The organism is Alkaliphilus transvaalensis ATCC 700919 (assembly GCF_000621485.1).
In the GTDB taxonomy this organism is placed as follows: Bacteria; Bacillota; Clostridia; order Peptostreptococcales; family Natronincolaceae; genus Alkaliphilus; species Alkaliphilus transvaalensis.
In genome coordinates this window covers 1-45,001 of record NZ_JHYF01000020.1, presented here as the reverse complement: position 1 = coordinate 45,001, position 45,001 = coordinate 1, and the positions used below count along the sequence as shown (strand labels likewise).

Sequence of the window (45,001 nt, the reverse complement as noted above, 5' to 3'; positions counted from 1 at the left end):
TTAAAGTGGTACGCGAGCTGGGTTCAGAACGTCGTGAGACAGTTCGGTCCCTATCCGTCGCGGGCGCAGGAAATTTGAGAGGAGCTGTCCTTAGTACGAGAGGACCGGGATGGACATACCTCTGGTGTACCAGTTGTTCTGCCAAGGGCATCGCTGGGTAGCTATGTATGGAAGGGATAAGTGCTGAAGGCATCTAAGCACGAAGCCCCCCTCAAGATAAGATTTCCCATCCGAAAGGAGTAAGACCCCAGATAGACCATCTGGTTGATAGGTCGGAGGTGTAAGTGCAGTAATGTACTGAGCTGACCGATACTAATAGGTCGAGGGCTTGACCAAATTTAAAAAACAGCTGATACTAAAATATATTGTGTGGTTTTGAGGGAACTATTCCTTCAGTAAGTGAATATGGAAGTTAGACAATTTCATGATTCCTTTGGATGATATCAGATGATATTAAAGGATAGGAATCAATTAATTTCTAACTAAGTTACTGACACAAAAGTAGAAATGAAGTTAGTAGATAAACTACTAACTAAGTGACCAACATAGAATTAAAAATTTTTGTTGTCTACTTATGGTCATCAACTTAAAATGCCGTGACAATAGCGAAGAGGTCACACCTGTTCCCATCCCGAACACAGAAGTTAAGCTCTTCAGCGCTGATGGTACTTGGAGGGCAGCCTCCTGGGAGAGTAGGACGTCGCGGTATTTATTTTTTAAAAACTGACTCAAAAGAGAGTCAGTTTTTTTTGCGAAAAATAGTATATGGCTACAACAAAATGAGGATAAGGTTGTTGAAAATGTTTATAGAATGATGGAAAATTAATTAGTTATAAACAGTTTCATAATCATTTTTATGGATTTAAAGGAATGAGCACCGCTGATAAGAAGATGAAAAACATAGTTAAATCGAATAAACAAATAAAGTAGACATATAATAAAAGGTGGAAGAATATAAGGAAGGAAAAATATTGTATTTTATCATTGCTATTTAAATTATGATTTGAAAAGTGATATAATAGTTTTAATAAACATAGGGGGGATAATAATGAACTTTGGTGAGCTAATAGGGTTAAGTTGTACTTTTGCCGAATTTATTGATCAAGATCAAGACATAAATCGAGAGAAGACTCTGGAAATATATAAAGGAATAGAAGTTGACGAAGACTTATTAAATAAAATTAAATCAATAAATAGACCTGTTCATATATTAGCCTTTGCAGAAATATGGTGTCCTGATTGCATAATAAATGTCCCTGCAGTTCAAAAGATCAGTGACATAAATCCCCAAATTAATGTATACATTCTACCCCGAGAAGGGTATGAGGAGCACCTCTCTAATTATAAACTAGCAGGAAAAGTAAAGATACCTACATTTATTGTTCTTGATGAAAATTTTGAAGAATTAGGAGCCTTTATAGAAACACCAACCTTGTTACGTAATCTTGTTGCTAAAGGTAATCAAGTAGAGATTATAGTGGCAAAGAGGAAATATCGTAAAGGTGAATATATAAAAGATACCATAAAAGAAATAACGAATATCATACTAAGAAAGTAGTATAGACTACTTTCTTTTTTTTCTTTTTCTTTTGACTTTAAAAAAGAGAAGTGATACAATATATAGTACGTTATAAAATACTACATACCATATATTGAAAAAAGTTAGTCATTAAGGAGGTTACTTATGATCAAGGTAATTAAACGAGAAGGAAACCATGTAGAGTACAATGAAACAAAAATAATAAATGCGATTGAAAAAGCAATGGCTGAAACTAAAGTAGGGGTTGATACAGTTTTAAGTCATAAGATTGTGAGTCAAATTACAAAACAAATAGAACAATATAAATCTCCAATCCATGTAGAAGAAATACAAGATATTGTAGAAAATTTACTTATGGAAAGTGAACGTAAAGATGCAGCTAAGAGATACATAATTTATCGAAGTCAGAGGGAAAGATCTAGGTATAAAGGGAACAAAAAAGAAGAAGGACTACTAACTGATGAGTTTATCAGTAGATATAAGCATAGGCCATCCCCTATGAAACAATTAGGTGATTTTGTTTATTATAGAACCTACAGTAGATGGTTGCCAGAAGAAGGCAGACGGGAGTACTGGTGGGAAACAGTAAAAAGAGCAGTAGAATATAATTGTAGTCTTGTAACTACTACTAGAGCCGAAGCAGAAAAGTTGTATGATAACATTTATAACTTAAAGCAATTCTTATCAGGTAGAACTTTTTGGGTAGGTAACACACCTGTGGCAAAAAACTATCCAATGGCTAATTATAATTGCTCCTTTATAGTGATCGATAGTTTTGATGCCTTTAAAGACCTATTTTACTTACTAATGATTGGTTCTGGAGTAGGGGCTAGAATTCTAAAGGGAGATGTTGTACAATTACCAAAGGTAAGAAGCAACTACCAAATAATCCACAAAGATTATACTCCAATAGCCCCAGAAGAACGAGAAGATTCTACTAGTTTAGAATTTCTTCATAATAATACAGTGAAAATAACAGTAGGTGACAGTAAAGAAGGGTGGACTCAATCTCTAGATTTTCTGTTCAAAATTATCTATAGTAACGAATATCGCAATATAAAAACAATCATTGTAAGTTATGATCATGTCCGACCACAAGGCGAAAAGCTAAAAACCTTTGGTGGTACTGCCAGTGGCCACTCTAGTCTAAAGAATATGTTTATTAAAATTAATAAAGTAATAGAAAAAAGAGGTTTCATTGAAGGGACTAAACGGTTTAAGCTAAGACCAGTAGATTGTCTTGATATAGCCAATATAATAGGCGAAAATGTTGTTGTTGGAGGAGTAAGAAGAACTGCAGAGATGATCTTAATAGACCCAGCGGATCAAGAATCAATCGATGCAAAAACAAATTTATATAAACAAATCGATGGCCAATGGATTGTAGACAAAGATATTATCCACCGACAAATGAGTAACAACTCTATTTATTATGAGAAAAAACCTACTAGAGAAGTTCTTCATTGGCAAATGGAAAAAATGCGATATTCTGGGGAACCAGCTTGGATCAATGCTGAAGCTGCTATGAAGCGTAGACCAAATATGAATGGGGTAAATCCTTGTGGTGAAATATTATTAGATTCAAGAGGGTTATGTAATCTAACCACTATAAATGTATATTCCTTTGTTACATCTCAAGGGAAAATAGATTTAGAAGGTTTATTAGAAGCTCAAAAGTTATCAGTAAGGGCAGGATATCGAATGACCTGCGTTGAGTTAGAACTACCTCTATGGAATGCAGTTCAGGAAAGAGATAAGTTAGTGGGTTGTTCTTTAACAGGGTGGCAAGATATGGTAAACGCAATTGAATTATCAACAGAAGAAGAGGCGGAATTACTAAGGAAACTAAGGTCTGCTGCCCATGAAGAAGTAGAAGCCTATGCTAAAGAAATCGGTGAAAACAAACCTTTATTAGTAACAACGGTAAAGCCAGAAGGAACCCTTTCTCAGCTGCCGACTGTTTCAAGTGGTGTTCACTATTCCCATGCCCCCTACTATATTAGAAGGATACGTATCAGTGCAAATGATCCCCTTCTTAAGGTTTGTGAAGAGTTGAATTATCCTGTTCATCCAGAAGTGGGGCAAGATTGGGACAATTGTTCAACCAAAGTTGTAGAGTTTCCTGTAAAAGCTCCTAAGGGTAGAACAAAGTATGATGTTTCTGCTATAGAACAATTAGAAAACTATAAGCTGTTTATGGAAAACTATGTAGACCATAATTGCTCCATCACAGTTCATGTTAGAAATCACGAGTGGGAAGAAGTTGAAGAATGGGTTTGGAACAACTGGGATGATGTTGTAGCCATTTCATTTTTATCTCTAGATGAAAGTTTTTATGATCTATTACCATATGAATCTATAGATGAGATTGAATACAATAGAAGAGTTAAAGAAATGAAACCTTTTATACCTTCCTTAATTACAAAGTATGAAAAGCAGGAAGTAGAAGTAATATTAGATAATGATGGTTGTGAGACAGGAGTATGTCCTATTAGATAGCCAGAGATTCCTATATAGATACAATGAACTACATGAGGCTTCAATATCTCCTTACGAAACAGTTAAGTTTCGTAAGGAGATATTTTGAAGCCTCTTTTAATTAAAAATAAATTAAAAAACTGACATAAATTATGGTGGAAATTTATTAAGCTAATTTTACTAGACTAGTTAGAAATATTTAGAAAGCAGAATCAAGCTCTAAACAATAAGACCACAGGCTAACCTTTTTCCTGCATCTCCAGCAGGTTGACTACGGTAATCATCAGGATTTCGGTGAATAATAACTGCCTTTCCAACTGCCTCCCAAACTCTAAAACGATCGGTAAAGAAGCTCATTCTAGCCATTCCATCATTGGAAAAGAGGACAGGGAAATCTCCAGCGTGGTTACCGTGGGGTTGATTACGGGGATTCCAATGACCACCGGCAGCTTGGAAGGGATCTTGTGGATCACCAATTTCACAAGTACCAAATTCATGTATATGGAAGCCATGGGGGCCAATTGGGTCTTGATCGTTTGTAGCAGGTTGATAGGGGGGAAGACCTTGAATATAAGCATAAACCTCAGTTCCACCTGCCACATTAATAAAATAGACAACCCCTGATATTTCAGGCCTCAAAGGACCTCCTTTAATTCTAGCAACAGCCGTTTGTCTTTCTACTGTTGAGTTATGATAGCCGTGCATTGAGTTAGCGTAAGTAATTAAGTTAGGATTATACATATAAATAAACACCCTCCTTATTTGATTTTATTTTTCCATTCTTCCATCAGCTGTTTATCGAGGCGAAGAGATTCATTATATAGTATGAGGGTGATCTTTAAAAGGTTCGACATTAGTAAATTAAAGCACATCTAAGCTAATGGGTTTTAAGAACAAAGTCTTCCTACGAGTGATTTAGTGGTAGGCTTATGTTGAAATACATTAGGCAAAATTTTGCCCCAAAAATATGACAGATGTCATGTGTTAATATTCCTGTAAGCACTATTGAAGCCTAATAGATTAATGTAAAATAAAAATGAAGAAAAAAAGAAATAAAAGACAAATAAAAGAGAAATAAAAAAAGGTGTTATAGGGATAGGAGGCGGCCGAAAATGATTGTTGAGATCAATAATTTAGTTAAACGTTATGAAAATAATATCGCTGTAGATCATATTAATCTTTCGATTAAAGAAGGAGATATCTATGGACTTTTAGGACCAAATGGGGCAGGGAAAACTACTTTAATTAATACAATGCTCTGCCTAAGCCGAATAAATGAAGGTCAGATCAAAATATTCGGTAAAGACTTGTATAGCCAAGAAGAAGAGATTAAAAAGGAAATTGGCATTGTACCGCAGGATGTGGCAATTTATGATGATTTGACCACCTATGAAAATCTTGTGTTTTTTGGAAAGTTATATGGATTAAAAGGTAATTTATTGAAAAATAGAATTGACGAAACGTTAGAATTTATTGGGTTACAAGACAAAAAGAAAGCCTATCCTAAAAAATTTTCAGGTGGGATGAAGAGGCGGCTAAATATTGGCTGTGCTATTTTGCACCAGCCTAAGTTGATTATAATGGATGAACCAACAGTAGGGATTGATCCTCAATCTAGAAACCAGATATTAGAATCTGTTAAGATATTAAATGAAAAAGGCTCTACAATTATATATACCTCCCATTACATGGAGGAAATAGAGGAAATTTGTAAAACAATCACCATAATAGATCACGGCAGGGTAATTGCCAGTGGTACAAAAGAAGAGTTGAAGAATTTGATCTCCTTTGAAGATAGAATCACCATTAGGTTAGCGAAGGCCAATAACAACCTATGCAATGAAATTAAATCTATCGATCAAGTAAAAGAGTGTATCGTTGAAGATAATCGTTTAACGATTGTCTCTAGCAAAAACTCAAAGAACCTAGGTAGGATAATCGATGTAATTACTCAGCAAAATTCACTTATACAAGAAATTAACTTAGAAAAGCCTACCTTAGAAGGTGTGTTTCTTACTCTAACAGGAAGAACATTAAGAGATTAGGCGGTGGGAATATGGCGATATTAAATATTATCTATTTTACAATTTTAAGAAATTTAAGGGACAAAAAGGATCTTCTTTTGATGTTAGTAATGCCTATTGTGGTGATTTATATTTTAGGCAATGCATTAAGCTCACAATTTGTTTTTGCAGAAATTAAGAGAAGTCCCGTTGGTTTTTTAAATGAAGATATAGGAGGTGCTTCTGCAAGGTTCGAAGATTTTTTATCTTCTAATGAGGTAGAAGAAATACTAGAAGTCATTAAAGTAGATTCTTATGAAGAAGGGGTTAGTTTAGTACAAAATAGAGAGGTAGTGGCATTAATTTATATTAATGCTGAATATACTCAGGGGATTCAAAGTAATGCAGGGGCAAATATTGAAATGATTACCGACCTTCATTCGGGTGGAGGCTTCTATAGGATGATCGTAAAAAATGTAGTAGATAGTTTTGTGGAGTCCAATAATGCCATAATGGCAATGACTATGATCGGTGGCAACGGTGGTGAGTATAGGAGAACTAGTGCCATAAAAGATAACACAATTGATTTAGCTGATAAAATTCCTGGTTCAATGGATTACTATGGTGTAACAATGCTGGTGATGATCTTGATGTATGGGGCTAATTATGGTTTACATGGTATAGCAAAAGAGTATTTTGTAGGAATTGGGGATCGAATTAAAGCTTCACCAATTAAAAACTATCAAATCTATTTAGGGAGGACCTTAGGAGCTGTGTTTACTTTGTTTCTTCAAGCAATGATACTAGTTTTCTTTACAAAGCATGTTTATGGAGTTAATTGGGGAGACAATTTGTTAGTTATTATGATGATTTGTTTATCACTGGCTGTTTTTTCTGTAGGGATAGGTATTATGGTTTGTATGTTGGCTCCTAATAGAAAGGTTGCAAATAGCATTATGACAATTTTAGTTCCTGTTTTCACCTTTTTAGCAGGAGGATATGCACCGATAGAGTATATGGGAGAATTATTCAACAAGTTTAAATACCTATCACCAAATTATATTGGACACCGGGCCTTTTTCTCATACATTTATGGAGGTAGGATAGTAGAGACACAGTTATTAGTGATATTGATATGGGGGCTTGCATTCCTTACTATGGGCCTTGCCATCATGTTAGGAAGGAGGGAAACAGCTTGATATTGTTTTCTCATAATATAAAAAGGATAATGAAGGAAAAAAGTAATTACATTTCCATGATCGTGGTTCCTGTAGTTTTTATGATTTTAATATTGTTACAATATTCTGGTGGTAATGGATATGTTTTAAAGGTAGGAATTGTAGATTATGATCAAACAGAACTTACAAGAATGCTGCAATATAATTTATCAGAGAAAAGTAATTTAATTCTACTGACAGAAGAGAATTTATATCAAGACATGATCGATCGGAAGATAGATTATGGAGTAGTTATACCAGAAGGATTTACCCAAGATTTAATTAGAATGAACAGCCCACAATTAGAAGGATATAGAATAACAGAGAGCAATATTACCCTACCAACCATTTATTACATTGAAAACTTTATGAATAGTGTTAACAATATTGCATTAGCAGCCCAGGGAAATGAAGGATTATTTTATGAAGGATTAGAAGTTTATCAAAGGGGTTTACTAAGTGTTGAGAATACAACAATATATAGTGAAAATGCCAAGTCAGAAGGGATTACCGTTGCCGGCCTTGGGTTTATCGTAATGGGTATGATGTATTTTTCCACCTTCTCGGCGAATATGATCCTATTAGATCGAGAAAATAAAACTTTTTATCGAATTCTCTCCTCGCCAGTCAAGATAAAAAGATATATGGCTGAAAACCTATTAAGCTTTCTTTTTCTTTCACAAGTACAGATTCTTCTATTGTTCTCTATTATGCACTTTATCTTTAAAATGAACTTAGGGCCATCAATTTTTAATTTGTATATTGTTCTATTAAGTTATTCTTTAGTCTGTGTGGCTTTTGGTATTGCTTTAACTGCCCTTGCAAAAGATTCACGCCAAGCCTCCAGTATAGCCTCTTTTTTAGTTACCCCTATGGTAATGTTAGGTGGTGGGTTTTGGTCTAGAGAAATAATGCCTCAAAGTCTTCAAAACATAGGTAACTTTGTACCTATCACATGGGTGTTAAAGGCAGCAGAAAAAGTTTTATATGGGGATCAGTTGTTAGCCGTTGGTCGAGAACTGTTTATATTATTCTTATTTGCAATGACCTTCTTTCTTTTGGGGACTTGGAAAAAAACTGATATATCCCATTAGCATTTATAAGAAGGAATACAGAAACTAATGTGTAATCTATTTAAATATAGTTTATACATTAGTTTTTTTGGAGGTAATTTATGAGAGCCCTCATTAAGTTAAGTTTTATTATTTATCTTATAGCAGAACTTATGCTAGTTAATGTAGTTATAAGCAGTAGAGATGTGATATTTATTCTATTAATTACGGTATCCTATATCATTAGGGAAAAGTACCTCAACACCCTCCCCCTCATGATATTAGAATTTTTAATAGTACTGCTGGCAGGGATGATAACCCCACAATTTATTATGTTATTAGTCATGTTGGCCTACGATTTAGTATATAAAAGACTTTATCTTGGTATCGTTCCTATTTTAATTGTCGTTGGTTGGAGAGTAGACCCCCATCAATACATTAACTTCTTTTTACTTCTATTTTTGTGTAGTTTATTTGCTTATATTAGTCAGGGGCTAGAGAATAAAGAAAAGGAATTGCAAGTAGCCTTTGATCAAGAGCGAAGAATCCGTTACCAACTGGAAGAAATTAAGGGGAAATTAATGGAATCTTATAATGAAGTAGAGTATGTTGCAGAAATTAAAGAGAGAAATAGGATTGCTCGGGATATACATGATAACATTGGTCATAACATTGCAGGTTTATTAATGCAACTTCAAGCTGTTGAAAAGCTCCAACAAAAGGAACCCCAGAAATCAAAGGAATTATTAAAAAAATCTATCGAAGGGTTATCAAATACTTTAGTGATGTTAAGGGAAACTGTTCATAATATAAAACCAAAGGAAAATCTAGGGATAGATTATATTCATAGGATATTGAAGGAATATACTTTTCCTCCTGTTAAGCTACAAACGATGGGTGATTTGAATAGTATTTCATCTCAACATTTAGTTATTCTAACTTCTAACATTAAAGAAGCCCTAACCAATGTCGCAAAGCATTCAGAAGCAACAGAAGTAGACATTAAAATAGAGACAAATAGTAAGTTTACACGTTTATTGATAAAGGATAACGGTAAAGGTTGTGAAGTGATAAATTATAGTTTAGGTTTAAATAGCATGAAGGATCGCATAAAAAATATAGGGGGTAGCATATCAATCAATGGAAATGGTGGATTTATGATTGTGTGTATTATACCAAAAGAATCAGAAGGCGTAGGTGAGATATTTGCGAATATTAATAGCTGATGATGATGCATTAATTAGAGATAGTTTAAAAATTTTAATTGATTTGGAAGGAGACTTAGAGGTTGTTGCCACAGCCTCAAACGGCCAAGAAGCTCTTAAACATTGTAAAGATAAAAGGGTGGACCTAGTTTTAATGGATATACGAATGCCTATTATGGATGGTGTTTTGGCTACAAAATTAATTAAGGAACAATTTCGTCATATTAAAATTATGATATTGACTACCTTTAAAGATGATGAATATATAAAAGAGGCCCTTAAATATGGTGCAGAGGGATATATTTTGAAGAGTCAGCCAGCTGAAGATATTATAGAAAGTGTCAGAATGGTGTATAGGGGAAATTCGGTTTTTGAAAAGGATGTTGCATTGGCTTTAAAAAGTATGATTAATGAAAAAAAGCCTAAAGAAGCAATCTCCTTTGACTTAACCGAGAGAGAAAAGGAGGTTATAAGACTTGTAGGAGAAGGCTTGTCTAATAAGGAAATATCAGAATGCCTTTATTTAAGTCAAGGAACAGTCAGAAATTACGTGACAGGTTTGTTAGAGAAGTTGAATTTAAGAGATCGTACCCAGTTAGCCATTTATTATATCAAGAATATTGAATAAGGAGTTTGGTTATTTAATCACTTGTTATTAGGGAAAAATTACTTATGTATATAATATAAGGGACCAACACAATTTAATTTCTTAGTTGTGTTAGTCCCTTAGTTTTACTATTAAAGTCTAAAATGAATGCATTTAGATGAAAAGACGCTACTTTAGAGAGTTAATCCCTTCTAACAATTGAGGGACCACCTGTTTCTTTCTTGAAACAATGCCCTGTACAAATACCCCCTGATAGGGCTCTATGTGGAAGGCAGCTGATATTATATGTTGATTTCTACATCTAAACAATAGATAAGAACCTTCTTTTAAAATATCAGTAATAATAAGTAAGGTTAAATCATGGTTAGAATTGTTAGAGACTTTATCTATAAATAGAATAAATTCATCTTTACGATTAAAAACATCCTCAATATCTAACGTAAATACTTGGCTAAGACCAACTCGATTACCCTCAAGGCTAAATTCTTTAAAGTCTTTATAGAAAATCTCTTCTATACTTTGTCCCTCTAATGAAGTACCAGCTTTAAAGACATCCATAGCGTAGGTGTCTAAGTTTAACTTAACAATTTTATTAAGATCAGCAACAGCATCTTGGTCTACCTTTGTAGTGGTAGGAGATTTAAAGTAAAGGGTATCGGAAATGATACCAGATAATAATAAGCCAGCTATAGAATAGGGGATTTGCAAGGCATTTTCTCTATACATTTGGTAAATGATTGTGCAGGTACTGCCTACAGGGCTATTTCTAAAAGAGATTGGAATTGATGTAGCAATGTCTCCTAATTTATGGTGGTCTATTATCTCCATAATTTCTGCTTCCTTAAGCCCTTCAACACTTTGGGCATACTCATTATGGTCAACTAAAATGACTTTTTTCTTCCCAGGGTTCATGATATGCTTTCGATTAATGAAACCTATAAAAGTATTGTAATCATCAACGACAGGATAGTTTCTAAAATGGGTATTACCCATAGCCTCTTTCACGTCATCAAGATAGTCATGATGGTTAAATTTAATAATATTTTTTGTTCTCATAATCGTTGAGATGTAATTACATTGGTTAATGATCTTAGAGGTATAGTAGGTGTCAAAAGGAGTCGATAGAATGGTTACATTATTATCAGTAGCCATTTGAATATATTTTTTAGGAATCTTCATGCCACCAGTAAGGATAATGAGCTTCACTTTAGAATCCACTGCACATTCAATAATATCATAACGATCGCCTACGATAATAATATCATTTTCACTTAAGGCCCCTTCTACAGATTTGTAGTAGTAGGCTATTACTGAGAGCTTCCCCTCGACCTCACTACCACCACCTGTTAAGATTATCCCCTTTAAGTCGCTGACGATATTTTCAAAGGAAGTTTTAAGTTCTTCGAAATTGCCTTTAATTAACCCCATAGCAATATCCTTCATACTTACAATGCCCAAAAACTTGTTTTCATCATCAACTATAGCTAATGTTTCAAGACGTTGGGCTTCCATTAGTTTATATGCATGGAGAATAGAGGTAGTTGGGGGGATCCCTAATACTGTATCGTGGTGCAAATCCATTACTTGAGTTTTAACATCCATAAGTAACTTAGGAGGTTCCACTTGAAAAAAGTCTAATATGAAACTAGTTTCTTTGTTGAGGTTCCCTAAAACGCAGGCAGTAGTATCATGGTTAAGTTGCTGTTTTAAGTGGGATAGAGCTATTGCTGATGCTACCGAGTCTGTATCAGGGTTTTTATGTCCAAAAATAAATATTCCCATATAGACCTCCTTATCTATAAAATTTGTAGAATATCTAGAACTTAGATACCCTATACTTGTGTATTATATCAAATAAGTAGAAAAGGTAAATGAATTTAAGAAAAAAATAATTTGTTAATTTATATGCCCAAATCCAATTGTTACTATACTTCCAATATGTGTAATGAATATACAAAAAAAGGTTGCTAAAATTTACTTAGCAACCTTTAAATCATATTAATTAAAAATTATTGTAGTACTTCTTTTAAAAGCTTAATGAAAAGTTCATTTTGCTCCATTGTTCCAATTGATACACGAGAATAAGTTCCATACATAGGTCTAATAATCATACCTCTTTTTTGTAACTCAGTAAATAACTCTTGGCAGTCTTTTTTAGCATCAAAGAAGATATGATTAGTTTCAGATGGAGCGTACCATAATCCCATCTCTTCAAAGGACTTGTAAAGATATTCTTTACCTTCAGCATTTACTCTATAGCTTTCTTTAATAAATTCATCATCTGCTAATGCAGCTATAGCAGCAGATTGAGCTATTGTGTTAACATTGAAAGGTCCTCTAACTTTGTTTAAGTTATTAATTATTTCATCAGAAGCCATTGTATAACCAACTCTTAGGGCAGCTAAACCATAGGCCTTTGAAAAGGTTCTCATAATGATCACATTAGAATATTTGTCTAATAGATAAGTACTATCTTTAGGGTAATCATCTCTAGTTACATACTCTCTGTAGGCTTCATCATAAATGACCACAACATGACTAGGTACAGAATCTAAGAAACTATTTAATGCGTCTTCAGAGAACATTGTTCCAGTTGGGTTATTGGGGTTACATAACCAAATTAACTTAGTTTTCTCTGAAATTTTAGCCTTCATGCCATCTAAGTCATGGGCAAAATCTTTAAGAGGCACAACAACAGGAGTTCCACCCATCATTGTACATGTTTGTATATATCTTGGGAAAGTAACATCTGCAAGAATTACCTCATCACCAGGATTAATAAAAGTTTTAGAAATAATATCTACCATTTCGTCAGATCCACTACTTGGAAGAACTTGAGATGCCTTTACACCAAATCTTTTAGCAATAGCATCTTTTAAGTCAGTAATGTTACCATCTGGATATAAGTGTAATTCTTCTAAGCATCTTTCAATTGCTTCTTTAGCCTTAGGAGAATAACCTAAAGGATTCTCGTTAGATGCAAGTTTTGTTACTTCTGTTAAACCATATTCTCTTTTTACATCTTCAATTGGTTTACCAGGTTTGTAAGGTACTAAATCTTTAATTTCTGGACGAAATTTAATGTTCATTAAAATGAACCTCCTTTGGTTGCGAAAAAATTTTAATATTTACAATTATATTATAACATATTTATTTCGAGTACAAGAAGTATTAGAGACATTTTTATAAAAATTAATTGTTTTTTTTAACCAACAAAAAATTCTACTCGGATACTATTTCTTAAAGGGTTACCAAACATGTCTCTATAAAGAATAATATAAAAAAATGAACAAAGCTTTCTTACGAAAGATGGAGTGCTAGGCTTGTGCTGAAATACATTACGGTAATTATGAAAATTGTAAGCTATATAAGACCATTATTTTCTATGTATGATAAAAAAATTGGTATAATTATGCATAAGAATTGGGAAACTAGAGTTAAATTTTACTATATAAAATATAGTAATTAAAGTTGGACAAATTACATATAAATTTCATTAGGTAGTTTGAAAATATTTACCAAAAAGAAGGATAATTACAGAAAATATAGAATATTAAAATTAAATTCAATTTAATGTTCTAAATCTTACATTATGAGGGGGTAATATAATGAAAAGATACGAAGCTGACCGGATAAGAAACATTGCGCTACTAGGACATGGTGGTTGTGGAAAAACTACAGCTACAGAAGCTGCCCTTTACACAGCAAAACTAATTAATAGAATGGGTAGAGTGGAGGATGGAAATACTGTTTCAGATTTTGATAAGGAAGAAGTTGCAAGAAATATTTCAGTGTGTACCTCAGTAATTCCAATAGAATGGAAGGAACATAAAATTAACCTAATTGATACCCCAGGATACTTTGATTTTATTGGAGAAGTTCAAAGTGCAATAAAAGTAGCAGGTGGAATGATTATTTTTGTTGATGCAACCAGTGGTATAGAAGTTGGAACAGAAAAGGTCTGGAATTATGCTACAGAAAAGAAAGCCCCTACCTTTATTTTTGTTAATAAGATGGATCGAGAAAATGCAAATTTTGAAAAGGTACTTAATGATTTAAGGGAAAAGTTTGGTAAGAAGATCGCTCCTTTCCAAATTCCTTTAGGAGACAAAGAAAATTTCGTTGGTAATGTTAATATTGCTAAGATGGTAGCAAGAGAGTACAACGGTAAGGATTGTGTAGATAAACCTATTCCCACCCAATTAATGGACCAAGCCAATGAAATAAGGGAAATGTTATTAGAGTCGGTGGCAGAGAGTGATGAAGTTTTGATGGAGAAATATTTCTCAGGTGAACCCTTTACAGAAAAAGAGATTCAAGTAGGTTTAAGACGGGGAATTATTAGCGGAGACATTGTTCCTGTAATTTGTGGATCTGCAGCGAAAAATATTGGAATCCACACCTTGTTAGATATGATTAACGATTTTTCACCATCTCCTAAAGATATGCCGCCTAAACAAGGAAAAAACCCTTACAATGACAATGTTGTAGAAAGATCATTAGGGAAGAATGAGCCATTTTCAGCTCAAGTCTTTAAAACAATTGTTGACCCTTATGTAGGAAAGATCTCATTACTTAAGGTGATTTCAGGAACCTTAACGGGAGATATGGAGGTCTTAAATGCAAATAAAGATGAAAAAGAAAAAGTAGGTAATGTTTTCTTGTTACGAGGTAAAAATCAAATCGAAGTTAAAGAAGTGGCTGCTGGAGATATTGCAGCTATTGCTAAACTACAATTTACCGCTACAGGAGACACCCTATGCAGTGTTAATGATCCGGTAATCTATAGTGGAATCGATTTTGTTGAACCCCAACTATATCTTGCAATTGAGCCTAAAGCAAAGGGTGATGAAGAAAAAATAACAGCTGGCTTAAATCGATTAGTTGATGAAGATCCTTCTTTTGCCTTTGAGAGAAATAAAGAGACGAAACAAACAATTATTAAAGGCCAAGGAGAACTTCATATAAAAGTAATTGTAAGTAAACTTAAAAATAAATTTGGTACAGAGGTAGAATTAAGTGATGTAAGAGTACCCTACCGAGAGACGATTAAAGGTAAAGCAGATGTACAAGGTAAACATAAAAAGCAATCGGGTGGTCATGGTCAGTACGGTGATGTGAAAATGAGATTCGAACCAGCATCAGCTCCCTTTGAATTTGCAGAAGAAATATTTGGAGGTTCAGTTCCTAAAGCCTATATTCCTGCTGTAGAGAAGGGAATAAGAGAATGTTTGGAGACTGGTGTTTTAGCAGGCTTCCCAGTTGTAAACGTAAAGGCAGTTCTATATGATGGATCTTATCACGATGTAGACTCATCGGAGATGGCCTTTAAGATTGCAGCGTCCTTAGCCTTTAAAAAAGGAATAGAACAAGCAAAACCAGTTCTATTAGAACCTATTGTAGAAGTAAAGGTTAATATACCAGAAGATTACATGGGAGATGTAATGGGAGACCTTAATAAACGCAGAGGTAGAATTATTGGAATGGAACCTCAAAGTGATGGAAGCCAGTTGATCATTGCAGAAGTGCCTCAGTCGGAAATGTTTAAGTACGCAAATGATCTTAGATCTATGACCCAAGCAAGAGGAAGTTTTACAATGTCCTTTGTTAGATACGAAGAAGTACCTCAAATGATTAGTGAGAAGGTTGTTGAAGCTGCTAGAGCAGCAAGAGAGTAATATACAGATTTATATACCAATCTACCTAAAAAGATATGAAATAAAAAAAGAAAAAGTTAGAAGTCGAGATTTATTTGGCTTCTAGCTTTTTTTATCACAATAATTTTTATCATATTTCTAAATATATAAGGTCTTTCATATTTGAGAACCAAAGGTGAGGCTATAGCTAAGAAAAGTTATGTAATTTTACAAAGGGTTTTTGTAGAAAATTTAAGGTTAAGTGGCAAAATATACATTGAGATAATTTCGTTTTTTAATTAAAACTAATAAAGAAAGGAAGTGATATAATGGCTCAACATTTTGTAAATTTTTCTGGAGAAATTAGTTTAAGTGACCAGCAAAAACTAATTCAAACAATTAAACATGTAGAGCTAGATGATGAAATTGTTATTGTAATGGATAGTAACGATGCCCATCAAGCAGATCAAATTTTTAGCATTTTAGAAAAGAATGATTATCAAGTATTACCCAAGGGAACTGAGGGTGGAGAGAAATATCAGATATATGCAAGAAAAAAATAAATAAAAAGAATAAATAAAAAGAATAAATAAAAAGAATAAATAAAAAGATTAAATTAATTTATGAAAAGACTACCTACTGGATCTATTTCTAGTAAGTAGTCTTATTATATATGTTAGGCGAATAACATATCATAATTTTATAGGAGAAACTTAAAAAAAACTCAAGAAAAAATGCGTAATCATTAGAAAATAAAATATTTTTTTGATTAATAGTTTATTTTTCTTATTTTGGTGAAATTATTATAATATACGGGGTTTGATGATGAGTTAGTCTTTAATTATAATATATTTATAGAAGGTCAAAGAAAGTCAAAGTAGAGGTGGTTGGATGACGACAATGAGTAGCATCATAGAAGCCTTTATTAAGGACCTAATCAAAAAAAGCGATGATAATTTAATCGAAATTCAAAGAAATGAGTTGGCAAAGCACTTTAATTGTGCGCCTTCACAAATTAATTATGTACTAATGACTAGGTTTTCCTTAAGTCAAGGCTATATTATTGAAAGTCAAAGAGGTGGGGGAGGCTATATTAAAATAAAGCAAATGATAATGAATCGTAACCGTGCCCTATACCATATGATTTTTGATGAAATTGGTAATAGCATTACTGCCCAACAAGGACAAAGAATAATAACCTATCTTGTTGATGGCAATAAAATAACTGAAAGGGAAGCTAAAATAATAAAGGTAGCGATAGATGCTTCAGCAATAAATGCTTCTGCTGAGTATAGAAATCAATTAAGAGCAAAAATACTTAAAAATATGTTAAGTATTGTACTAGGGGAGGGTTGATTATGCTTTGTGATGAATGTAAAAAAAGAAATGCAGTTGTCCATATGACAAAGAGTATTAATGGTGTTAAGGAAGAAATTAATTTATGTGAAGTATGTGCAAAGGGAAGAGAAGGAGGCGGTATAGAACATCACTTTTCTATCCCCAACTTTCTAGCAGGTTTGTTGGAGAGTAATATACATCCTCAAATAAACATCAATTACCAAAGTGGAGGCAGTTGTCAACGTTGCGGAACTAGCTTTAATCAGTTTAAGCAAAGGGGCCGATTAGGGTGTGATGAATGTTATGAGGTCTTTCGAGAAAAAATAACCCCTTTAATTAGAAGGGTACATGGCAGTACTGGTCATATTGGAAAGGTGCCTCAAAGGACTGGTGGTACAATAAAGTTAAAAAGACAAGTTAAACAGTTAAAAGTAAAGCTTAAGGAAGCAATTGAAAGGGAAGCCTTTGAAGAAGCTGCTAAAATTCGAGATGAAATTAAAGGAATAGAGAAAGAAATTAATGAGGTTTAGGAGGGGATTTTATGGCTAAATGGTTGCGGGAAACTGGACCGGAATCGGATATTGTTATTAGTAGTCGTATTAGAATTGCTAGAAATCTAGCAGAGACTCCTTTTCCTTATCTTCTAGATGAGCAACAGGGGGAAGAGATTACTAATAGAGTTTATCAGGCAATTATTGAAGGGAATGAAGGTCTAAAAAATGAATTTCAGTTATTATTAATGAAAAAACTGGATAAAATAGAAAGGTTAAACTATATAGAAAATCATTTAATTAGTCCAGACTTAGCAAAGAATACAACAAAGGGAAGTATGTTAATTAATCAAGAAGAGACCATTAGTCTTCTGGTTAATGAGGAGGATCATCTTCGGATACAGTGTCTTCTGCCAGGTTTACAATTAGATGAAACCTATGGGATAGCAGATAAAATAGATGACTTAATTGAAGAAAAGTTAAGCTATGCTTTTGATGAAGAATTAGGTTACTTAACTTCTTGTCCTACAAATTTAGGTACAGGGATTAGAGCTTCTGTTATGATGCATCTGCCGGTGTTAAATATGACGGGATACATTAATGGCATATTTCAGGCTTCCAGTCAAATAGGGATCACCATTAGAGGACTCTACGGAGAAGGTACGGAATTTCTAGGAAACATATTTCAGATTTCAAATCAAGTAACCCTAGGGATAACAGAGGAAGAGATTATCAAAAACTTAAAGGATGTAGCTACTCAAATTATTCAAAAGGAAAGACTATTAAGGGAAAATTTATTTAAGGATAAGCGGATTGAGTTAGAAGATCGAATTTTTAGGTCCTACGGGCTTTTAAGAAATGCTCGAATTATGACTACTAACGAAGCGATGAAATTAATTTCCGATGTTAAATTAGGAATCACCCTTGGGTTATTAAATGAGGTAACATTAGAGAAAATGAATCAGCTAATCCCTTTTATTCAAATAGGTCATTTACAAAAGAAATATAATAGTGAATTGACAGAAGCTGAGAGGGACTTTAGAAGAGCAGAAGTAATTAGAAACATGTTATAAAACTAGGAGGTGTCTAAATGTCAATATTCAACCGATTTACAGAAAGGGCTCAAAGGGTTATTGTTTTATCCCAGCAATTTGCCCAACAGATGAGACATAATTATGTTGGTACAGAACACTTGCTATTAGGATTAATTCAAGAAGGGGAAGGAATTGCTGCCATAACATTAAAAAACATGGGCATGAATTTGGAAAAAGCAAAAAATAAAATATATCATATGGTAGGTCATGGAACAGAACAGGGTACATTACTGGGATTTACCCCCAGAACTAAGAGAATATTCGAACTAGCTTATGCTGAAGCAAGGAATTTAGGCCATAATTATGTAGGAACAGAACATCTTTTATTGGGTTTATTATTAGAAGGAGAAGGAATCGGTACTAAAATTTTGTTAGAAGAAGGTGTCGATCTAGAAAAGGTAAGGCAGGAAGTCATTAAGTTATTAAATGGAGGAGCCGGAAAATCTCCTAAGCACCCAACAGCAGAATCAAGTAAAGGTAATGTAAATACCCCCACCTTAGATCAGTATGGTAGAGATCTAAATCAAATGGCTTCAGAAGGCAAATTAGATCCTGTTATAGGTAGAAGTACAGAGATCGAAAGAGTGATTCAAGTACTAAGCAGAAGAACAAAAAATAATCCTTGCTTAGTTGGAGAGCCAGGTGTAGGTAAAACTGCTATAGCAGAAGGGTTGGCTCAAGCCATTGTTGAAGGGAATGTACCAGAACTGTTAAAGGACAAAAGAGTGGTAACGGTAGATTTAGCATCAATGGTGGCCGGTTCTAAATATCGAGGAGAATTTGAAGAAAGACTTAAAAAGGTGATGGAGGAACTTCGACAAGCTGGCAATGTAATTCTGTTTATTGATGAAATGCATACGATTATTGGAGCAGGGGGAGCCGAGGGGGCAATCGATGCTTCTAATATTTTGAAACCAGCTTTAGCCCGTGGAGAGCTACAAGTGATTGGAGCTACCACAATGGATGAATATCGAAAACATGTTGAAAAGGATGCAGCCCTCGAAAGACGCTTTCAGCCTATTACAGTAAACGAACCAACTGTTGAGGATACAATAAAAATTCTAGAGGGTTTAAGGGATAAATATGAAGCCCATCATAGGGTTAAAATTACCGATGATGCCCTTAAGGCGGCGGCGGAACTTTCCCATCGATATATAACCGATAGATTTTTACCTGATAAAGCCATTGACTTAATAGATGAAGCAGCATCTAAAATAAGATTAAAGACAGCTACTGCTCCTACAGATTTAAAGGATTTAGAAGAAAAACTAGAGTTACTAACCCATGAGAAGGAAGAAGCTATAAGTATTCAAGATTTTGAAAGGGCGGCTCAAATTCGAGATCAAGAAAAGGAGATACAACAGGAATTAGAAGCTAGAAAAAATAATTGGAAAAATGAACATCAATCAAATCATTCGATTGTTGGGCCAGAAGATATTGCTTCAGTTGTGTCTAACTGGACTGGAGTTCCTGTTAATAAGCTTCAGCAAGAGGAATCAGATAAATTATTGAAGTTAGAAGAAATTCTACATGATCGTGTAATTGGTCAAGAAGAAGCAGTAAAATCTGTGTCAAAGGCAATTAGAAGGGCAAGGGTTGGATTAAAGGACCCCAAAAAGCCAATCGGTTCTTTTATCTTTTTAGGACCAACAGGTGTAGGGAAAACAGAACTTTCTAGAGCTTTGGCAGAGGCAATGTTTGGTGATGAAAATGCCATGATTCGAATAGATATGTCAGAGTATATGGAAAAACATACAGTATCTAGGCTTATTGGCTCACCTCCCGGTTATGTTGGTTTCGACGAAGGAGGGCAATTAACAGAAAAAGTAAGAAGAAAGCCCTACTCAGTCATATTATTTGATGAAATAGAAAAGGCCCATCCTGACGTCTTTAATATTTTGTTGCAGATATTAGATGATGGACGACTGACCGATGCTAAAGGAAAAACTGTTGATTTTAAAAATGCCGTTGTCATAATGACTTCGAATGTAGGGGCCCATACAATTAAAAAGCAAAAGACATTAGGGTTTATTGCCACAGCAACTGACCATGCTAAAAATGAGCATGAAAAAATGAAGGAAAACGTAATGGAGGAGCTGAGAAGAACCTTTAGACCAGAATTCCTTAATAGAATTGATGATATTATTGTTTTCCATGGACTTGAAAGAGATCATATTGGCGAGATTATCGAGCTGATGTTGGAGGATTTAAATAGTAGACTTAAGGCATTAAAGATTCAGCTAGAGGTATCGGAGGATGCTAAGGTTTACATTGCTGACAAAGGATTTGATCCTCAGTTTGGAGCTAGACCCCTTAAACGAGCTATTCAAAAACTAGTTGAAGATAAATTGTCGGAGGAATTGTTAAAGGGAACAATTCCAGAGGGTAGCAGGGTGAAGTTGGATTATGTTGGTGAAGAATTGATTGTGAAGAGGGTAGAGTAAACTAAGCTTAGCTTAGCTTCAATAGATTAATAAAGCTTATTAATAGTAATAAATAAAGGAAGTCACTATGGAAGTGGACTTCCTTTATTTGCGTTGGCAATTTTTAAAGGTTTGTAGATAAGCATAAATTATATCTACTTATGGAATGACAAGATTTTTATATAAATGGTTAGATCAAAGGGCTACGGTATAGGTGATAGAAAGCCTATCTCTTCAAATTAGAAAAAATTGCCAAACTATTATTTTTGTGTTATCATAGGAATGTATAAGTAAACAAAAATATAATCAGAACGTTATTAAAAGAAAAAGACATGGATGCTAAGGGCAATTGCGATAAATAGATTAGAAGAAAAATGGACTCTTAATGTTACGAAGTTTGTCTAAAAAAGAATGATAGAAAGGAAGGATATTATGAGAAAAACGATTTATATCATTTTCAGTATTATCCTAATTATTTGTAGTAATTTATTTTTAGTAGGTTGTAATAGAGAAGAGAATAAGGAAATGAGTTATGAAATCATTTCTTTTGAAAATGCTCCTAAAGAAGTTCAGGATGAAATAAGCCAAGTAGATGAAATAATTAGAGAATCAGTTATCAATAATAGTTATTCTAATAATGAAACAATAGTTTCTAGTGGCAGTATTGATTTGGGTAAAGAAAGATATGAGTTTTTTATAACAAACAATCAAGTACCTATAATTATTGAAGTTGGAGAAGATAAAGCTTATGGTAGGGGAGTAAGGATTATATATACGACTGAATATGGGGAAAATAAGGAATTTCCCACTACTGTAACAGTGGTTAAATTTATTAATTATTATGGTAAAATTTCACAAACCTATATAAGTCATCCATAATATCTTTTGTATATTCTAAGTCGTGTTATCTTTTTTAGATTCAAATCTATGCAATATTATGATACCGTCTCTAAAATTTTGGGTAGTGCCTGTGGGGTCAAATAGGATTAGTAGAGGTCTTGGTACACTATCATTATTGAAAGATAAGTATCTAAAAATATATACCCGTTGATATGGGTCTATATAGTAGACAGATCAGTAAAGATGTCTACCATACAGGGCGTACGTAGGGTTTATGGGAGAAACTGCGGTAGTAAGCAGATTAAAACTAGACCTTATTAATGATAAATTAGTGAATGGGTCAATGAACATAAAAAATATTAACTAAAACAGAGACGTAAATGTCTCTATTTTATTGAAAAAAATAGGAGGAAAGGTTGTTTTAAAAACTAAATGTAATATGTTACAATGAAAGGATGGAAAGATTAACTAGGGGGTGGTCCTATGGCGAAAACAAAAACGAAATTTTTATGTCAAGAATGTGGCTATGAAAGCCCAAAATGGCTAGGTAGATGTCCAGGATGTAATCAATGGGGTACCCTAGAAGAAGAAATTGTACAGAAAAAAGAAGTGAATCGATCTTCGGCAATTGTGGGGAAATCAAAACCACAACCAATTCCAAATATTAAATCTAGCGTACATGAAAGGTATGACACCCAAAACCAAGAGCTTAATAGAGTATTAGGTGGAGGGATGGTAAGGGGGAGCTTGACATTAATTTCTGGGGAGCCAGGAATAGGTAAGTCTACCTTAATACTACAGGCAGGCAGTAAAATTGCCGAAAAGTATGGTAAGGTGTTATATGTTTCAGGGGAGGAATCGGAAGAGCAAATAAAAATGAGGGCAGAAAGACTCAATTCCTTAACAGAGAATTTATATGTTGTATCAGAGACTAATGTGGATTTGATTGAAAAGTACATAGAAGAAATTTCTCCTGTGTTTATTATTATAGATTCTGTTCAAACCCTATACAAAGAAGAATTAACCTCTGCACCAGGTAGCGTATCTCAAGTAAAAGAATGTGTCAATAATTTGATGCGTATTGGAAAAAGCAAGCAAATTCCAATGTTTATAGTAGCCCATGTTACAAAACAAGGTGAATTGGCGGGACCAAGGGTATTAGAGCATATGGTAGATACTGTCCTTCATTTTGAAGGAGAAAGAACCCAAGAATTTAGAATTTTAAGGGCTCTTAAGAATCGTTTTGGAACCACCAGTGAGATCGGGGTATATGAGATGAAGCAAGAGGGACTAGTGGAAGTCGCAAATCCTTCTGCATTATTTCTAGAATCTTTAACTGAAGAATCAGAAGGCGCCGTAGTGGTGGCAACAGTAGAAGGAACAAGACCACTTTTAGTAGAAATACAGGCTTTGGTAACTTCATCAAATACTGGTTTTCCTCGAAGAACTGCAGTAGGTATCGATTTAAACCGACTTAATTTAATTATTGCAGTACTAGAAAAAAGATTAGGGTTACCCCTTATGAATTATGACGTATATATTAATGTTGTAGGAGGGTTAAAATTAGAAGGAACCTTTGCAGATTTAGGGGTTGCCGTGGCCATTTACTCAAGTCTTAAAGGAATTACAGTAGCCACTAGAAAATTATTAGTAATAGGAGAAATCAGTTTAACTGCCGACATAAGGCCTGTTCAACAGCTGGAAAAGATGGTGAGGGAAGCTGAAAAAATGGGGTTTGCCGCTTGTATTGTCCCAGAAAAAAATAATAGCAATTTTGTAGATTTAAAGACAATTGCTATTACAGGAGTTAATAATATTAAAGAGGCTATAAATTGTATAGGCACAATCTAAGAAATAATTTATAAATCTTGTTAATATCACAGAATTTAGGTAAAAATACTAATAAAAACCGTATTTAATAGAAGGAGGGTAGCTGCAATTGAAGGAAGAAGAGAAAAAGCAAAAACAATTATTAGATACAATTAAGATGCTATCCCCTGGAACCCCTTTAAGGGAAGGCTTAGAGAATATACTTAAGGGAAAAATGGGGGCATTAATCGTAATAGGTGATAGTCCAGCTGTGATGGATATAGTAGATGGTGGATTTGCAATAAATGTAGACTTTACCCCTGCCTATGTTTATGAATTGGCTAAAATGGATGGTGCAATTATTCTGAATCATGAAGTTAAAAAAATTCTTTATGCTAATGCCCAGCTAATTCCAAACCCGTCAATTCATTCTTCTGAAACAGGAATTCGTCATCGTATTGCAGAGCGGGTAGCTAAAGAAACCGGAGAAGTAGTTATATCTATATCCCAAAGAAGGAATATTATTTCTTTATATTATGGCTATAATAAATATATTGTACAGGATACAGGTAGAATTTTAACCAAGGCTAATCAGGCTATACAAACCCTAGAGAAATATAAGGTTGTTCTAAATCAGGGGATGAATCATCTTAGTGCATTGGAATATGAAGATTTAGTAACAATTTATGATGTAGCAATTGTCTTGCAAAGAACTGAAATGGTAATGCGGATTGTTACTGAAATTGAGAAATTTATTTGTGAGTTAGGTAATGAAGGTCGGCTAATTAGTATGCAGTTGGAGGAACTAGTAGCCAATGTGGTAGAGGATGGAATACATGTCATTGAAGATTACAACTTAAATAAAGACTTAGATTCTAGAGAAATTTTAAAAGAAATTAAAAGTTTGACATCAGAAGAATTATTAGATCTTTCTAATTTTGCTAAAATACTAGGTTATGAAACCAATGGTGCTGCATTAGATAATTATGCTGCATCGAAGGGATATAGGATATTAAATAAAATACCTCGTCTACCTTTAGTGGTTATTGATAATCTTGTTAATCAATTTGGAGAGTTTCAACATATCCTAAAGGCTTCTATTGAGAAATTAGATGAAGTGGAAGGAATAGGGGAAATTAGAGCAAGGGCAATTAAAGAAGGATTAACGAGATTACAAGAGCAAGTTATGATGGGTAGACAAATATAAGTTTAGCAAAAAAGGATCGAAGGGTTATCTCGATCCTTTTAATTTTTTAAAAATTACTTACTAAGGTTTTTTTAACTTCTATAACATGATGTAAGGAAATTTTGCTACTAATTGTAATGCAATTAAACATAGGATTAGAATAATCCATACTTAGGATTAAAGTAACCCATACTTACCTAAAGCTTTCAACTGTTCGTTATAATTGCTCAACATATCTTCAATATTAATGTTGAAAACATTACAAAGGGCAGTTAAATAAAAGAAATTTGAGGCTAATTCATGTTCAACCTTTTCTTTACAAATATCACATAATTCACCCTGTACGTGGTTGCTCATATATTTCTTTAGTTGGGAATAGGAAGCATCCATAGGAACTTCTTGTTTTTCTCCATGAATTTTAATGCATCCGCAGTATGTAGCAGATTTAGCAACGGCACGATTAATCTTACCTGTACTTTCTTGTAGTTTTGTTAAAATATCTAATATACTACGATGACGAACTAAAACATCATCAACTACTTCTTGAAAATCATCTATTGGAAATTTTTTCATATAAAAGGTCACTCCTTGGGTTTATTATTCAGCCTTTTAACTAATTTTTTTTGACTTAATATTATTATAAGTGGCTAATCTTTCATTTGTCAATTGGAAGGAAGTCTCAATATGAAAAAACATAATTTAACAATAATAAAAAATAATTGACAAGTATATATGGATGTGATAAAATGTAATTTTTATTTGACATCTGAGGGTTTCTGTTGTATACTATATTTAGTCAAAATGTAGTTAAATTTGCCTTTCGAGGAGGTTTGCTTATGTATAATATAGGTGATAGGATTGTATATCCTATGCATGGGGCAGGTATAATTGAGGCGATAGAAGAGAAGGAGATTTTAGGCACAACTAGAAAGTATTATATTCTGCGTATACCCTTAGATGATATGAAGGTAATGATTCCTATTGATAGCATAGATGGAGTTGGTATTCGCCCTGTAATCACAAAGGAAGAAGTTGAAAATGTCATTGGTGTGTTAGAGGCCAATGAAACCAAAATGCCTCAAAACTGGAATCGAAGGTATAGAGCCAACATGGATCGTATCAAAAGTGGAGATATCTTTGAAGTGGCAGAAGTAGTCCGTAATTTAGTATTAAGGGATCGAGAAAAAGCTCTTTCTACTGGCGAAAGAAAAATATTAAATAATGCAAGGCAAATTTTAATGAGTGAAATCATTTTGGCTGGAGATTTATCGGCAGAGGAAGTAGCAGTATTGATTGAAGAGTCTATTACAGAGTAGAGTAGTATTATTTGTTTTTCAAAAAAAAATAGAATAAAATTAAATATCTTATAAAAAAAGATGATGAAGTGATTTTAAAAGAGAAAATGTGGTAATAATGATGGATAGGAGGTGGTTCAATGATCTATAGAATAATAAGAATTAGTTTAGCAGTTTTAGGGTCTTTACTTGGAGTAGCCTTGTTTCTCTCAATCATAAATGGATTAGGGTTAGAATGGGGATTACAAAATAATTTAGTCACTTATATTACTGGAATTATAATTTCTGCTTTGTTAAGTGGAGGGATACTTTTTATTATTGCACCATGGATTATTAAACAAGGAAAAGAGTTAGCCAATTGGATTGAGAAAGAGTTAGCGAATGTCCCCATCATTAATATTGTGTTAGGTTCTATAGGTTTAATTGTTGGTTTAGTTATTGCCTATATAATAAGTCAAGCATTTAATGATTTACCTATTCCTGTAGTTGGAATAATCATTCAGTTGGGATTACATCTTTTTATGGCATATCTTGGTGTCAAGATTGCAACTAGAAAGACAGATGAAATTGTAGGATTACAATCTATCTTTAAGAAAAATTGGTCTAAAGATAAAAGTGGGAAAAAGGAAACAAAAGTATCTCCCAAAATATTAGATACAAGTGTTATAATTGACGGTAGAATTGCAGATATTTGCAAGACAGGTTTTGTTGAAGGGCCCCTCATTATTCCAGAGTTTGTTTTAGAAGAATTGAGACATATTGCCGACTCTTCTGATGCTCTAAAAAGAAATCGTGGAAGAAGAGGGTTGGACATCCTTAATAAAATCCAAAAGGAGTTAGACATAGAAGTAAAGATCCATAGTAAAGACTTTGATGATCTTTCTGAAGTAGATACGAAACTTTTAAAGCTAGCTCAACTTTTAGAAGGAAAAGTTCTTACTAATGATTATAACTTAAATAAAGTTGCAGAATTCCAAGGAGTTCCTGTCCTTAATATTAATGAACTGGCCAATGCTGTAAAACCAATTGTTCTTCCAGGAGAAGAGATGCTGGTACAGGTAGTTAAAGATGGAAAGGAATCTGGTCAAGGCTTGGCTTATTTAGATGATGGCACAATGATTGTTGTTGATTCAGGTAAAAAGTTTATTGGAAAGAATATAGACGTCTTAGTAACCAGTGTTCTACAGACTGCTGCCGGTAGAATGATTTTTGCAAAACCTAAATCGATGGTAGATAAATCAGCTTAGATAAGAAGAACCCTCTTAGAGTCACATTAAGAGGGTTCTTTTCCATATTGGGGAAGTTAGTCTTTTAGAAATTTAACTTGATTCCAAATAATATAATAGCGTCAATCTTAATGGAATTTATGTAATTTATTGGTTAAATTACACTTTAATTACTTATATTGAAGATAATATTAAAAACGATTATACTGATTAAGAAGATATTTTTAAGCGTTGGCCCAAAATTACATAATGCAAATAATAGGGGGTATTTATGATGAAAAAGTTATTAGTAAATACATCATTAGTTTTATTACTCTTGGTATCAACCAACAGTACGAATGCATTTGCCTCAACTCCTCTGGTATTAATAGATCAACAACTGGTGGAGTCAGCTAGACCACAAATTATTAATAATCGGACAGTAGTCGAATTTCGACCAGTCTTCGAGGGCTTAGACTTAAATGTAACATGGGACCCACAACATAGAAAAGTTGTGGGAGAAAAAAATGATGTAAGGATAGAATTAACAATAGGAAGTAATAAAGCTATAGTTTCTTCTATTGCATCAAACTTTTCCTATGATACGGAAGTAACTTTAGATGTTCCAGCACAAATTGTTAATGGCAGAACAATGGTACCCCTAAGATTTATTGCAGAAGCGACAGATGCTAAGGTTCATTGGGACAATCAAAATAAGGTGGCACATATTACATCGCCTCCTTCCAAATGCAAACCTTTTGAATCTGACGCCCCCAAAATAGCTTTAGAGGAAGTATTACAACAAAAGGGTTATACAGTAAAGATAGAAAATGAAATAGAATATTTTTATAAGGATGGTAGAACATTTTATGATATGTATTACAGTCTAAGGGGAGAAAAGGAACATTACATCTTTATAGGAGGTGATCCAGACCTAGACCAGTTGGAAGTTGCGGCAGCTATAGCTGTTACAAAGGGATTTCCCTCTACCCATCAAGGCTTATTTGATAAATTTACTGAGAGGAAGCGCAGTTACGATATTGAATGTAATGGCGTAGTTTATACCCTATATCAAAATAATGTCGGCGATATAATTTTCTTTTGGAAAGAAAAATAGAATAGTAATTAAGGTCTTATAATAAGGGGTAAGTATTTGATAAAATACCTACCCCTTATTCAATTCTATAGTAAGATTAATATCTTTAATGAAGGCTTTGCTTAATAATTGGATTTTTTATAGATAAAATAAGCACTTGTAAAAAATGGTATTAGCTAATATAATTGAAAAGATAGAATATACAAGTTAAGCTAAGTGTCCAAATAAGAGGTGAATGTATGAATAAAATAGGTAAAAACAAGGCAATTATAGTTGCTGCGGGTAAAGGGAAAAGGATGGGGGCCGAAGGCAACAAACAGTACATTTTATTAAGAGATAAGCCAGTATTAGCCTATACCCTGGAGGTGTTTCAAGACTGTCCTGACATAGATGAGATTATCGTGGTAGTGGCACAAGGAGAAGTTGAATATTGTAAAGAGAACATACAACAGAAATATGAACTTAATAAGATCGTTTCAGTAATTGAGGGGGGCAAAGAACGTTTTGATTCCGTCTACAAGGGGATCGTGGAGGCTCAGGATGACTGCAATGTTGTGGTGATTCATGATGGGGCAAGGCCCTTCATCTCTCAAGAGATCATTATAAATACAATTAAAGAAGCAAAGGTGGAGGGAGCAGTAATTGTTGGAGTACCTGTGAAGGATACCATTAAGTTGATTAATCAACAATCGCAGGTTATGGAGACTCCCCAAAGGGAAAACCTATGGGCCATCCAAACACCCCAGACCTTTAAGTATAGCCTTGTTAGAAGGGCTTATGAAGAGATAAATTGCGATGAAAGCATTACTGATGATGCCTCCCTATTAGAAAAAGCTGGTCATCCAGTAAAGGTAATTATGGGAAGTTATGAAAATATTAAACTAACAACACCAGATGATTTGTTAATGGCAGAGGCGATTCTAAAGAAACGGGAGGAAAAGGAATGTTTAGAGTAGGGATGGGTTATGATGTTCACCGTTTAGTGGAGGGAAGAAAACTAATATTAGGAGGTGTGGAAATCCCCTACGATAAGGGGTTACTGGGACACTCAGATGCCGATGTATTGCTCCATGCCATAAAGGATGCATTATTGGGGGCAGCTGCCTTAGGGGATATTGGAAAACATTTTCCAGATACAGATGAAAAATATAAAGATGTGGATAGCTTAAAACTATTAGAGGTAGTAGTAGCGATGTTGGAAGATAAGGGTTATAGAATTAATAATTTAGATGCCACCATTATAGCAGAGAAGCCTAAAATGGCCCCCTATATAGAACAGATGAGGGAAAATATTGCCGAGGCAATGAAGGTAGCAGTTGAAGATGTAAATGTAAAGGCTACAACTACAGAAGGATTGGGCTTTACAGGTAAAGGGAAAGGAATTGCTGCTGAAGCAATTGTTAGTATCATAAAATAAATATAAGTAAATTGCATAAAAATTCTAGATTCAGACTTTCGATTTATATTAAATACAAAAATGAAAAATCCCTTTTTAGTGCTTAATGAGGGATTTAATAAAGAAACTTTCCTGTGATTTATGCAACAAAATCAATATCAATCCATTGTGAAGGTATTATGCAATTTTCTTACATTATAAACTAGGAGGGAGAGATGAAGGTATGATTGAGGTTAAAGGATTGAAAAAATCATTTAAAGATATTGAGGCTCTAAAGGGTATTGACCTACATGTGGCAAAGGGGGAGGTCTTAGGACTATTAGGTGAAAATGGCGCAGGGAAAACAACCACCCTTAGGATTTTAGCAACTATGCTAAAGCCAGATGGAGGTACAGTAATTTTAGACGGTAAAAATGTCAATGAGTCCCCCCAAGAAATTCGTAAAAATATAGGGATTTTATTTGGTGGTGAAAGTGGTATTTATGATCGATTAACAGCAAGAGAGAATATTGCCTATTATGGGGAATTAAATGATATGAGCCCCAGTGAGATAAAAGACAGAATTGACTACTTAGTGAAGGTACTTAATATGGAGGAGTATATTGATCGTAGAGCAGGGAAGTTTTCAAAGGGGATGAAGCAAAAAGTTGCCATTGCAAGATCAATAATTCATAACCCTGATATTATGCTTTTTGATGAACCTACTTCGGGTCTAGACGTGGGGGGAGCAAGGATTATACAACAGTTTATTGAAACTTGTAAAGAAGAAGGCAAGACGGTAATATTCTCTAGCCACACCATGTCGGAGGTAGAGAAGTTATGTGATCGAGTTGCTATTATCAATAAAGGAAAAATAGTGGAGACAGGCTACTTACAAGAGCTTAAAGAAAAGTATGATAAAGGTATGGAAGATTTATTCTTAGAATTGGTAGGTGAGCAAAATGAACTATAAGCATATATCTATTGTATTCAAAAAAGAGTTAAGGGACATTTTGAGGGATAAGCGGACTTGGCTTGCGGGAGTTTTGATCCCTGTTTTAATTTTTCCATTAATGTTCTATCTAATGGGAATGGGTAGAGCAAAGATGGAAAACAATTTGCAAATGGATATACCCATTGCTATTGTAAGTAATGGTCAAGATGCAGATATAATTGATTATATCAATACTACCGAAGGGATTATTGTCCTAAACCCGTCTGACCCCTACATGTCTTTAGAACAGGGTGAAGTTAAGGCTATATTAGTTTTAGATCAAGACTTTGAAGAAAAAATTAATAATCAAATCCCAGCAGAAGTTACCTTGATGTATGATGAAATTAGTACAGAATCTGCTATGGCTTCGTCAATGGTGGAAATGGCAGTAAGGGCCTATAGTGAAGAAATTATGGTAGCTAGATTAGCAGAATTGGGTATTAGGCCAGAAATTTTACAACCTACTTGGGTGACGAGACAGGCCTATGTGCCAGAAGGTCAAGAATCTAAAGGTGGTGGAGACACACTGATGATTATAACCTTTTTATTGCCCTTCCTATTAATGCTCTATCCAGTTGTAGGTGGGATGCCAGCAGCGATTGACCTTGGTGCAGGTGAGAAGGAAAGGTTGTCTTTAGAGCCCCTTTTGTCAACGGGAGCCGATAGAATGTCAATTTTAATAGGTAAGTACCTTACAATTTTATTAGCTTCTGTTGTGGGGGTAATTACTTCTATAGCTGGGCTAGTTGCAGCTTCAAAAATTACACCTGATATGGTGCCAATGGGTTTGAGAATTTCCCCCCTCTCTATTCTAATATTGGTGGGAATATCTCTTCTAATGGCAATGATGTTAAGTGGGGTAATGTTGACGATCAGTATGTTTGCTAAATCATACAAAGAAGCTGGAACCTATTTAAGTCCAATTACTATTGTTTTAATGGTACCTGCCTACTTAACGATGTTTATGGATTTAAGAAGTTTATCTACTAGGTTGTTTTTTATACCGCTACTTAACGCAGTACTTTTAATGAAGGAGGTACTAGTTGATATTATTAATCCCCTACATATACTAATTACTTTCTCCATGTCCCTATTGTTGGTGGTGTTATCTTTAGCCTTCACAAAATATATGTTCAGCAAAGAATCGGTTATTTTTAGATCTTAAGGATATACTATACTTTAAGTAGCCAAGTTTAGAACCATTGAATAAATCTCATTTAGGAAATTGCATAATTAATATTAAATTTATATGAATGCAAAATGAAAACTTCGCTGTTTAGTGTTCAATGAGTAATAGATTATTTTATCAAGGAAATTACTCATTTCACAATGCACGACTCAGCTTTCACCTTTGCATAAAACGAATATAAATTCAGATTTATGTATTATGCAATTTCCTCATTTAAATTTTAGCTACTTTTAAGTAAAGTAATTAAAGTAAAACAGATAAAAGTAAAATAGATAAAAGTAAAATAGATATAAGTAAAACAAATAAAAATACAATAAATCAGATATTAAGAAAATTGTATAATAGTAAAACATGAATTTATATAGGATTTTTGCATAACATAGATCTAAGATTAAATATGTAGTTCTCTAAATATCGTTATAGTTATTTTAATTATTATCGATTAATAAAAGTTGACATTTTCAAGACTTTTAGATATGCTATTAAAAAAGAATATTAAAAGGCGAAGATAGGAAATAGTAAAAAAGTGATGCTTTTTAGAGAGAAAATCCTTGGCTGGAAGATTTTTAAGCTAGTTTTTTGAACCCGTCCTTGAGCTACTGATCGAAGGAAGATCATTGTCGGTGGACACCGTTATGTCCTTAAGTGAATCTATTGTATGGATTAAGTAGAGTGGTACCGCGGGAACTAATATCTCGTCTCTAAGTTTTTAGAGGCGGGATTTTTTATTTTTTATTTCTAAAAACATAGGCTAAGTAGTTTCATAAGTTAAAAGAACATAATAGACACCTATGATTTTTATAGATTAGGAAATTGAATGAATGCTAATTGAATTTACTAGTAATAACGTCAATAAGAACTTCTCAGTTAAGTAAATAACAGTTTGACCGCAAAGTTATTTAATTTCCTCAAATGATAAAGTAAAAGGCATAGATTGAAAGGAGAATGTAGTATGGGAAAAAAAGATAAACAATTTGTAAGTGAAATTACTCAAATGGAAGTAGATTTTGCCCAATGGTATACTGACGTAATTCTTAAAACAGATATGGTGGATTATTCACCTGTAAAGGGGTTTATGGTAATAAAACCCTATGGATATGCCGTCTGGGAAAATATTCAGCAGCATTTAGACAGAAGATTTAAAGAAACAGGGCACAAAAACTGCTATTTCCCTTTATTAATTCCAGAGAGTTTATTAAAAAAGGAAGCAGAACACGTTGAAGGATTTGCGCCAGAAGTAGCTTGGGTAACCCACGGAGGTCAAGATGAATTAGCAGAAAGACTATGTGTTAGACCCACTTCAGAAACAATTATTTGTGAAATGTACTCAAAATGGTTAAAGTCTTATCGAGACCTACCATTCCTATATAATCAATGGTGTAGTGTAGTTCGTTGGGAAAAGAGTACTAGACCTTTCTTAAGAACATCAGAGTTTTTATGGCAAGAAGGACATACTTTACATGAAACTTATGAGGAATCTCAAGAAGAAACGCTACAAATGTTAGAAATCTACAGAGAAATGGCAGAAGAAGCATTGGCTATTCCAGTAGTAATTGGACAAAAATCAGAAAAGGAAAAGTTTGCGGGAGCCCATGCAACCTACACCATGGAGGCGCTAATGCATGATGGTAAAGCCCTTCAAGCAGGAACATCCCATAACTTAGCTCAACATTTTACAACTGCCTTTGATATTACTTACTTAGATAGAGACGGAGAGCTAAAGCATCCATATCATACTTCTTGGGGAGTATCGACGAGACTAATAGGTGGTATTATCATGGTTCATGGTGATAATCGTGGTCTAGTTTTACCTCCAAAGGTTGCGCCAACACAGGTTGTAATTGTACCAATTGCCAGTCATAAGGGTGGCGTAATAGAAAAAACTACAGAACTTTATTCAGAGCTTAGAAAGAACTTAAGGGTAGAGTTAGATGACCGTGAAAACTATTCGCCAGGTTGGAAGTTTAACGAATGGGAAATGAAGGGTGTACCATTGAGAATTGAAATGGGTCCAAAGGATATTGAAAACAACCAAGTTATGTTATTTAGAAGAGATACCCTAGAGAAGGAAGCGGTTTCAATGGAAAACTTAAGTGAAACCGTTGAGAAATGGCTACAAGATATTCAAAATAACCTGCTACTAAAGGCAAAACAAATGAGGGATGAGAAGACCTACTATGTTAAGAGTCTAGATGAGCTGAAGGAAGTTATGGATAACAGACCTGGTTTTGTTAAAGCAATGTGGTGTGAAGAAAGAGAATGCGAAGACCAAATTAAAGCTGAAACAGGCGTAACTGTTAGATGTATTCCTTTTGAACAAGAAAAATTAGGAGACACTTGCCCCTTCTGTGGTAAGCCAGCATCTAAGATGGCCTACTTTGCAAAGGCGTATTAATCAATATTGTTGTAAATAGCACAGTAGAATATTAATCGTAGGAAGCCTTTATACTAAAGAATAGGAAAGTTCCTGTCTTATTATTTTAATATAAAAGAACTTTATGTAATGAGGTTGAAAATAAGCAGATAAGCAATTTAAATAGTTACATCGTGTAAGTTGCTTAGTTTCTTCTTTTAAACTCAACCTTTTGAATCTACAGAAGGAAGACTTTGTTGTTCAAATTAGTAGTTAAGGGTATCTAGATCCCTAGATTTCTCAAAAAGATTAGTGGATTCTGGCATTAAGATTATAACTAAGATACGATAATTAAAGATAAATTAAGAATGGAAATATGCTAACTAAAGTATATTTCCATTCTTTTTTAGTTGTGTTTTTTATTTTTTCAAACATTAAAAAGCTAGAAGTATAACATCATTTTCTTGTGGCAAAATAGAAAAAATAGGATGGAGGTAGTATAAATGAAGACTAGACAGCTAAATAAATATAAATTACTATTCATCATAATTGTATATCTTATATCCATTAATTCTTTAGCCTATGGACAGGAAAATATAGTTGTTACATTGGGAAACGATCTAAACCAACAGCAAAGAGAAGAAATGCTCAATCTATTTGGGGTAACAGAAGGAAATATAAAAGTATTGGTAGTAACCAATGAAGAAGAACGGAACTACTTAAAGGGGATTGCGACAGAGGCACAAATTGGCACAAGATCAATTTCTTCAGCCTATGTAGAAAACCTTAGTAGAGGAGAAGGGATTAATGTGGAGACCTATAATATTACTTGGGTAACGGCAGAAATGTTTCAAAATGCACTGGCCACAGCAGGGGTAACCGATGCTCGAATTATTGCTGCTGCTCCCTTTAATGTTTCCGGTACAGCAGCCCTAACAGGGATATTAAAAGCCTTTGAAGAGATGCGGGGAGAGACTATTAATGAAGATCGTAAAAGAATAGCAAATGAAGAGATCGTTAAAACAGGAGAATTAGGTGAAGAAATTGGACAAGAACGGGCAGTTCAACTGATTAAAGAGGTTAAGGAAGAAATTATAGAAAAGGGAGTAAAAAACCCAGAAGAAATTAAGAGAATTGTAATAGAAATTGCAGGGCGGTTAGACATTAATCTCAATACCCAACAGATAGAAGATATTTCTAAGTTAATGGAGCAAATTAGTCGGTTAAACTTAAATACTGATGTGATTAGACAACAACTTCAGGGTATTGGTCAGCAGTTGGGGGAAATAGCCAAACAAAATGAAGAAGTAAAGTCCCTTCTAGACCGTATTATAGAAATGTTCAGGCGGTTGCTAGAATCTATATTTAATATGATCGGTAGATAGCCATTGTATATTTCGAAAAACCCCTGCTTGAAGGTTGAAGGTTAATGGGTTATAATAGATAATACAATATTATGGGAATGTATAGGAGGTTCATTATGTCAGTTAGGGTTAGATTCGCCCCAAGTCCAACGGGTTTTGTACATATAGGAAGTTTAAGGACAGCTTTATATAATTATTTATTTGCTAAAAAGAAGGACGGGAAGTATATCTTAAGAATAGAAGATACCGACCAAAGTCGTTTTGTAGAGGGTGCCATCGAAGGGATGCTTAAGGCAATGGAATGGGCCGGCGTAAACCACGATGAAGGTGTTACTATCAAAGATGGCGAACCGGTAGAATTAGGTGAGTATGGGCCTTATGTTCAGTCACAAAGATTAGAAATTTATCAAGAAAAAATTAAAACGCTTTTAGAAAGTGGTCATGCCTACCATTGTTTCTGTTCTAAAGAGAGAATAGATGCCCTTAGGGAAGGACAAAAAGCAGCAGGAGAAATGCCCCGTTATGACGGTTTATGTAAAAGTCTATCAGCTGAAGAAATTGCAGCTAAAAAAGCAGCAGGAGAATCTTTTGTTATTAGATTAAACCTACCTCAAAATAGGGATATTGCCTTTAGTGACATAGTTAGAGGTAATGTAGTCGTTAATACTGCCGATATGGATGATCAAGTTTTAATTAAGTCCGATGGTTTTCCTACCTACCATTTTGCTGTTGTGGTTGATGATCATTTAATGGGAATCACCCATGTCATCAGAGGGGAAGAATGGTTAATTTCAACACCAAAACATGTTTACTTATATGAAGCCTTTGGTTGGCCTGCACCTCAATATGTTCACTTACCGAACATACTTAATGCTGATAAAAAGAAATTAAGTAAGCGACAAGGGGATGTGGCAGTAGAAGACTTTATGAAGAAGGGGTATCTACCAGAAGCCCTGGTAAACTATATCGCTCTAGTAGGTTGGAGCCCAGAAGACAATCAAGAAATATTCTCTATGGCAGAACTAGAAGAGAAATTTTCATTAGAAAGAGTATCAAAAAGTGGTGGGGTATTTGATGTAAATAAATTAAATTGGGTAAATGCCCACTATATAAAAGAAAGTGCCGATGAAAGAATCTTAGATTTAGCAATCCCCCACTTGGTAGCTGCAGGGTTTATTACCGAGGTGGAAGCTCAAGAGAGATATGACTGGTTGAAGTCAATGATTGCTGTTATTAAAGAAAAGTTATCTTATATTGCCGAAGTGACAGACCATGTAGGGATCTTCTTTAAAACGGAAATAAAACCAGAGGATGAAGAAGCAGCAGAAATTCTTAAAGGTGAGCAAATGAACACTTTGCTAGATGCCTTCATAGGAAAAATTCAAGAAGCAGAAGTAATTGATGCAGCCTTTGGAAAGAAAGCTTTAAAGGAAATCCAAAAAGAAACTGGACTAAAGGGACCACAACTGTTTAAACCTATAAGAGTAGCTATTACAGGTCAATCCCACGGACCAGATATTAATCAAATAATAGAAGTTTTAGGGAAACAGAATTTGCTATCCCGCATAGAATATGTAAAGAGTCACTTATTATAAAAATAATTATAAAAGCTAAGAACAGGAGAAGTAAATCTATACTTATTTCCAGAGAGGGACCATCAGCGGCTGAGAGTGGTTCTAAAGAAAAGATAGATTGAAATGCACCTGGGAGCTAATGCTCGAAATACAGTAGGGTAATTCGGATGGTCCCGTTATCGACCTTTAAGGGGAATGTTATTCATTCAATTAGAGTGGAACCACGGATCTAAACTCCGTCTCTAGATTAGTCTAGAGGCGGAGTTTTTGTGATTTTAATTATGATTTAACAATATAACTATCATTATCATTAGCATGAGTGTTCATAAAAGTAAACTTTATTGTTTTTAGGATTGATAGAATTAGTAAGGGGGTTAGTAAAATGAGCTTCTTCAAAATGATAAAAGAAGATATTCAAGCCATATTTGAAAGGGACCCAGCTGCAAGAACTACCCTAGAGGTATTGCTTTGTTATCCAGGATTACACGCCATCATTTTTCATCGAATATCCCATGGGCTGTATAGACGAGGATGGGTGGTGATCCCTAGGGTAATTTCTAATATAGCCCGATGGTTTACAGGAATTGAAATACATCCTGGTGCAAGAATTGGTCGGAAGCTATTTATAGACCATGGAATGGGAGTCGTCATTGGAGAAACCACAGAAATTGGAGACTCAGTAACCATTTATCAGGGTGCTACCCTAGGTGGTACAGGAAAGGAAAAGGGAAAGCGCCATCCAACAATAGGGAACAATGTCGTAATTTCTTCTGGCGCTAAAGTATTGGGACCCTTTAAGGTTGGTGATAATTCTAAGATCGGGGCAGGTTCAGTCGTTCTTAAAGAAGTCCCAGAAAATTGTACAGTAGTTGGAGTTCCGGGAAGAATTGTGATTAAAGATAATAAGAAGGTAGAAACAACAGCCATCGATTTAGATCATTCAAAACTACCAGATCCAGTTTTTGATGAACTTAACGAATTAAGAAAGAAAATTTTAGAATTAGAAAAAACGACTAGAAAACTAGAAGGGAGCAATTAAGATGAAGCTATATAACACCTTGACAAGAAAAAAAGAAGAATTTATTCCTATTGAAGCAGGTAAAATTAAAATGTATGCTTGCGGACCAACGGTTTATAATTACTTCCACATAGGGAATGCAAGAACCTTTATGACCTTTGATGCCATGAGAAGATATTTTCAATACAGAGGTTATGAAGTAACTTTTGTTCAAAACTTTACTGATGTAGATGATAAAATTATTCAAAAGGCAAAGGAAGAACATATAGAAGCCCATGAAGTAAGCGAGAAATATATTCAAGAATACTTTAAAGATGCTGAAAGCTTGGGAATTCTTAAGGCGGATATCCACCCTAAGGTAACTGAGAATATACAGGAGATTATTGATATTATTAAAGAGTTAGAGAATAAAGGCTTTGCCTATGCCGTTAATGGTGATGTCTACTTTAATGTATCAAAATTTAAAGAGTATGGTAAGTTATCAAAACAAAGCTTAGAAGACCTACAATCTGGAGCAAGGATAGAAGTAAATGAAGCAAAACAAAATCCACTAGATTTTGCCCTATGGAAGAATGCAAAAGAAGGAGAACCCAGTTGGGAAAGTCCATGGGGAAAAGGAAGACCAGGGTGGCATATTGAATGTTCTGCAATGGTAAAAAAATACTTAGGTGAAACAATAGATATTCATGGAGGTGGCGGGGATTTGGTGTTCCCCCATCACGAAAATGAAATTGCCCAGAGTGAAGCTGCTTGCGGAAAAACTTTTGCAAATTATTGGGTACATGTAGGTTACTTAAATGTTGAAAATAAAAAGATGTCTAAATCTCTAAATAATTTCTTTACCCCTAGGGAAATAGCCCAAGAATATGACTTAGAGGTAATTCGTTTCTTCATGTTCTCAGCCCACTATAGAAACCCCGTTAACTTCAGTAAAGATTTAGTAGAGGCTGCTAAAAATGGTTTAGATCGACTATATAATGCGAAAAATAACCTTACCCATTTAATGACAACCGCCGAAGAAGGTGTTAAAAATGGCGAAGAATGGGTTGAAGAATTATCTGCTTACCGAAAGAATTTTATCGAAGCAATGGATGATGATTTTAATACAGCAGATGGTATTTCAGTCATTTTTGAAATGGTAAGACATATTAACTCAAATATCTCAGCAGACTCTAGTAAAGAAGCCTTACAAAAGGCCTATAACATGCTGATAGAACTGAGTGGAGTATTAGGCTTACTTAATAAAGCAGAAGAAACATCTCTAGAAGCAGAAATAGAAGAATTAATTGAAAAAAGGCAACAGGCAAGAAAAGATCGAAACTTTAAGCTAGCAGATGAAATAAGGGATGAGCTAAAGGCGAGGGGGATTGTGTTGGAGGATACACCGCAGGGGGTGAAGTGGAAAAAGGCCTAGCAGCCTGTTGAAAAGTCCTCACCTTCTAAGTCACAGCAGAACATCAGCATCCTTACGTATTGCTGCATACGCTGCGGCCGCCAATGTTCTTTTTTTCTTGAATCTAAAAATTTTTCAACAGGCGATCCTGTTTGGAAAAGCTGAAACAATTAAAAAGGCAGGCCCGAATGGGTCTGCTTGATTAATTGCTAAAGAGGACAGAATGGCATATAATAATCTTAAACTAGAAAAAGGTAGGTAAGCTATGGAATCATTTTTAAATAACGTTAATCAAGCAACTGCAATAAAAACAGAAAAAGAAGCAAGGCTGATGGCACCTTTAGTGCTGGCCTATGTAGGAGATGCAGTTTTTGAGGTTTTTATCCGTAACCACTTAGTTTTAGAAAGTAATGTTTCGGTAAACGAACTCCATAAAAAGGCCACCCGCTATGTTAAGGCAAAGGCACAAGCTACAATTGTCCATGCCCTGCAAAAAGAGCTGACAGAGGATGAATGGACTATGGTAAAACGAGGGAGAAACCAAAAATCTGCAACAGTACCTAAGAATGCAGATTTGTCAGACTACCGCTATGCTACTGGGTTCGAAACCCTAATTGGCTACTTGTTTTATACTGGCCAAACAGAAAGACTAATAGTAATTATGAAGCGGGCAGTAGAGGTGATGAATACTGAAATTAACGGTCGAAGTGTACCTAAAGCTAAGGAGGTAACCCGCCATGAATAATCGAGCCAAGATTATGGTTGTGTCGGCTATATTTTTATTAGCACTATTAATAGCTAAATCTCTATGGTTTGACCCGGTTAAGAACTTGGAGGGTGATGCATTAAAGTATCAAAAGTATGCTTTAGAGGTTGCACCTCATCAGGATACGTTTTTCAATATCAACCTACCCATTGTAGAATACAAAGTAGTATCTGTAAAAAAGATCAAGGATGAAGGGGAAACAAAGATTACTTATAGAGACGAAAATGGTAGATTGAGGGAAGCAGAAATAGAAGGCGATTATACTGCAAAGGTTAGAGCCTATTTCTTTTCAATCTTACCCTTTACAGATTTACAGATTAAAGGAGGACAAATGTAGTGGAGACAAATTGTAAAGTAACACTAATTACACATACACCAGAGCCAGAAAAAATCATAGCTTCGGCGGCAAGGCTATGTTATTCCAGTAGTGATATTGAAGGATTAATGGAGGAACTACAAGCCGATAAAATTGCTAAATTTATTGATATGTTGGCTCAATTAGGCCATGAATCACCCTTTGAACACATTAACTTTACCTTTGGAATAGAGGGAGTTTCCCGTAGCTTAACCCATCAGCTGGTGCGTCATAGAATTGGAGCTAGCTATTCCCAAAAAAGTCAGCGTTATGTGAGGGAAGGGCAGTTTGAGTATGTTATACCGCCTGAGGTTAAGAAGATCCCAGCGGCCCAGGAACTTTATATTCATACAATGAAGGAGCAACAAAAGGCCTACGACCAATTGGTGGAATTGTTAATGGCGGAACATATTAAAGCTTATCTTGAAGAGGGAAAAAGTGAAAAACAAGCCCATTCATTAGCAGAAAAAAAGGCGATTGAAGATGCTAGATTTGTACTACCTAATGCCAGTGAGACTAAAATTGTCGTAACAATGAATGCCAGAGCACTATTTAACTTCTTCCATCATAGGTGTTGTAATAGAGCCCAGTGGGAAATAAGAAATTTGGCAGTAGAAATGTTAAAGTCGGTTCAGAAGGTGGCTCCAACAGTTTTTAAATATAGTGGGCCTAACTGTGTTAAAGGACACTGTTCTGAGGGGAAAATGGCCTGTGGTCAAATTCAAGAAGTTAGGGAATTTTATAAAAATCTATCTAAATAGTTAAGTTGAAGGTAGCATGTATTTAAAAAAGTAAAATTAAAATCTTGAAAAACTAGTTAAAAGACTAAACTAACAAATATTAAAGCTAAGGGTGCATTAATATTAATACTAATGTAAAATGAATGATATAATTCTTTATAAAAAGTGATAATTCCATTTATGTGTGGAAAGATAAATGATATTGAATAATGTTTTTTGATATAGGGATATAATAGAACAAGTTAAGAGCTTATGATAACGAAGTAATAGGAAGATAAAGGATGTGGTGTAATGGCAAATGATAAATTAGAAGGAAGAAATCCTGTTTTAGAAGGATTGAAGTCTGGAAGAGAAATAGATAAAATATTTGTTGCTAAAGGAGCAGCAGAAGGTTCCATTAAGAAGATTATCGCCTTGGCTAAAGATCGAAAAATACCTGTTCAGCAAGTTGAAAGGCAAAAACTAAATGAAATTTCTGAATCCGATAACCATCAAGGGGTTATTGCCATGGTGGCAGCCCATGAATATAGTACGGTAGAAGATATTTTAGAAGCAGCTCAAAAGAAGGGTAAAGATGCTTTTATTTTAATATTAGATGAAATTATGGACCCCCATAACTTAGGCTCTATTATGCGTACTGCCGATGCAGTTGGAGTAGACGGAATTATTATTCCTAAACGTAGGGCAGTTGGGTTAACGGCTGTCGTGGCAAAAACTTCTGCTGGTGCTATTGAATATGTTCCCGTAGCAAAGGTATCTAATTTAGCCCAAACAATTGATAAATTAAAGAAGCAAGGTATCTGGGTAACTGGTGCAGATATGTCTGGGGAAAAAGAACATTACGAAATGAACCTAAAAGGTCCAATAGCTCTTGTAATAGGTAGTGAAGGGGAAGGTATGTCAAGATTGATTAAGGAAAAGTGCGATTTCTTGGTAAAACTTCCTATGATAGGAAAAATAACCTCTCTTAATGCTTCTGTTGCTGCTGCTGTATTAATGTATGAAGTTCTTCGACAAAGATCCCAAGGGTGATCATCATTGGCTGGGGGAAAAAGAACAAAGGAATACTTATTACTAGATGGATACAATGTTATTAATGCTTGGCCACAATTAAGAGAATTATGTCAACTTGATCTCGAAGAAGCTAGATCCAAGTTAATTGAATATATGACAGAATACCAATCCTACAAGGCTATAAAGATAATTATCGTATTTGATGCCCATCTGGTAAAGAAAAGTAGAGGAAAAAGTGAAGTGCTAAAAGGTATCGAGGTGGTATTTACCAAAGAACGGGAAACAGCTGATGGATTTATCGAAAAAAAGGTCCAAGAACTAACGCCACGAAATCGAGTTGTTGTAGCTACAAATGACTGGTTGGAACAACAGATGATTTTAGGAGGTGGAGCTACTCGGATATCAGTTAGGGAACTTATTTTAGACTTTCAGAATATTAAAGGGAAGATTTCTAAAAAAACCGAGGAAGACAAATATAAAAAAGAAGTACTTTCAAATCGCCTTGACTCGTCTGTTGTAGAAAAACTTGAAAAATTCAGACGTAAACTATAAATGCCTTGTTGACTTTACATAATTCCATGGGTTATAATAAAGACATGATTTTTGGGCATTTTTATAAAGGTGGAGGCGATGTGTGTGGGTGTAGGGATAGCTAAAAGGGAAATTATTGAAAGTCATACGGATATACCAGATGAGGCGATAGTAGAAGATGCCAAAAATGGTGATCTTGTTGCCCTAGAACTAATAATTAAAAAATATCGTAACTTTGTTAGAGCTAAAGCTAGATCTTATTTTCTAATAGGAGCCGATCGAGAAGATATTGTACAGGAAGGAATGATTGGGTTATACAAGGCTATTCGTGATTTTAGATCAGACAAGCTATCGTCCTTTAAAGCCTTTGCCGAACTATGTATAACGAGGCAAATTATTACTGCTATAAAGACTGCAACGAGGCAAAAACATATCCCATTAAATTCCTATGTATCTTTAAATAAACCCATATATGATGAAGAGTCGGATAGAACCCTATTAGATGTCATATCAGGCCATAAGATAACAGATCCTGAGGAACTTATTATTTGTCGAGAAGAACTAGGACAAATTGAAGGTAAAATTGGGGAAATTTTGAGTGACCTCGAATGGAAGGTTTTAATGCTTTATCTACAAGGGCGTTCATATCAAGAAATAGCTGGCGACTTAAATCGTCATGTTAAATCAATAGATAATGCACTTCAGAGGGTAAAACGAAAGTTAGAAAAGTACTTAGAAGTCAGAAATACTTATGCAAAAGACTTAGATTAGTAAAGAAAACCATGCAATTTAGTATTGACAAGCTTCCTAAAGCATAGTAAAATATCTACGATAGTATGGTATCATAATACCAATACAAAATATAAGGCCTTATAAAAGAGGCCTTATAAATGTTTTAATAATACATAGTAAGCCTCTAAACTATAGGATGACGGTTATAATAACTATGTATTAAAAGTCCGCACTAATTCAAGAAGCTGAATTATGATGTAGACTTAAGTTTATTTTGCGAAGTCTTTTTAAAAATCCTATAATTAAGACTTTGTTGTGTAGAACAGGTTCTCGACACACACGGTGTCGTGTTCTTGGATATGGTTTTAAAATACTTTTTTTCTAGGTTTTTATCTAGATTACTAATGATGCTATGACAAACATCTATAATTAAGGAGGAGAATAAAATGGCAAAAGCTAAATTTGAAAGAAATAAGCCCCACGTAAACGTTGGAACAATTGGACACGTAGACCACGGTAAAACAACATTAACAGCAGCAATCACAATTACATTAAACAAGAGATATGGACATGGTTCTGCAGTAGCTTTCGATCAAATCGATAAAGCACCAGAAGAAAAAGAAAGAGGTATTACAATCTCTACAGCTCACGTTGAGTACGAAACAGATAACAGACACTACGCTCACGTAGACTGTCCAGGACATGCCGACTATGTAAAGAACATGATCACAGGAGCAGCTCAAATGGACGGAGCGATCTTAGTATGTTCAGCAGCAGACGGTCCAATGCCACAAACAAGAGAGCACATCCTTTTATCTAGACAGGTAGGGGTACCATATATCGTAGTATTCTTAAACAAATGTGATATGGTAGATGACGAAGAATTATTAGAGTTAGTAGAAATGGAAATCAGAGACTTATTAAACATGTATGAATTCCCAGGAGATGATACTCCAATCGTAAGGGGATCAGCATTAAAAGCATTAGAAGATCCAGATGGACCATGGGGAGACAAAATTGTAGAGTTATTCAACATCGTAGATGAGTACATCCCAGAGCCAGAAAGAGATACAGATAAGCCATTCCTA

At 34.5% G+C, this 45,001-nt stretch carries 39 protein-coding genes, 2 rRNA genes and 2 other annotated features; of the genes, 37 read left to right on the top strand and 4 right to left on the bottom strand.

The window, feature by feature from the left end:
• The 4 genes from T335_RS0114280 to nrdJ form a co-directional block, all read left to right on the top strand.
• Nucleotides 1-336 (top strand): 23S ribosomal RNA (locus T335_RS0114280); the annotation flags it as partial.
• Between the two features lie 256 nt (nucleotides 337-592).
• A 5S ribosomal RNA gene (rrf, locus tag T335_RS0114275) occupies nucleotides 593-709 on the top strand.
• Between the two features lie 339 nt (nucleotides 710-1,048).
• The gene (locus tag T335_RS0114270) at nucleotides 1,049-1,558 is read left to right on the top strand and encodes a thioredoxin family protein (RefSeq protein WP_026478149.1); all 510 of its coding nucleotides are present in this window, start codon (nucleotides 1,049-1,051) and stop codon (nucleotides 1,556-1,558) included.
• Nucleotides 1,559-1,684: 126 nt separating this feature from the next.
• Nucleotides 1,685-4,039: a ribonucleoside-triphosphate reductase, adenosylcobalamin-dependent gene (nrdJ, locus tag T335_RS0114265; RefSeq protein WP_026478148.1), complete on the top strand. Its 2,355-nt coding sequence runs from the start codon at nucleotides 1,685-1,687 to the stop codon at nucleotides 4,037-4,039.
• Nucleotides 4,040-4,237: 198 nt separating this feature from the next.
• On the opposite strand, the gene T335_RS0114260 is transcribed toward nrdJ, so the two are convergent.
• Entirely contained in the window at nucleotides 4,238-4,759 is a 522-nt protein-coding gene (locus T335_RS0114260) for a superoxide dismutase family protein (RefSeq protein WP_026478147.1), read from the bottom strand.
• Between the two features lie 371 nt (nucleotides 4,760-5,130).
• Between T335_RS0114260 and T335_RS0114255 the strand changes: the two genes are divergently transcribed.
• The 5 genes from T335_RS0114255 to T335_RS0114235 all read left to right on the top strand — a co-directional run bounded on the left by T335_RS0114255 (nucleotide 5,131) and on the right by T335_RS0114235 (nucleotide 10,123).
• Entirely contained in the window at nucleotides 5,131-6,063 is a 933-nt protein-coding gene (locus tag T335_RS0114255; protein ID WP_026478146.1) for an ABC transporter ATP-binding protein, read from the top strand.
• 11 nt (nucleotides 6,064-6,074) lie between these two features.
• Nucleotides 6,075-7,220, top strand: coding sequence for an ABC transporter permease (locus T335_RS0114250; RefSeq protein ID WP_026478145.1), 1,146 nt, complete (start codon nucleotides 6,075-6,077; stop codon nucleotides 7,218-7,220).
• Nucleotides 7,217-8,332 (top strand): ABC transporter permease, encoded by a 1,116-nt coding sequence (locus T335_RS0114245; RefSeq protein WP_026478144.1) that lies wholly within the window; start codon nucleotides 7,217-7,219, stop codon nucleotides 8,330-8,332. Before T335_RS0114250 ends, T335_RS0114245 begins: the two co-directional genes overlap by 4 nt.
• 80 nt (nucleotides 8,333-8,412) lie before the next feature.
• Nucleotides 8,413-9,516, top strand: coding sequence for a sensor histidine kinase (locus T335_RS0114240; protein WP_026478143.1), 1,104 nt, complete (start codon nucleotides 8,413-8,415; stop codon nucleotides 9,514-9,516).
• Nucleotides 9,488-10,123: a response regulator transcription factor gene (locus tag T335_RS0114235; RefSeq protein ID WP_330371243.1), complete on the top strand. Its 636-nt coding sequence runs from the start codon at nucleotides 9,488-9,490 to the stop codon at nucleotides 10,121-10,123. The genes T335_RS0114240 and T335_RS0114235 overlap by 29 nt, the downstream gene beginning before the upstream one ends.
• Before the next feature lie 147 nt (nucleotides 10,124-10,270).
• On the opposite strand, the gene T335_RS0114230 is transcribed toward T335_RS0114235, so the two are convergent.
• Complete coding sequence (locus T335_RS0114230) at nucleotides 10,271-11,884, bottom strand: putative manganese-dependent inorganic diphosphatase (RefSeq protein ID WP_026478141.1); 1,614 nt, start codon at nucleotides 11,882-11,884, stop codon at nucleotides 10,271-10,273.
• A 227-nt stretch (nucleotides 11,885-12,111) separates the two neighbouring features.
• A complete protein-coding gene (hisC, locus tag T335_RS0114225) occupies nucleotides 12,112-13,191 on the bottom strand; it encodes a histidinol-phosphate transaminase (protein WP_026478140.1) in 1,080 nt (359 codons plus the stop codon).
• Nucleotides 13,192-13,710: 519 nt separating this feature from the next.
• On the opposite strand from hisC, the gene fusA reads away from it, so the two are divergent.
• The 9 genes from fusA to disA all read left to right on the top strand — a co-directional run bounded on the left by fusA (nucleotide 13,711) and on the right by disA (nucleotide 24,940).
• Entirely contained in the window at nucleotides 13,711-15,780 is a 2,070-nt protein-coding gene (gene fusA, locus T335_RS0114220; protein WP_026478139.1) for an elongation factor G, read from the top strand.
• 287 nt (nucleotides 15,781-16,067) lie between these two features.
• Nucleotides 16,068-16,301: a hypothetical protein gene (locus T335_RS0114215; protein WP_026478138.1), complete on the top strand. Its 234-nt coding sequence runs from the start codon at nucleotides 16,068-16,070 to the stop codon at nucleotides 16,299-16,301.
• Nucleotides 16,302-16,629: 328 nt separating this feature from the next.
• A complete protein-coding gene (locus T335_RS0114210) occupies nucleotides 16,630-17,094 on the top strand; it encodes a CtsR family transcriptional regulator (RefSeq protein ID WP_026478137.1) in 465 nt (154 codons plus the stop codon).
• 2 nt (nucleotides 17,095-17,096) lie between these two features.
• The gene (locus T335_RS0114205) at nucleotides 17,097-17,606 is read left to right on the top strand and encodes a UvrB/UvrC motif-containing protein (RefSeq protein WP_026478136.1); all 510 of its coding nucleotides are present in this window, start codon (nucleotides 17,097-17,099) and stop codon (nucleotides 17,604-17,606) included.
• 11 nt (nucleotides 17,607-17,617) lie between these two features.
• Nucleotides 17,618-18,640: a protein arginine kinase gene (locus T335_RS0114200; protein WP_026478135.1), complete on the top strand. Its 1,023-nt coding sequence runs from the start codon at nucleotides 17,618-17,620 to the stop codon at nucleotides 18,638-18,640.
• 17 nt (nucleotides 18,641-18,657) lie between these two features.
• Nucleotides 18,658-21,105, top strand: coding sequence for an ATP-dependent Clp protease ATP-binding subunit (locus T335_RS0114195; RefSeq protein WP_034328606.1), 2,448 nt, complete (start codon nucleotides 18,658-18,660; stop codon nucleotides 21,103-21,105).
• Between the two features lie 411 nt (nucleotides 21,106-21,516).
• On the top strand, nucleotides 21,517-21,963 hold the full coding sequence (locus T335_RS0114190) for a hypothetical protein (protein WP_026478133.1): 447 nt from the start codon (nucleotides 21,517-21,519) through the stop codon (nucleotides 21,961-21,963).
• Between the two features lie 444 nt (nucleotides 21,964-22,407).
• A complete protein-coding gene (radA, locus tag T335_RS0114185) occupies nucleotides 22,408-23,775 on the top strand; it encodes a DNA repair protein RadA (protein ID WP_026478132.1) in 1,368 nt (455 codons plus the stop codon).
• A gap of 88 nt (nucleotides 23,776-23,863) precedes the next feature.
• On the top strand, nucleotides 23,864-24,940 hold the full coding sequence (disA, locus tag T335_RS0114180) for a DNA integrity scanning diadenylate cyclase DisA (protein ID WP_026478131.1): 1,077 nt from the start codon (nucleotides 23,864-23,866) through the stop codon (nucleotides 24,938-24,940).
• Nucleotides 24,941-25,096: 156 nt separating this feature from the next.
• Here the strand turns inward: disA and T335_RS0114175 are convergent, their stop codons facing one another.
• Nucleotides 25,097-25,492: a hypothetical protein gene (locus tag T335_RS0114175; RefSeq protein WP_026478130.1), complete on the bottom strand. Its 396-nt coding sequence runs from the start codon at nucleotides 25,490-25,492 to the stop codon at nucleotides 25,097-25,099.
• Nucleotides 25,493-25,755: 263 nt separating this feature from the next.
• Here T335_RS0114175 and T335_RS0114170 point away from each other — a divergent pair, with 263 nt between their 5' ends.
• From T335_RS0114170 to T335_RS0114075, 19 genes are all read left to right on the top strand, one after another.
• Nucleotides 25,756-26,235, top strand: coding sequence for a CarD family transcriptional regulator (locus T335_RS0114170; RefSeq protein WP_026478129.1), 480 nt, complete (start codon nucleotides 25,756-25,758; stop codon nucleotides 26,233-26,235).
• 119 nt (nucleotides 26,236-26,354) lie between these two features.
• Nucleotides 26,355-27,461, top strand: coding sequence for a PIN/TRAM domain-containing protein (locus T335_RS0114165; RefSeq protein ID WP_026478128.1), 1,107 nt, complete (start codon nucleotides 26,355-26,357; stop codon nucleotides 27,459-27,461).
• Between the two features lie 253 nt (nucleotides 27,462-27,714).
• On the top strand, nucleotides 27,715-28,536 hold the full coding sequence (locus T335_RS21730; protein ID WP_051569335.1) for a copper amine oxidase N-terminal domain-containing protein: 822 nt from the start codon (nucleotides 27,715-27,717) through the stop codon (nucleotides 28,534-28,536).
• Between the two features lie 218 nt (nucleotides 28,537-28,754).
• Complete coding sequence (ispD, locus tag T335_RS0114155) at nucleotides 28,755-29,471, top strand: 2-C-methyl-D-erythritol 4-phosphate cytidylyltransferase (protein WP_026478127.1); 717 nt, start codon at nucleotides 28,755-28,757, stop codon at nucleotides 29,469-29,471.
• Nucleotides 29,459-29,932, top strand: coding sequence for a 2-C-methyl-D-erythritol 2,4-cyclodiphosphate synthase (gene ispF / locus T335_RS0114150; protein ID WP_026478126.1), 474 nt, complete (start codon nucleotides 29,459-29,461; stop codon nucleotides 29,930-29,932). The genes ispD and ispF overlap by 13 nt, the downstream gene beginning before the upstream one ends.
• A 202-nt stretch (nucleotides 29,933-30,134) precedes the next feature.
• The gene (locus T335_RS0114145; protein WP_026478125.1) at nucleotides 30,135-30,863 is read left to right on the top strand and encodes an ABC transporter ATP-binding protein; all 729 of its coding nucleotides are present in this window, start codon (nucleotides 30,135-30,137) and stop codon (nucleotides 30,861-30,863) included.
• Nucleotides 30,853-32,049 (top strand): ABC transporter permease, encoded by a 1,197-nt coding sequence (locus T335_RS0114140; RefSeq protein WP_026478124.1) that lies wholly within the window; start codon nucleotides 30,853-30,855, stop codon nucleotides 32,047-32,049. The genes T335_RS0114145 and T335_RS0114140 overlap by 11 nt, the downstream gene beginning before the upstream one ends.
• 520 nt (nucleotides 32,050-32,569) lie before the next feature.
• Nucleotides 32,570-32,779 (top strand) — a binding site (T-box leader).
• Nucleotides 32,780-33,025: 246 nt separating this feature from the next.
• The gene (proS, locus tag T335_RS0114135; protein WP_026478123.1) at nucleotides 33,026-34,468 is read left to right on the top strand and encodes a proline--tRNA ligase; all 1,443 of its coding nucleotides are present in this window, start codon (nucleotides 33,026-33,028) and stop codon (nucleotides 34,466-34,468) included.
• 461 nt (nucleotides 34,469-34,929) lie between these two features.
• Nucleotides 34,930-35,811, top strand: coding sequence for a DUF1002 domain-containing protein (locus T335_RS0114130; protein WP_034328604.1), 882 nt, complete (start codon nucleotides 34,930-34,932; stop codon nucleotides 35,809-35,811).
• A 95-nt stretch (nucleotides 35,812-35,906) separates the two neighbouring features.
• Entirely contained in the window at nucleotides 35,907-37,385 is a 1,479-nt protein-coding gene (gene gltX / locus T335_RS0114125; RefSeq protein WP_026478121.1) for a glutamate--tRNA ligase, read from the top strand.
• An 8-nt stretch (nucleotides 37,386-37,393) separates the two neighbouring features.
• Nucleotides 37,394-37,611: a binding site (T-box leader), on the top strand.
• A 135-nt stretch (nucleotides 37,612-37,746) separates the two neighbouring features.
• On the top strand, nucleotides 37,747-38,403 hold the full coding sequence (gene cysE, locus T335_RS0114120; protein ID WP_026478120.1) for a serine O-acetyltransferase: 657 nt from the start codon (nucleotides 37,747-37,749) through the stop codon (nucleotides 38,401-38,403).
• A 1-nt stretch (nucleotide 38,404) separates the two neighbouring features.
• The gene (cysS, locus tag T335_RS0114115; RefSeq protein ID WP_026478119.1) at nucleotides 38,405-39,796 is read left to right on the top strand and encodes a cysteine--tRNA ligase; all 1,392 of its coding nucleotides are present in this window, start codon (nucleotides 38,405-38,407) and stop codon (nucleotides 39,794-39,796) included.
• A 244-nt stretch (nucleotides 39,797-40,040) separates the two neighbouring features.
• On the top strand, nucleotides 40,041-40,520 hold the full coding sequence (locus T335_RS20850) for a Mini-ribonuclease 3 (RefSeq protein WP_051569334.1): 480 nt from the start codon (nucleotides 40,041-40,043) through the stop codon (nucleotides 40,518-40,520).
• Nucleotides 40,513-40,878, top strand: a complete 366-nt coding sequence (locus T335_RS0114100) for a hypothetical protein (RefSeq protein ID WP_026478118.1) — start codon at nucleotides 40,513-40,515, stop codon at nucleotides 40,876-40,878. Before T335_RS20850 ends, T335_RS0114100 begins: the two co-directional genes overlap by 8 nt.
• A complete protein-coding gene (gene thyX / locus T335_RS0114095) occupies nucleotides 40,878-41,657 on the top strand; it encodes an FAD-dependent thymidylate synthase (RefSeq protein ID WP_026478117.1) in 780 nt (259 codons plus the stop codon). Before T335_RS0114100 ends, thyX begins: the two co-directional genes overlap by 1 nt.
• 270 nt (nucleotides 41,658-41,927) lie before the next feature.
• Entirely contained in the window at nucleotides 41,928-42,668 is a 741-nt protein-coding gene (gene rlmB, locus T335_RS0114090) for a 23S rRNA (guanosine(2251)-2'-O)-methyltransferase RlmB (protein ID WP_026478116.1), read from the top strand.
• A 6-nt stretch (nucleotides 42,669-42,674) separates the two neighbouring features.
• Nucleotides 42,675-43,202 (top strand): NYN domain-containing protein, encoded by a 528-nt coding sequence (locus T335_RS0114085; protein ID WP_026478115.1) that lies wholly within the window; start codon nucleotides 42,675-42,677, stop codon nucleotides 43,200-43,202.
• A gap of 78 nt (nucleotides 43,203-43,280) precedes the next feature.
• Entirely contained in the window at nucleotides 43,281-43,952 is a 672-nt protein-coding gene (sigH, locus tag T335_RS0114080) for an RNA polymerase sporulation sigma factor SigH (RefSeq protein ID WP_034328602.1), read from the top strand.
• 407 nt (nucleotides 43,953-44,359) lie between these two features.
• Nucleotides 44,360-45,001: GTP-binding protein (locus T335_RS0114075; protein WP_026478113.1), on the top strand; the 642-nt coding region annotated here is incomplete at its 3' end.

Coding starts and splice junctions, on each gene's coding strand:
- T335_RS0114140 (WP_026478124.1), top strand. CDS start 30,853: ATGAACTATAAGCATATATCTATTGTATTCAAAAAAGAGTTAAGGGAC.
- nrdJ (WP_026478148.1), top strand. CDS start 1,685: ATGATCAAGGTAATTAAACGAGAAGGAAACCATGTAGAGTACAATGAA.
- T335_RS0114145 (WP_026478125.1), top strand. CDS start 30,135: ATGATTGAGGTTAAAGGATTGAAAAAATCATTTAAAGATATTGAGGCT.
- ispD (WP_026478127.1), top strand. CDS start 28,755: ATGAATAAAATAGGTAAAAACAAGGCAATTATAGTTGCTGCGGGTAAA.
- T335_RS0114205 (WP_026478136.1), top strand. CDS start 17,097: ATGCTTTGTGATGAATGTAAAAAAAGAAATGCAGTTGTCCATATGACA.
- rlmB (WP_026478116.1), top strand. CDS start 41,928: ATGGCAAATGATAAATTAGAAGGAAGAAATCCTGTTTTAGAAGGATTG.
- T335_RS0114170 (WP_026478129.1), top strand. CDS start 25,756: ATGTATAATATAGGTGATAGGATTGTATATCCTATGCATGGGGCAGGT.
- T335_RS0114165 (WP_026478128.1), top strand. CDS start 26,355: ATGATCTATAGAATAATAAGAATTAGTTTAGCAGTTTTAGGGTCTTTA.
- cysE (WP_026478120.1), top strand. CDS start 37,747: ATGAGCTTCTTCAAAATGATAAAAGAAGATATTCAAGCCATATTTGAA.
- T335_RS0114195 (WP_034328606.1), top strand. CDS start 18,658: ATGTCAATATTCAACCGATTTACAGAAAGGGCTCAAAGGGTTATTGTT.
- cysS (WP_026478119.1), top strand. CDS start 38,405: ATGAAGCTATATAACACCTTGACAAGAAAAAAAGAAGAATTTATTCCT.
- T335_RS0114190 (WP_026478133.1), top strand. CDS start 21,517: ATGAGAAAAACGATTTATATCATTTTCAGTATTATCCTAATTATTTGT.
- T335_RS21730 (WP_051569335.1), top strand. CDS start 27,715: ATGAAAAAGTTATTAGTAAATACATCATTAGTTTTATTACTCTTGGTA.
- T335_RS20850 (WP_051569334.1), top strand. CDS start 40,041: ATGGAATCATTTTTAAATAACGTTAATCAAGCAACTGCAATAAAAACA.
- ispF (WP_026478126.1), top strand. CDS start 29,459: ATGTTTAGAGTAGGGATGGGTTATGATGTTCACCGTTTAGTGGAGGGA.
- T335_RS0114250 (WP_026478145.1), top strand. CDS start 6,075: ATGGCGATATTAAATATTATCTATTTTACAATTTTAAGAAATTTAAGG.
- T335_RS0114260 (WP_026478147.1), bottom strand. CDS start 4,759: ATGTATAATCCTAACTTAATTACTTACGCTAACTCAATGCACGGCTAT.
- radA (WP_026478132.1), top strand. CDS start 22,408: ATGGCGAAAACAAAAACGAAATTTTTATGTCAAGAATGTGGCTATGAA.
- proS (WP_026478123.1), top strand. CDS start 33,026: ATGGGAAAAAAAGATAAACAATTTGTAAGTGAAATTACTCAAATGGAA.
- fusA (WP_026478139.1), top strand. CDS start 13,711: ATGAAAAGATACGAAGCTGACCGGATAAGAAACATTGCGCTACTAGGA.
- T335_RS0114230 (WP_026478141.1), bottom strand. CDS start 11,884: ATGGGAATATTTATTTTTGGACATAAAAACCCTGATACAGACTCGGTA.
- T335_RS0114210 (WP_026478137.1), top strand. CDS start 16,630: ATGACGACAATGAGTAGCATCATAGAAGCCTTTATTAAGGACCTAATC.
- gltX (WP_026478121.1), top strand. CDS start 35,907: ATGTCAGTTAGGGTTAGATTCGCCCCAAGTCCAACGGGTTTTGTACAT.
- T335_RS0114255 (WP_026478146.1), top strand. CDS start 5,131: ATGATTGTTGAGATCAATAATTTAGTTAAACGTTATGAAAATAATATC.
- T335_RS0114215 (WP_026478138.1), top strand. CDS start 16,068: ATGGCTCAACATTTTGTAAATTTTTCTGGAGAAATTAGTTTAAGTGAC.
- hisC (WP_026478140.1), bottom strand. CDS start 13,191: ATGAACATTAAATTTCGTCCAGAAATTAAAGATTTAGTACCTTACAAA.
- T335_RS0114100 (WP_026478118.1), top strand. CDS start 40,513: ATGAATAATCGAGCCAAGATTATGGTTGTGTCGGCTATATTTTTATTA.
- T335_RS0114240 (WP_026478143.1), top strand. CDS start 8,413: ATGAGAGCCCTCATTAAGTTAAGTTTTATTATTTATCTTATAGCAGAA.
- T335_RS0114130 (WP_034328604.1), top strand. CDS start 34,930: ATGAAGACTAGACAGCTAAATAAATATAAATTACTATTCATCATAATT.
- T335_RS0114175 (WP_026478130.1), bottom strand. CDS start 25,492: ATGAAAAAATTTCCAATAGATGATTTTCAAGAAGTAGTTGATGATGTT.
- sigH (WP_034328602.1), top strand. CDS start 43,281: ATGTGTGTGGGTGTAGGGATAGCTAAAAGGGAAATTATTGAAAGTCAT.
- T335_RS0114200 (WP_026478135.1), top strand. CDS start 17,618: ATGGCTAAATGGTTGCGGGAAACTGGACCGGAATCGGATATTGTTATT.
- T335_RS0114270 (WP_026478149.1), top strand. CDS start 1,049: ATGAACTTTGGTGAGCTAATAGGGTTAAGTTGTACTTTTGCCGAATTT.